Source organism: Polaribacter sp. OB-PA-B3 (genome assembly GCF_054589375.1).
Map to the genome: position 1 here is coordinate 173,014 of NZ_BAAIIX010000006.1, position 52,772 is coordinate 225,785.

The following is a 52,772-nucleotide window of genomic DNA, read 5'->3' on the forward strand; positions in this document are numbered from 1 at the left end:
TTTTTTGAGTTAATAAATGATTAAAACAAAAGTTGAATGCATCAATTTATTGTTGATGTACTTACTAGAAAAATGTTATTAAGAAAATAGAAGTTTCCAGAACAGGAAAATTCTTTTTTGTTATCTATCCAAATACAATATATTTAGGTAGAATGTAGCACCTTCTTTATTTCTAAAGGGTTGCTAAGGCTTCATCGGGTCTAATCCCTTCACCTTTCTTGATAACATTTCAATAAGTTATTGAACTTTGTGAGTACAAATATATGTTCAGAAAAATTTAATATCCTAATAAAATCGTAATATTTTTTTTTCTGCTACAAATTTCACATTTTATTAAGCTAAGTTTTAATTATTCTTTAAAAACAACGTTTTAAAACTCTTAAAATTGATTTATTGATGATACTATCATAAATAATTATGATAAAAAAGTAGGCGTTTTAATTTTATAATGTATTTTTGCAGTCGAATTTAGAGGAAAAATTTGAACTGATTGCAACCTCATTAAAAAAATGCTAAAGCAGTAATTATCTACTTCTTTTAGCGACTACGCAATCAATTTTAATTTCCTACAACATTTAAAAGAAGAATATTATGTCATATTTATTTACCTCAGAAAGTGTTTCTGAAGGACATCCAGATAAAGTTGCAGATCAAATTTCTGATGCTTTAATAGATAATTTTTTAGCCTTTGACAAAACAAGTAAAGTAGCTTGTGAAACATTAGTTACAACTGGGCAAGTTGTGCTAGCGGGTGAAGTAAAGTCTAAAACTTATTTAGATGTACAGCAAATTGCAAGAGATGTAATTAATAAGATTGGTTATACAAAAGGAGAATACATGTTCGACGGAAATTCTTGCGGTGTTTTATCTGCTATTCACGAACAATCGCCAGATATTAACCAAGGTGTAGATAGAGCAAAACCAGAAGAACAAGGTGCCGGAGACCAAGGAATGATGTTTGGTTACGCAACAGATGAAACTGAAAACTATATGCCTTTGGCTTTAGAGCTGTCTCATAGATTATTAAAAGAATTAGCCGAATTACGTAGAGAAAACAAAGACATTACTTACTTAAGACCAGACGCTAAATCTCAAGTAACTATAGAATATTCTGATGATAATGTACCACAAAGAATTGATGCCATTGTAATTTCTACTCAACATGACGATTTTGATAAGTCTGATGATGTTATGTTAGCAAAAATTAAAAAAGATATTGTTGAAATTTTAATTCCTAGAGTTGTCGCAAAATTACCTGCTCATATTCAAAAATTATTTACAGACAATATTACATATCACATTAACCCAACTGGAGTTTTTGTGATTGGTGGACCACACGGAGACACAGGTTTAACTGGTAGAAAAATTATTGTTGATACTTACGGTGGTAAAGGTGCACACGGTGGTGGTGCTTTCTCTGGTAAAGACCCTTCTAAAGTTGATAGATCTGGTGCTTATGCAACAAGACACATTGCAAAAAACTTAGTTGCTGCTGGTTTATGTAAAGAAGTTTTAGTGCAAGTTTCTTATGCTATTGGTGTTGCGAAACCTACAAGTATTAACGTAGAAACGTATGGTACTACAACAGTTGGTTTATCCGACGGAGAAATCAGTAAAAAAGTAGAAGAAATTTTTGATATGCGTCCTTATTTTATTGAACAACGTTTAAAATTAAGAACACCAATTTATTCTGAAACTGCCGCATATGGGCATATGGGTAGAACTCCAGAAGTTAAAACAGTAACTTTTTCTAACCCGATGGGAGAAACTGTTTCAGAAGAAGTAGAAACTTTTACTTGGGAAAAATTAGATTATGTAGATAAAGTAAAATCTGCATTTAATCTTTAAAATATATAGATTTAATAAGAAGCCTTTAGACATGTCTAAAGGCTTTTTTTATGCTAAAAATTTAACATTTTACACGTTTTCTCTTTAACAATTTTTTAAGAAGTCTTAACTTTTTGTTTATGTAACTTCGAAAGTTATAATATTAATCAAATATATCATGACAAAAAAAATACTTACTAGGCTGCTTTTAGTGGCTTTCGTATTTGGTTTTTCTACTGAATCTTCTGCTCAATTTTGGAAGAAAAAGAAAAAAGAAGCGCCGAAAACTGCAGCAAAACCAAAACCTAAACCTACAAAAGGTGGAATTCAGCCTTATAGTAAGGTAGTAACAAAAGATCACAAAACAGACGAAGGTTTGTTTAAAGTGCACCAAAAAGATAATTCTTATTTATTTGAAATACCAGATTCTCTTTTAAGAAGAGAAATGTTAATGGTAACAAGAATTGCTAAAACTGCTAGCGGTATTGGTTTTGGTGGAGGTAAAACAAACACACAAGTTTTACGTTGGGAGAAAAAAAATAAACAAATCTTATTAAGAGTTGTTTCGCATAGCGTTGTTGCAGATACTTTATTACCTGTACACGAAGCAGTAGTAAATTCTAACTTAGAACCAATTTTATTTTCTTTTCCAATTAAAGCTTTTAGTAAAGATTCTACCGCAACGGTTATAGATGCAACTTCTTTATTTTCTACAGATGTAAAACCATTAGGTTTTCCTAATTTTTACCGAAGAGCTTACCAAGCTACAAGAATGGATAAAACTCGTTCTTATATAGATAGAGTAAGTAGCTACCCAAGAAACATAGAAGTAAGACACGTAAAAACTTATTTTGCTAACAAAGCACCATCTAACAGTGCGGTTGGCTCTATTACTTTAGAAATGAGTAATTCTATGGTTTTATTACCAAAAGTACCAATGAAACGTAGATATTTTGATGAGCGCGTAGGTTGGTTTGCTAGAGGTCAAACAGATTATGGTTTAAAAGACCAAAAAAGTAAAACGGTTAGATATTTAGATAGATATCGTTTAGAAGTTAAAGATGAAGATATCGAGAAATTTAAAAGAGGAGAATTAGTAGAACCTAAAAAACAAATTGTTTATTACGTAGATAGAGCAACTCCTAAAGAATGGGTACCATATATTATACAAGGTGTTAACGATTGGCAAGTAGCTTTTGAAGCTGCTGGTTTTAAAAATGCTATTGTTGGTAAAATGGCACCAACTAAAGAAGAAGATCCAGATTATAGTCCAGAAGACGTACGTTATTCTGTAATTAGATATTTAGCATCTCCAATACCAAATGCAAACGGACCTCACGTAAGTGACCCAAGATCTGGAGAGATTTTAGAATCTGATATTAACTGGTACCATAATGTAATGACTTTATTACACAACTGGTTTTTTGTACAAACAGCTGCAATTAATGAAGATGCAAGAGGTAACAACTTTAAGACAGAAACTATGGGACGTTTAATTCGTTTTGTTTCTTCTCACGAGTTAGGCCATACTTTAGGTTTACCTCACAATATGGGAAGTTCTGTTGCGTATCCGGTAGATTCTTTACGTTCTGCAACTTTTACTAAAAAATACGGTACAGCGCCCTCTATTATGGATTATGCACGTTTTAATTATGTAGCACAACCAGAAGATAAAGGTGTTGCTTTAATGCCAGACATTGGTCCTTATGATAAATACTCAATCAACTGGGGTTATAGACCAATTTTAGACAAGACTGCCGAAGAAGAAAAAGAAACTTTAGATAAGTGGATTTTAGACAAAGCAGACAATCCAATGTATCATTTTGGTCGTCAGCAATTTGGTGTTGTAGATCCTAGTGCGCAAACAGAAGATTTAGGAGACGACGCTATTAAGGCTAGTGATTATGGTATTAAAAATTTAAAAAGAATTTTACCTAGATTAGAAGAGTGGACAACAGAAAAAGGACAAACTTATGATGAAATGGCTACAATGTATGGTCAAATTGTTGGACAGTTTGGTAGATACATGGGACATGTTTCTTCTAACGTTGGTGGTATTTATGAAAATTATAAAACAGCAGATCAAGAAGGTGCTGTTTACACACATGTAGACAAAGATCACCAAAAAGCAGCTTTACAGTTTGTAATTAATCAATTATTTAAAACTCCTACTTGGATGCTAGATAAAGATCTTTTCTCTAAAACACAATCTAGTGGTGCTTTAGAAAGAGTAAGATCTTTACAAGTAAGAACTTTAAATAGCCTTTTAAGTGCAGATAGAATGGCTCGTATGATAGAAAATGAAACTTTAAATGGCTCTAAAGCTTATAATTTGGTTTCTATGTTTTCTGATGTAAGAAAAGGTATTTGGTCTGAATTATACAGCGGTAGAAGTATAGATACTTACAGAAGAAATCTTCAAAAAGCACATGTAGAGCGTTTAGACTTTTTATTAAACGATGCTAAAAATCAAAGAGGTAGATTTGGAACACCATCTGTTAATGTTGGTCAGTCTGATATTAAATCTTTTGCAAGAGGAGAATTAACTAGATTAAAAAGAGATGTTAGAAATGCAGCTTCAAGAGCATCTAACACTACTTCTCGTTACCACTTACAAGATGTTTTAGCTAGAATTGAAGTAGCTTTAGACCCAAAGTAAGAAAAAATTAATGTTCATTTAAAAAACCACGCCTATTATTGGCGTGGTTTTTGCATTTAAATCGAAAAAATTGAAATGAAAAAAATTACATTTTTACTTTTACTGAGCTCTTTTGTAAGCTTTTCACAAGAAAAAATATCTTTTAAAGTTTTAGATAAACAAACTAAAAAACCCGTTGTATACGCAACGGTTATGCTAAAAAAAATAAAAAGAGGAACACATGCAGATGTAAATGGTAAATTTGAAATTCCAAGAAAATATAAATCAAACGGAATTATAAGAGTTTCTTCTATTGGCTACAAAACCAAAGAAATTAAATTATCAGAATTAAAAAATAAAAAAGAACATATCGTCTATTTAACTGTTTATAATAATAGTCTTAACGAGGTGGTAATTTCAACATCAATAAAGAAAAGAAAGAAAAAACTTTTAGGTGTTCAAATTGTTAGAAAAGCAATAGAAAACATCTTAGATAATTACCCTACAGAACCACATTCTTATATTGGATATTACAGAGATTACCAACAACCTGTTGGAGATTCTTATCAGAAAAAAAATAATTACAAAGAAAAAATAGATTACATAAATGTTAACGAAGCAATAATTGAAACTTTTGACAATGGTTTTAAAACTGATAAATTAAAGAGTAAAAAAAATCAATCTTTATTATATAATTACATTAAAAACGATAAGTTCATCAAAGATTCTACACTTACAATACCTTATGATAATGCTGATAAGAAATTTTCGGAAAGCGTATATATAAGTCCGTTAGGCGGTAATGAATTAAATATTTTATCCTTAACAAACACAATTAGAAATTACAATAAAATGTCATTTTCTTTTAGTAATACATTTAACAAACATTTTATTAGAAATCATAAGTTTAAACTTAAAAAAATAATTTATTCTGATAAATCACCTTTATACGAAGTAACTTTTAACTCGATTAAAGGAAAAACTAGTTACGAATATGCTGCTTACGGAACCATTTATATTTCTAAACAAGATTTTGCAATTCATAAATTAAACTACAATTTGTATTACAGATTCAAAAAGAATCCGCAATACTCTGTTACCATAGCATATAAACCTATTAAAGACAAAATGTATTTAAACTACATTACTTTTAATAATTTTTTTGAAGCCACAAATGGTAACTATTTTAAAATTGATAAAACAATATTTAATAAAAAAAAGAAAACTTTTAAGATTTCATTTAATAAACCAATCTATTTAAGAAGTATAACACCAATAAGGTCTAAGTTTAAAATTTATTATAAAAACGAAAAATTAAAAATTAAAAATGTACAAGCTAGTACAGAAAATTCAAGAACGCTCGAAATTCATATTGATAAAGAATCAATAAAAAAAATAGATTTAAATAGTAGCGATACTGATAGCAACTATGCAAACAATTTTGTTTTTGACATTACAAATATAAAAGACATCGAAGGCTTTAAAATTAATGAAAGAGCAAGTTTAAAGCTAAACCAATATAGAGAGTTTTTTGTGCAAGAGGTCTTCGAGCATAAGCTTTTACCCGTACAAAAAGAGTTTGTAAACAAAAGTTTACCTTTGTCTAAGTCAAAAATAACAGATTTAAAATTAGAGAATGATTATTGGATAAATACACCTTTAAAGTCATCTAAAAATTAATAGATTCGATATTTATATTTAGTATTTGCTTTAAAAAGTATTCTATATTTGCAGCTCAATATTTGTCATGAGTCAAACATTACTTTCTTCTCCTTTACAAGGTTTTACAGATTATAAATTTAGAAATGCTTTCAATCATTTTTTTGGCGGAATCGATACGTTCTACGCTCCTTATATTCGATTAAACGGTAAACTTGTTATCAAAAATTCTTACAAGAGAGATATTGAATTGGCAAATAATACAACGCTAGAAGTTATTCCGCAGATTATTACAAATGATGTTGATGAATTTCTATTTGTTGCTAAATATATAAGAGAATTAGGCTACAAAGAATTAAACTGGAATCTTGGTTGCCCATATCCAATGGTTACTAAACGTGGTATGGGTTCTGGATTAATTGCAAATCCAGAAAAAATAGATAATATTCTTCATAAAGTTCATAATGAATCTGATGTTTTGGTTTCCATGAAAATGAGAATGGGTTATGAAAATCCTGAAGAAATTTTAAATGCTTTTCCTGTTTTAGATAAATATCCTCTTAAAAACGTTGCAATTCATGCAAGAATAGGTAAGCAATTGTATAAAGGCGGAACAGATTTAGATTCTTTTCAGAAATGTATAGACAATACAAAACACAAATTGTATTATAACGGCGATGTTACATCTGTAAATGCCTTTAAAAAGCTACAAGAAAGATTCCCTACCATAGATCATTGGATGATTGGTAGAGGTTTGATAGCTGATCCCTTTTTACCAAGTATGATAAAAAATGATACTTCTGAATATCCGAAAAATCGATTCGATATTTTTAGTGATTTTCACAATCGAATTTTTACTGAATATGATGCAGCTTTATCTGGACCAACTCCCATAAAAATGAAAATGCTTGGTTTCTGGGAATATTTTTCTAAAAGTTTTGCCAATCCGCAAAAAACGTATAAAAAAATTAAAAAGGCTCAAAACGTAAAAAAATACGAAATCGCAGTTAGAGAAATTTTTAAAGAAGCTAAAAACGGTTAATTAAAAAATTAATCTTCTTTAGGATTTTCTTTATTAAACTCTTCTAAAACTTTTGTAATTGCATTATCTATTCTACCAGCATCTGTGTTATATTTAGGATTTAAACCTTGTTTCTCTGGAAAGTGTTCTATAGTAACTGTTGTAGACGGAAAAGCAAAATCTACACCTAATTCTTTTGCCAACTTTACAATTGCAATATGCAATCTATGTTTAGAAGATTGCTCTACACCCCAAGCCAAACTTTTAAAATATACATTTACCATTACCAATAATGCCGAATCTCCAAAACCAGTAAATTCTACATTATAAGAGTCGGATCTTGTTTCTGGATGTGCAATAATTATTTCTCTTACACCTTTTACAAATGCCTCAATTAATTCTGGCGGAGTATCATAACGCAAACCTAAATTTGTATTGTAACGTCTAAATAAACGTAAACCTTTATTATTGATAACAATTTCTGATAGTTTACTGTTTGGTATTTGGTAAACAGAAGTATCTGCAGCACGCACACTTGTAGATCTAAATCCAACTTTTTCTACTGTACCAACAACTTCTCCGGCTTCAATCCAATCTTCTATATGAAAAGGTTTGTCTAAGAAAATCATAATTGTACCAATTAGATTTTTTACTGTGTCTTGAGATGCTAAAGCAACTGCCAAACCACCAATGGTAGCACCTGCTAAAATCGTTGTTGTATCTACACCAAATAAAGCAACCAATCTTAAAACACCAATAAATACAACCAGGCCTACAAAAAAGTTGTGCAATATAGGTGATAATTGATCGTCTAACCTGTTGTGAGTTTTTTCTGTAAAAATGCTATAAAACTGCATTAAAACATGTACTAAATTAATTAAAACATAGGTCCAGAATACAACTTTTGCAATATCGATAAACAAGAAAACCCATTTGTTAGTTTCTAAACTAAAATATAATGATGGAAAAACACTATCTAAAAAGCTTATTGCAATTAACAAACTTATTGGTCTTGCTAATTTTTTTAAAGATTTATTAAACTTAATGTCTGTTGTTTTTGTAATTTTTTGCTGAATTTTATTCAAGATAAAAAAGGTAATTTTTCTAAAAATAAAGAAAATAAGGACTGTTAATAGTAAAAATATAAATGCAGAAAATAGCTGCCAATATTCTATTGGACCCAATTTTTTATGACCAAACTCTGGAACAAAATCTTGTATTTTTTGCACATACCACGGAAAAACTGCGTTGTATAAGCTATCTATTTTAGCAACAGTTTCTGAAGAATAATACCATTTATTTTCAATTTTTTCTACCGATATTTCTGGCATTCGCTGCGGAAAAGGTGTGTATTTCTCGTATGAAGAATACCTTATTGTATCTTTATAATTTGCATTTTTTGGTACTACATTAAAATCTACATATAAACCTTTACCATCTAAAACTTTTTTAATTCTTACTGCTTTTTTTATAGCTTCTTTTTCTGGTAAACCTAAAATTGTTTTGGCAGATTTTTTAGGCTGATAAGAATCTGATTGTAAGAAATATAAATGTGTATATAAAGTAGCATTAGGATTACTTAAGTCTACTCTTACAGAATCTTTTTGAGCATTTATTGTAAATGATACTAAAAATAATAACCAAAATATTTTACGCATAGAAAGAATAATTTTGAAAAATTTAATTACAAATTTAAACCTTTTGATTTTTTTATAGTCAAAGAAGTATAAATATTAAAAAGAAACATTTTTAACATTAATAAAATTTAACAGTTGCTAATTTTTTGGGTTGATTGATTAGTATATTGTAATACTCGAATTCTTAATTGAATTCGAGTTTTTTTTGCTTCAAAAACAACTCTTAAAATATTGTTAATTAGTTATTTAAATTAAACCTTTTCAATTTTACAAAGTCTTAGAAGTATAAAAATTAAAATAATTAAAAAGATAAAAACATGAAAAAATTAGCAAGTATTTTAGCATTAGTATTGGCATTTACAGTTAGCACACAAGCCCAAAAAGGTAAAACTGATAAACGTGCAAGATTAACAACAGAACAACAAACAGAATTAACTGTTAAAAAAATGACTTTGGCTTTAGATTTATCTAGAAAGCAACAAAGTCAAATTAAGCCTTTAATTTCTAATCAAATTGCGGAAAGAAAAGCAAATATGGAAAAGAGAAAGGAAGCTAGAAAAGATAAAAAAAGACCTACTTCTGATGAGATTTTTGCAATGCAAAACAAAAGATTAGATGCTCAAATAGCGATGAGAAATAGCATGAAGGATATTTTAAACGACGAGCAGTTTGAAAAATTTGAAAAAATGCACAAAAAAAGAGCTATGAAAGGTAGAAAAATGGCGAAAAGAAAAGGAATGAAGAACCGTAAAGAAGGCAGAAGAGTTAGAAGATAAATATTTGAATTAGTTGATTAATAAAAGACCAATTTCTTAACAGAAATTGGTCTTTTTTATTTCAAAAATATTGCTTTTGCGTTAGGGATTGAAATGGCATCCTTTTTTGAGGTACGAGAAAAAGATATAATGTAAAGCCCGACCTTGTGTAACGCCCAAAAAATCACTCTTTAAACCAACTAGAATAGGTAACGTAATTGTCTGCAATTCTATTTATTTCTCCAGAAATTAATTCTTGTGAAATATCTTTAACTTTTTTAGCAGGTACACCTGCATATATACTACCACTTTCTACTATTGTGTTTTTTGTAACCACTGCACCTGCTGCTATTATAGAATTAGATTCTATAACACAATCATCCATAATAATACTTCCCATACCAACCAAAACATTGTCTTTAATTGTACAACCATGTACAATTGCATTATGCCCAATAGACACATTATTGCCAATAGTTGTTGGCGATTTTTGATACGTTGCATGTATTACAGCACCATCTTGAATATTTACTTTATTACCAATTTTGATAAAATGAACATCGCCACGAATTACCGCGTTATACCAAATAGAACATTCTTTACCCAAAGAAACATCGCCTAAAACCGTTGCATTTTCTGCGACAAAACAATCTGATGGAATTTGTGGATGTTTACCTTTTACGGGTTTTATTACTGCCATATATTTCAAATTTAAAATAAGTCTGTAGGTTACTTTTTTACTAACAATTTTTGTCCTACAGAAATAATATTGTCTTCTAAATTATTAATTGCTTTTAAATTGGCAACAGAAATATTAAATTTTCTAGAAATAGAATACAAAGTATCTCCTTGTTTAACCATATAATAGCTGGCTTTAACCTTTGGTATAACTATTGGTTTTTCTAATTTTTCTCCTTCATTTAAATCTTTAACTCCTTCGACAAAATTTCCTTTCTTAATTTTATCAAACTCATAAAGTTGGTAATCTTTTATTATTTTAATAAGCTTAATAGGATATTTTCTATCTGTTGCGTAACCGGCTTTTCTTAAACCATAAGCCCATTTTTTATAGTTTTTTATATTATAATTGAACAAAAAAGCATAACGACTTCTTTGTGTTAAAAAAAGCGAATGATCGTTATATGAAGTTTCTGGATATACGTATTTTCTAAAACATTCTCCTTTTTCATCATCATCGTGATAAACCCTTTCCCCTTTCCAAGCCGTGTGACATTTAATACCGAAATGATTATTAGATTTTAAAGCCAATTCACTTTTACCTTTACCAGATTCTAAAATTCCTTGCGCTAAAGTTATACTTGCCGGTATTTTATATTCATGCATTTCTTTTACGGCAATTGGTGCATATTTTCTAATATATGAAAGTGTTTCTTTGTTTAATTTAGGATTATTTTTGTTTAGTTTTTTTGTTAATTCAACCTCATTTACAGAAGGTAAATCGATAGGTGCTGGCTCTACAATTACCACACCCGGATTCTTCTTATTAACAACTTTTTTCTTAGCTCCACAGCTAGATAAAATCAATAAAAAAACACAACTAAAAATAATTTTTATCTTCATTACACATTTATAATTTGTAGATTTTTTTTAACCAAGTTTGCATTAAAACCATCGATTCCTTGTATACCACCGGTATGAATTGCTAAAATCTTAGTACCTTCTTCAAAAGTATCTTTTTTAATTAAATCTAAAATACCAAACAACATTTTCCCCGTATAAACAGGATCTAATAAAATACCTGTTTTTTCTTTAAATGTATTGATAAACTCTACAAGCTCGTCATTAAATTTTGCATAACCACCAAAATGATACTTTTTTTGTAAGCTCCAATTATCTTTCCGAATAGTATATTTTTTAATTTCTTCTGATAAAAAAGCGCCTTTTAAAGCAGGAAAACCAATAACTTTTTGATGTTGTTCTAAAGATTTTATAATTCCAGAAATGGTACCTCCGGTTCCTACAGCTGCACAAATATAATCGAATTTAGAATCTTCTTCTGTTAAAATTTCTTGACAACCATCTACAGCCAATCCATTGGTTCCTCCTTCAGGAATCATATAAAAATCTCCCCATTTATTCTTCATCTTCTCTATAAAACCAAAAGAGGTTTTTTGCCTGTACAATTCTCTCGACACAAAGTGAAACTTCATACCGTTTTCTGCAGCTTTTCTTAAAGTTGGATTTCCTTCTAAAGTTTCTTTAATATTTTTACCTAACTCATCACCTCTAATTACAGCAAATGTTTTTAAACCTGCCAATTTACCAGCTACAGCAGTTGCGGCAATATGGTTAGAGTAAGCGCCACCGAAAGTTAAGATAGATTTTTTCTTTAATTTAATGGCTTCTTCAATATTATATTTTAGTTTTCTAAACTTGTTACCAGAAACAAACGGATGTATTAAATCTTCTCTTTTAATAAAAAGTTCAACATTTTTTTCTTTTAATAGAGAGAGTTCTATTTGTTCGTTTTTTGATACAATTGTTGCGTTTAAATCCATGGGCATTTATTCTTGTGGTTACAAGAATTTTTAAAATTTTAGTATTTAGTTTAAGTTTCTTGATATGTATATCAAGAATATAATTTAGATAGGATTATGAGAATTTAGAAACTTGCGCTTCTATTTTTTCCCAATCTTCCATTGCAGCATCTAATTTTGCTTTTTTAGCTTTGTATTTTTCAAAGAAATTTGGTCTCGATGAAACTTCATCATAATTATTAGCCAATTCTAAGTCTATTTTTTCAATTTCTTTTTCTAAATCTGCAATTTCGGTTTCTATTTTAGAGAGTTTATTATTAAGTTTTTTTAACTCTTTTTCTTGTTCTCTAGATAATAAATGTGCTTCTTTTTTAGAAGTATCTTTAGCAACTTTTACAACAGTTCTTTTTTCTGCTTCTCTTAAATTTTCTATTTTATGTTGATCTAAGAAATAATCGATATCACCTAAATACTCTTTAATTTCTTTGTCTTTAAAACCATAAACTGTGGTAGTTAACCCCTGTAAAAACTCTCTATCGTGAGAAACTACAATTAGTGTACCATTAAAGTTATTTAAAGCCTCTTTTAAAACTGTTTTAGAAGCAATATCTAAGTGGTTTGTTGGCTCATCCATTATTAAAACATTAAATGGTTGCAACAATAATTTACATAATGCCAATCGATTTCTTTCTCCTCCAGAAAGAACCTTTGCTTTTTTATCTACAGCATCTCCACCAAATAAGAAAGAACCTAACATATCTCTAACACGCATTCTGTTAGTATCTGTTGCGGCATCTTCCATGATTTCTAAAACCGTTTTTTCTGGTGGTAAGTGTTCTGATTGATTTTGTGCGAAATAACCAACTTCTACATTATGACCTAATTTTAAATGACCTTCGAACGGAATTTCTCCAACCATCATTTTTGCCAATGTAGATTTTCCTTGTCCGTTTTGACCAACAAAAGCAATTTTACTATTTCTTTCTATCAATAAATCTACGCCTTCTAAAACGTGTTTATCTCCATAGCTTTTACACAAATTTTCTGCTTCAACAATAATTTTACCAGGTTCTCTAGAAATATTAAATCTAACATTCATTGCCTGATTATCGTCTTGATCTACTTCAATCAACTCAACTTTATCTAGTTGTTTCATTAAAGATTGCGCCATAGAAGCTTTACTTGCTTTGGCTTTAAACTTGTTTATTAGGTGTTGTTTTTGCTTTATTTCTTTTTCTTGATTCTTTTGAGCCTGTAGTTGCTTTTCTTTAATTTCTCCTCTTAAAAGTAAGAATTCTGAATAAGGTTTTTTGTAATCATAAATTTGTCCTAAAGATATTTCTATAGTTCTATTAGTTACATTATCTAAAAACATTTTATCGTGAGAAACCAATACAATTGCACCAGCATATCCTTTTAAGAAGTTTTCTAACCAAATAATAGATTCGATATCTAAGTGGTTGGTTGGCTCATCTAAAAGTAAAATATCATTGTTTTGTAATAATAATTTTGCCAACTCAATACGCATTCTCCATCCTCCAGAAAAAGTATCTGTTAGCTTATCAAAATCTTCTCTTTTAAAACCTAAACCTTGTAAAATTTTTTCTGTATCACCTTGGTAATTGTAACCTCCTAAAAGCTCGTAGCGTTCTGTTTTTTCTGTTAAATCGATAATTAATTGGCTGTAAGATTCACTTTCGTAATCTGTTCTTGTAGCTAATTGTTCGTTTATTTGATCTAACTGAAGTTCGATTTCTTTAATCTCTTCAAAAGCTTGGTACGCTTCTTCTAAAATAGTTCTTCCTTCTACAAAATCTATATCTTGTCTTAGAAAGCCAATTTGTACATCTTTATCAAATGCCATTGTACCTCCACTACTTTCAATATCCTTAGAAAGAACTTTTAGAAGTGTAGATTTTCCTGCTCCATTTTTACCTATTAAACCAATTCTGTCTCCTTTATTTAATTTGAAAGTTATACCAGAAAACAAATCAGTTCCCATAAATGAAACTGTTAAATTATGAACGTTTAGCATGAAATGTAATAATTGTTACTAAATTAAAGATGTAAAAAATTTACCTTTGCAAAAGTATATAAATTTTAAGGTTAAGATGTTTAAAAAAGGAACAAAAATATATAGTATTGCCAAAGGAAAGTGCCCAAAATGTCATGAAGGCGACTTTTTTAAATATAAATTCACTTTTAACCCATCTAAAATTACACAATTACATGATAACTGCCCAAATTGTAATTTAAAATATATGATGGAACCTTCTTTTTTTTATGGTGCAATGTATGTTAATTATGGTATTACAGTAGCCCTTTCTGTAGCTACTTTTTTAATTGCTTCTTTAGTTTTTAATTTGGGTTTACTGCAATCTTTTGCTGCCATAATAATCACTTTAATTTTATTAGCACCAGTAAATTTAAGATTGTCTAGAATTTTATGGATTAATATGTTTGTTTCTTACGATACTAAAACTAAAAAGTAATTTTATAAATCTTGAAATCTTTTTATATCTGCAACTTCATCTAAAGGAATATTCTCTTCTATAAAATCGTATAAATTAGAAGCTAATTTTGGAGCAATCATTACACCTCTAGTACCTAAACCATTTAAGATTGCTAAATTTTTATATGTTGGATGCACTCCTACAAAAGGTCTTCTATCTGCTGTAGCTGGTCTTATACCTGCTGTTTGATCTAATATTGTATACGGAACGTCTATTACTTTCTTTAGTTTTAACACCAATTCTTCTTTACCAGATTCTGATGGCAATGATGTTTTATCTTTATGATTAAAAGTTGCACCAACTTTGTATTTATTTTCGCCTAAAGGGATTAAAAATAAAGCTGATTTTAATAAAAAATCGATATTTAAATCTGGCGCATGAATGGTAATCAATTCCCCTTTTACCTCGTCTAAAGGTAAATAGTTAAAATAAGGATTCTCTTTTAAGCCATAACCTTCACAAAAAACAATTTTAGAAGCTGTAATTGATTTATAATTTATTTCATTTTCTGAAATTTCTATAGCAGAATGCTCAAACTTTTCAAACCGAATCACATTATTTTTTTCTAAATAGTTACGATACGCGTTTACTAACTTTAAAGTATCTATTCGTCCAGTTTCGTTTACTATTCCAAAACCAAAATCACCAATTACACCGTCTACCTTTTTATAATCTAATTCTGAATTTAAAAATTCTTTTAATCTTGATTTATCGGATGACGCAAACCAATTGTTTTGTTCTTCTACAGATTTAAACGCTCTTTTAATTTCTATTTTCTGATCAAATTTCTCTTGTAATTTCTCTTCTAAACTCTCGTAAAATGGCATTGCAATTGCCAATTGTTCTGCAGCTTGCCAAACAGGTGTAAATCTTCTTAAAATTACAGGATTATACACACCGCCAGCAACTAAAGATGATGTTTGCGATGCATCTTCAAAAACAATAAATGTTTTGTTGGCTTTTAACAATTTTTCTGCAAAAGCTAAACCTGCCAAACCTAAACCAACTATAATATAATCTACTTTCATAATAATTAATAGTGTATAAATTAGCTTTAATAAGCTAGTATTTCTAATTGTTTGCAAACAAGTTTAGCCCTGATTGAAACATTTGTTTGAGCTCTTTTTGAAGAATGAAAAAAAACGAGTGTTGAAAGCAGGAAATAGCTTCAAATAAAAAAACGCTTGCTTACGCAAACGTTTTGTATGAATTTAAATTGCGAATTAATAATTCCACATATCTATTTCTCTGTTTCTAATATCTTCTTTAATCTTATTTGCTTCTAACAATTGAAATAAAGAGTTACCTCTAACATAATCTTCTATGGCTCTGTTACCATAAATATTTTCTTCTCTTATGATTGTAGAGCTAAACCTTCTGGCATTTAATAAATGATCGAAAGATATCGGTTGTGATGCGTTTTTTGGGTTGAAAACCTTTGCATCGTGCAAAACTTCTCTTGCCGATGGAAAGAAAATCCAAAATAATTCATACAATTCATCGTCTTCAATTTCTTGTACTCCTAATGTTTGAACATCTTTACCCATTGGCGCTAATGCCAATAATCTGTATTTCAATTCTCCTTGACGCTTATCAAAATACCACATACCTTTAATCATATAACCCGCAACATCTTCTGTTTGGATTCTAAAAGTATCTGTATAACCATTCTCTTCACGAACGTTTATTAAACGTTGGTCTATTTCTTGTTGTGTAATTTTTGATGTAAAAAAAGAATCGTCGTACGCCTCTTTAATTTTACCTTGCTTTATTCCTTTTATAATCGTGTGAAACAAAGATCTTCTATCTGAAGAAATGTTGGTTGTATCTATAGGAAAGTAATATGGTAAGTTTATTTTTTGATTTAAATCGATAAACTCCCACACAACTTTAGACCATAATACGTCTCTATCATCTACGTAACCATAAGGAATTGGGCCATCATTATCTGCTGCCAATTGCTGATCGCTTTTTACACCAATTTGATCTACAGATTTTGCGTTTAGTAAATTTGCTTGCGCATTTACAAAACCTGTTGTTAGGATAGCGAATACTATTATTACACAATTTTTAATCATAACTATGTTTGTTTCTAGTTTGTTAACTCTATATTAACTGGTAATACTTTTTTAAGTTTATAAGAGTTATTTTTTATAACTGCTTGAATTCCGAAAATATTAATTATATCTCCTCTTCTTGCTTTAGAAAGTGCTTTTTTAGCAGCAGCATTTAATTTAGAACCATTTACAATTATTGCTAATTGACCTGGTACTTTTACTTTAAAGCTTGTTACTCTTAAGTCTAAGTCGAATAAGAAATCTGGCAAACCCGCACCTATTGGTGTATTTGCTAAACCAGATTTTGGCATTCTTACAGTACCAAACTGCCCTCTTACAGTTCCCATTGCTGCAGGAATATCTTTAATTCTAAATACAGTTTTTGTATTTACACTGTTACCATCTGCTAATTTTGCAGAAACATTAATACTAACGGTATTTCCTGCTTTTGGTCTCATCATGTATTTACCAGAACCTGTTTTTTGTAATCCTGGTGCACTTGCTCTAACATCTTTGTCTGGCACACCTGGTAAAGAAATAGATATAGGGTTTGATAAACCTCTATAAACCACATTCATTTTATCTGCAGACACAACTGGTGCATTTGGCTTAGAAATTACAGAATAAGAACTTTTAAAAGGAACCGGAACTTCTTCTCCGTTTTCCATAAAGTAAATTGTTCCTTTGATATCTTTTTCTCCAACACTACCAGCTCTTAAATCTAAAACTACGCTACCGTCTTTAAAGTTGTCGTATTTTTTTCCATTTAATTCTACTCTACTAGGTTTTAAACTTGGATCATATCTACCTAAAACTACGCTACCTGTAACTTTATCTCCAGGATAAAAAGCGTTCTTATCAAGTTGTACAACACCATTGTAATTAGACATAGAAACTTCGCTTTCTAATTGTCCGCCTAATAAATCTGAAATTATATCACTTTCAGTATTTTTTACATCTGCTTGAATTTGTGTAAAATTAGTTAATGAAGCTACCATAGGAAAACCTTCATATCTTGCTCTTAAGAAAGGGATTTCTTTACCTGTTTCTTGATCAACAACATCAGCTGTAGAAAACCTTTTATTTAATACAGGCGCAAATTTACTATCAGATCCTAATGCGTTTAGAACATTATTTCTATAACTATTCATTTTATCTAAAAACTCTTGTCCTTCTGCTGTATAATTATCTCCTTTAAAGAAATAAGCATCTAACCAATCTGTTTTATCCATCTCTTCATAATTATCTTTATCTTCTATATCTGCAGTCATTTTAGACTTTAAATCTGCTAAATATTGATAAAACTCAGAAGAGTATTCTTTTACTTTGTCAGCTTTTTGTTTTAATGGTCCAAATTTTTCTGGTTGTTCAGAAGCCTTTGTTGCCAAATTTGTATACGCTAAAGCATTTTTTTCTGCGGTAGAAAGGTTATTTTCTACTAATTTTTCGTTCATGAATCCAAAAGCAGATAAAACTTCTTTACTCATATTCATTGCTAACATTGCAATAAACACAAGATACATTAAGTTAATCATCTTCTGTCTTGCGGACATTTTTCCTCCTGCCATTCTAATCAGTTTTTAAGTTAATATACATTAGTGAAACTAATTATTTGTTTGACATTGCAGATAGCATGTTACCATATACTCCGTTTAAAGAAGATAAGTTACTTGCTAAAGCTTTCATTTGCTCGTGTAATCTTTCAGTATTTTCTACAACAGAAGTGTTTAATTCTGCTTGCTTGCTTGTATTTTCTACTTGTACTTTGTATAAGTTATTTAAAGACTCCATTTGTAATGCAGCCTTAGACATTTCTTCGTTGTATTTATTAGTTGAAGCAACAGAACCAGATGCTGCAGATAATCCTTCTGCTGCATTTTGAAAGTTTTTCATACTAGAACCTAGGCTTGCCATTAAATTAGAATCTATTTTTGCTTCTTGCAATAAACTATCTAATTTTTGAGAAAGCATTCCTTCTGCTCCTAATTTCTTGGTTTCTTTTTTAGAAGAAACTCCTCCTTCTGCTAATTCTGGATATACCTTAGACCAATCTAAATCTTCTTCTGGTGCATCAAAAGCAGAAATTAAGAAAACTATAGCTTCTGCTATTAAACCAATTGTTAACATTAAACCACCTGTAATTGGGCCTATATTTATATGCTGAATTTTGAATAAAGCTCCAATAATTACTACTGCTGCTCCAATTCCGTAAACGAAATTCATTCCTTTTTTGTACGCTCTTGACTGTGCCATTTTATTTGTAAATTAATTTAGGGGTTATATTATTATTTATTTCCTGTTCCAATATAGTTTTGTACGGTTCTAAAACCAATGTAGCTTCTTGCAGTATCTGCATATTCATAATCTCTAGAACTTACTTCTAAAAAGTATGCTACATCTTTCCATGAACCACCTCTTACAATTTTTCTTTTATTTTTTCTATCCTCAACGTTAGGGTTCATTGTAGAAGCCATGTAGTATGAAGATAAATTGTATGCTGTATTTGTCCATTCAGAAACATTACCAGCCATATTATACAAACCATAATCGTTTGCATTAAAAGATTTAGCCTCCATAGTATATAAAGCACCATCTACGGCATAGTTACCTCTTACAGGCTTAAAGTTTGCTAAAAAGCAACCTCTATCACTAGTTGTTCCTCCTGTTCCCCAAGGATACGTTGCAAATTCTAAACCTCCTCTAGCAGCATATTCCCATTCTGCTTCTGTAGGTAATCTAAAATCTGGTACTTGAGTTGCGTTTTTTCTTCCTTTTAAATAATCGTTTTTCTTTTTAGTTCTCCAATTACAAAAAGCATTTGCTTGTTCCCAAGTTATACCAACAACAGGATAATCTCCGTAAGATTGGTGGTAAAAATAATCTTGGTGCATTGGGTCGTTATAAGAATAATTAAAATCTTTTACCCAAGCAGTTGTATCTGGATATATGTTTAAAACCTCTGTTTGAACAAAATCTTTTCGATTCCCTCCTTTTCTAGCAGCATTATCTCTATCAAACCAAGAATATCTATATTTTAAAAATTTAGGATTAAAAGTTCTAACACCATCTACAGCTTCTTCCCTGCTTATGTATAAAGAATCCATTACTTCTACGTAATCGATGTCTGGATATTCTTCTTTTTTCCAAACTAATTCAGTTTCCCAATTTAATGGTTTTATAGAATCTATTCCATCGCCTAGGCTCCAATAATTTTCATACATATATCTTTGGTATGGTGTGGCATCTGTGGTATCTACTGTAGCAAACGCATAATCATGAATTCCACCAGAAGGCAAGGCTCCGTTAGGATCTGGAGAAGTACTTAAAGCTGCAAATTCTGCTTGATAACCTAATCTAGTTCTTACGATAGAATCTCTAACCCAATGTACAAATTCTTTATACTCGTTATTAGTAACTTCAGTTTCATCCATATAATATGGTCTAACAGTAACTGTTTTTGTTGGAGCATTCATAGTTCCAATAATGTCTTGATCTTGTTTACCCATTGTAAAAGAACCACCTGGTATTAAAGCCATTCCGTATGGTTTTTCTGAAAACCATTTCTTCTTAACTTTAACGCCCACCAATTCTCCTCTATCATTAGAGCCACAACTGTAAACTACTGCTAATAAAAGTGCAAATATTGCTGCTTTCTTCATATTCTGTCTATATCTTAACTAAAAGTTCGTAAACCTATTATTTTTTTTGTTAAAAAGCAATATTGAAATCGCATTTAACGTAATCATTTTTTTATAATCTTGTAAACTACACCATCTTTTTCATTGCTTTATACCATTTTTCTGGTATAATTTGCTTGGTTGCTTCGGTATAATCTTGGTATGTACATGGTATTAACGCATGTCTTTTGTATTTATTATTTGATAAAATATTTATTTCTACCCACCATCTACCAGATTTATTACTCTTGTAAAAAGTTAAAGGTTCATCATCATCAAACAGAACTGTAAATTTCTGATAATTTTCTTTTCCCGAAAAAGGATAATCTTTTACTCTGTAGTTAACTCCTTCTATAAAATACCAAATAATTTGTGCTATTAAATGTGCTGTTTGATTGTTATTATCTAACTTAGAATTGTATTCGTAAATACCAAAAGAGGAAACTTTATCACTAATACCTGCATATCTAGAGATTGCACAAAGTTCTTCACCATAAAACCCGTTTGGGGATGCATTATTATTAGCAGGTGCTTCACTTTGTCGAATAGCTCCAATATCAATAGAAACAATATCTGCATTTCTAAATGCTGGTTCTATATTTTCTAATTCTTTAGATTTCCCTAAACGATACGCATCAAAAAATAAATTATCTAATAATGCTATTTCTTCTTGCGAGTTAAAATAGGTTTGATATCCAACGTTACAATAATTAAATAAATTATTAGGCTCTTGCATAATAATTTTACTTAAGTAAGACTGAGAACTTAATTCATCTTCTAAGTTACCTAAATCGAATCTACTATCTACAGCCGTAATATTAACAGATTGCTCTAGCTCATCGTAAGCTCTGTAATTTACGTAAGTAATATCTTGACCACCACCTATAATAACAGGGATGATATTTTCTTTAATTAACGAAGTTATAATTTCTTTAACAGCAAAATAAGTATCTGAAACTTTATTACCTTTTTCTACATTACCAAGATCTACAATATTTGTGTGCCAGTTTCCAGGGAATAATTGATAGAATTTCTCTCTGATTTTGAACAAATCTTCACCACAACCAAAATTATTATGTGAATTTCGATCTTCTTTTACTCCGAAAATAGCTATTTGAACATTTTCTAAATCAGGAAAGCCTTCTTCTTTAGAATGTATTTGAATATTTTGACCTAAACACGATTGTGATTGCAGCAATAGCTTTGCAACAACCGAATCTTTTATAGGGGTTAAAAAGTCTTGGCTCATCAATTTTTTGTAAATAAAGTATGCAAGATACTAACTAATTATTTCTTCTTTGTCGTTTTTTTAGCTGTAGTTTTCTTTTTAGCTGCTGGCTTTTTCTTTGCCGCCTTTTTCTTAGGGGTTTTAGCTTCTATCATTTTGATAGCTTCTTCTTTAGACAGTTTTTCTATGGCTGTAGTTTTAGGTAATTCAATTTTAATTTTACCTTTTATAACATTAAAACGACCCCATCTTGCTTTTTCAACTCGAATACCTTCGTCTTCCCAATTATGAATAACTTTATCTATTTCTTTTTGCTTTTTTACCTCGATTAACTCAACAATATCATCAGCAGATAAGTTATCAAAATCGTACTTTTTACTTACGTTGATAAACATTGAGTTCCATTTAATAAATGGTCCAAAACGACCAACTCCTTTTTGAACAGGTAAATCTTCGTAATGATAAATTGGTGCATCTGCTTTTTGTTTTGCAACAATTAATTCTTCTGCTCTAGACAAATCTACCTCCATCGGATTTTCCCCTTTGTCAAGAGAAACAAACATTTTCCCGAAACGGATGTAAGGGCCAAAACGACCATTAGAAACAACAACTTCTTCACCTTCGTAGGTTCCTAAAGTTTTTGGCAACAAAAATAACTCTAATGCTTCTTCTAAAGTAATTGTACCTAATTGTTGATCTTTGTTTAGGCTTGCAAATTGTTTTTCTTCGTCTTCTGGCGCACCAATTTGTGCTATAGGACCAAATTTACCCAAACGCACTAGAACCGTTTTACCAGACTCTGGATGTTTACCTAGAATACGTTCTCCAGATTCTCTTTCTGCATTTTCTTTAACATCTTCAACATTATCATGAAATTTGATGTAGAAACTCTTAATCATCTCGATCCAATCTTCTTCTCCTTCAGAAATATCATCAAAAGAATTTTCTACTCGGGCTGTAAATCCGAAGTCTAAAATATTTGAAAAATTAGCTACTAAAAAATCATTTACAATGTTACCAATATCTGTTGGCACTAACTTGTTTTTGTTTGAGCCTGTTTTTTCTGTTAAAGTTTCACTTTTTACGGTACCGTTAGCTAAAATTAATTGCTGATACGCTCTTTCTACTCCTTCGTTTTGACCTTTTTCTATATAACCTCTTCTTTGAACCGTAGAAATTGTTGGTGCATAAGTAGATGGTCTACCAATACCTAACTCTTCTAATTGTTTTACTAAAGATGCTTCTGTGAATCTGTATGGCGGACTCGTAAAGCGCTGCGTTGCATTTATATATGTATATTCTAGCGCATCGTTTACTTTTAAAGTTGGTAACATACCAGCTTGCTCTTCTCCATCTTCATCATCATTTCCTTCTAAATAAACTTTTAAGAAACCTTCAAACTTAATCATTTCACCGTTTGCAGTAAAGATTTTATCGTTTTCAGAATTTTCTATTTTAACATTTGTACGCTCTAATTGTGCATCGCTCATTTGAGACGCTAATGTTCTTTTCCATATTAAATCATACAATCTATTTTGATCGTATTCTGTATCTATCGAATGCATTTTCATGTTTGTAGGTCTAATCGCTTCGTGAGCTTCTTGCGCTCCTTTTGCTTTCGACTTAAAAACACGTTGTTTACTATATTCTTTACCGTAATAATTACTTATTTCTTCTTCAGCTGCATTTCTTGCATCTACAGATAAGTTAACACTATCTGTTCTCATGTAAGTAATTAAACCGGCTTCATACAAACGCTGTGCAACTTGCATTGTTTTTCCTACCGGAAAACCTAATTTTCTAGATGCTTCTTGTTGTAATGTAGAAGTTGTAAATGGTGCTGCCGGAGATTTTTTTGCAGGTTTTTTAGTTAAATCTGCAATATTAAAATCTGCATTTGCACAAGAGTTTAAAAAATTTTCTGCTTCTTTTTTAGAGTCGAAGTTTTTTGGTATTGTTGCTTTAAAAGATTTTCCTTCTAAATTAGAAAACTGTGCTACTACCTTATAATGTGTAGCTGGTTTAAAATCTAAAATACTACGCTCTCTTTCTACAATTAACCTTACTGCAACAGATTGAACTCTACCTGCAGATAAACCACCTTTTACCTTACGCCATAAAACGGGTGATAATTCATAACCAACAAGCCTATCTAAAACTCTACGTGCTTGTTGCGCGTTTACCATATTATAGTCTATATCTCTTGGATTATCAACTGCTTTTAAAATGGCATTTTTAGTAATTTCATGAAAAACAATACGTTTTGTGTTATCGTCTTTTAAATCTAACTGTTCTTTTAAGTGCCACGCAATAGCTTCTCCTTCTCGATCCTCATCACTTGCCAACCAAACAGTGTCTGCTTTTTTTGCTAAAGTTCTTAACTTTTTTACAACCGGTTTTTTATCGTCTGATACTATATATTTAGGACTAAAATCTCCATCAACATCAATTCCTAATTCTTTAGAAGGTAAGTCTGCAATATGCCCATAACTAGACTCTACTTGAAAATCTTTTCCTAGAAATTTCTCTATTGTCTTCGCTTTTGCTGGTGACTCTACAATTACTAAATTCTTTGCCATTTATCTTTCTGTTTTCGTAATTAATGCAATCGAAACTACACATTATCCAACTGCAAAAGTATGTAGTTTTTTTTATTAATTCTTTTTTTAGTTTCTTTTTACTTCATTTTTAATACAAAAACACCTCTAAAATCAACTTAAATTTACATTTATTACACTTTTAAATTAGATTTTATAAATTATATTCTTTTGATTTATTTTAAAGTATATCAAAGTAAATCTTAAAAACAAGAATGAAAAGATTCAATATAAATTAGAAAAAATGAATATTCTTTATATTTCTGTTAAATTACAATTGATAACAATTTGTTTTCTGCCAATTTGTCATTCAATTTGAATTTTGGTTGTATATTTGCATCTCATTTTTTGAATTATGGAGCAAATCGAAAAAGTAATAGACGAAAGAATACAAGGTAAAGCACTTGTTACAGAAAATAAAGAGCAAAACACTAAGAAACTATTTATAGAAAGCTACGGTTGTCAAATGAATATGAATGATAGTGAAATTGTTGCTGCTATTTTAGACAAACAAGGTTATAATACAACGCAAATATTAGAAGAAGCAGATTTGGTTTTGGTGAACACATGTTCTATCCGAGAAAAAGCAGAAACTACTGTACGCAAACGTTTACAAAAATACAATAGAGTAAAAAGAGAATCTAACAAAAATATGAAAGTAGGCGTTTTAGGCTGTATGGCAGAACGTTTAAAAGAAAAATTTTTAGAAGAAGAAAAAATTGTAGACTTAGTTGTAGGACCAGATGCATACAAAGATTTACCAAACTTACTAGAAGAAGTTAATGAAGGTAGAGATGCCGTAAATGTAATTTTATCTAAAGAAGAAACCTACGGAGACATTGCACCTGTTCGTTTAAACTCGAACGGCGTATCTGCGTTTGTTTCTATTACCAGAGGTTGCGATAATATGTGTACTTTTTGCGTGGTTCCTTTTACACGTGGTAGAGAAAGAAGTAGAGACCCTAAAAGTATTTTAGAAGAAATTGGCCAAATGGTAGACCAAAATTATAAAGAAATTACTTTACTTGGTCAAAACGTAGATAGCTATTTATGGTATGGTGGTGGCTTGAAAAAAGATTTTAAAAAAGCTTCTGAAATGGCACAAGCAACTGCTGTTGGTTTTGCAGAATTATTAGACATTTGTGCTACTAAATTTCCAAAAACGCGTTTTCGTTTTTCTACATCGAATCCGCAAGACATGCATTTAGACGTTATTCACGTAATGGCTAAACATAAAAACATCTGTAAATATCTTCACTTACCAGTTCAAAGCGGAAGTAACGCCATGTTAAAAGCAATGAACAGACAACATACCAGAGAAGAGTATATGGAGTTGGTTGACAATATTTTTAAAATTGTACCAGAAATGTCTTTATCTCAAGACATGATTGTTGGTTTTTGTGGAGAAACAGAGCAAGATCATCAAGATACTTTAGATTTAATGAGATATGTAAAATACGATTTTGGTTTTATGTTTTCTTATTCTGAAAGACCCGGTACTTTAGCTGGTAATAAAATGGAAGATGATGTACCACAAGAAGTTAAAAAAAGAAGATTACAAGAGGTTATAGATTTACAACAAGAACACGCACTATACAGAACCCAACAACATTTAGGTAAGGTAGAAGAGTTTTTAATTGAAGGTACTTCTAAGAAGAATCCTAATGAATGGAAAGGTAGAAATACTCAAAACACGGTTGCTGTTTTTGAGAAGGGAAACTATAAATTAGGAGACTTTGTAATGGTTAAAATAGAAGATTGTACTTCTGCAACCCTAAAAGGAACTGTTATAGGTTATTCTGATAATAATTAATTTTTAGAAAAAAAATCAAGAGACAAGCTTTAAGAAAAATCTTTTCTCTTAATTCTTTTTTCTCTATTCTAAGAAAAAGAAAATGGAAAACTTACAAGCAATCAAACAACGTTTTGGCATTATTGGTAACGATATGCAACTTAATAGAGCTTTAGAAAAAGCTGTAAGAGTTGCACCTACAGATATTTCTGTATTGGTTACCGGAGAAAGTGGTGTTGGTAAAGAAAGTATTCCTAAAATAATACATTCTTTATCTCATAGAAAGCATGCAAAATATATTGCTGTAAACTGTGGTGCCATACCAGAAGGAACCATAGATAGTGAACTTTTTGGTCACGAAAAAGGTTCTTTTACCGGTGCTACACAAGACAGAAAAGGATACTTTGAAGTTGCTGATGGTGGTACCATATTTTTAGATGAAGTTGGTGAATTACCCTTAACAACACAAGTAAGATTGTTACGTGTTTTAGAAAACGGCGAGTTTATAAAAGTAGGTTCTTCTAAAACGTTAAAAACAAATGTTAGAATTGTAGCTGCAACAAATGTAAATATGCAAGCCGCTATAGAAAAAGAACGTTTTAGAGAAGATTTATATTACAGATTAAGCACTGTAGAAATTCAATTACCTGCTTTAAGAGAGCGTAACGAAGATATTCACTTACTATTTAGAAAATTTGCAGCAGATTTTGCTCAGAAATATAGAATGCCGTCGATTAGATTAGATGAAAGTGCAGTAAATGTTTTATTAAATTATCGTTTTCCGGGTAACATTCGTCAATTAAAAAACTTAGCAGAACAAATTTCTGTTATTGAAGAAAGTAGAACTATTACAGGTTCTAAATTACATCAATATTTACCTAACAATAATGGTAATTTACCAGCAGTTGTTGGAGGTAAAAAAGAAAATGATTTTTCTACGGAAAGAGATATTATGTATAAAATTTTGTTTGACATGAGAAACGACATTAACGATTTAAAAAAGTTAACGTTAGATTTAATGAAAAACGGAGATATAGAACAAGTTCAAGAAGAAAATCATCAATTATTAGAAAAAATTTACAGCGATAAAGAATTAAAAGAACACGATATTGAGGTTCTAAATATTCCGCAGAATAATTCTGAAGAAAAAGAATACGATTTTATAGAAACTATTGAAGAAGATGAATCATTATCATTACAAGACAAAGAAATTGAAATGATAAAAAAATCTTTAGAAAAGAATAATAATAAAAGAAAACTTGCCGCTAAAGAATTAGGTATTTCTGAAAGAACGTTGTACAGAAAAATCAAACAATACGATTTATAGTTATGAAAAAAATAATTTATACCGCTCTTTTTACTGTTAGTACTTTTTTATTAATTGGCTGTGGAATTTATGGCTTTACGGGTGGTGATGTTGGTAATGCTAAAACAATTCAAGTAGATTTTTTTCCAAATCAAGCGCAATTAATAGAGCCAACTTTAAGTCAGCAATTTACAAATGAATTACAAGATTTATTTACAAGGCAAACAAATTTAACATTAACACCAAATAACGGAGACTTACATTTTAGCGGAGAAATAACAAGTTACCGAATTGCCCCAATGAGTGCAACATCTGCGCAAACGTCTGCCCAAAACAGATTAACAATTACAGTTAATGTTAGGTATGTAAATAACACGGATGAGAAAAAGGATTTCGAAAAATCATTTTCATTCTATTCAGATTATCCAGCAACATCTCAATTAACAGGTAGTGTACAAGAAGCTGCTTTTGAAGAAATTATAGATAGAATTACACAAGATATTTTTAACGCCTCTGTTGGTAAATGGTAAACTAATTTTTATACTTTGAAATCTTCAACATTCATACAAATTGCAAAAGGCAACACAGATATTCAGCAAATAGAAACTGCCGAATTAAGATCTGTTATTGAAGAATTTCCATATTTTCAAGCAGCCAGAGCTTTGTATTTAAAAGGCCTAAAAAATCAAGACAGCTTTAAGTATAATAACGAGTTAAAACTAACTGCAGCATATACAACAGATAGAACTGTTTTATTTAACTACATTACATCTTTTAAAAGTGAAATTTCTAAACAAGAAACTATTCACGAACAAATTTCATCTAAATTAGAAAATAATCATCAAGAAGATAATGTTCTTTTTATTAATACTGATGAAGAAACGAATACAACAAAGATTATTGATAAGACAAAAGAAAATTTAGAAATAGGCAAACCTTTGTCATTCTCAGACTCAGAGAGTCATTCTTTTCAACAATGGTTACAATTGTCTACTAAAAAAGCGATTGTAAGAACAGCAGAAAAACCAATTAAAAAAACAATAAAGGCAGAAGACATTATTAATAAATTTATTAAAAATAATCCTAAAATAGAGCCTTTAGAAAAAGGAAAAACGATTGCTGTACCGGTTACAAAAAACAAACAAGACGCTGCTTTAATGACAGAAACTTTAGCCAAAGTTTATCTAGAACAAAAGAAGTATGAAAACGCAATACAAGCTTATCGAATTTTAAGTTTGAAATATCCAGAAAAAAGTGGTTTCTTTGCAGACCAAATTAAAAGAATACAAATTTTACAAAAAAATAAATCATGAGTTATACAGCTTTTTTAATCCTTATTTTGATTGTAGCAGTAGCTTTAATCCTAATTGTGATGGTACAAAACCCTAAAGGCGGAGGATTATCTTCTTCTTTTGGTGGCGGTGGTGCACAATCTTTAGGTGGTGTACAAAACACAAACAACTTTTTAGACAGAACAACTTGGACGTTGGCAATTGCTATGTTTGCTTTAATTTTATTAGCAAATTTTGCGATCCCTAGAGATGGTGATAATAATTTTCAATTAGACAATACTTTAGACGGTGTAGAAACTACAACGCCAGTAGAACCAACAACAAGCACAAACGATAGTTTAAAATAACTATTATTTATAAAATTTAAAATGCCAACGTAAATGACACGTTGGCATTTTTTTTTGTAAAAAAATCAGCTTAATTATTTCTAATATTGAAAAAATGTCAGTTATAATCTAATGGCATAATTTCTGACTATTATGAAAGTATAAAAAAAATTAATTTAATCAATAAAACGTATTAAAAATGGGATTAAACATTAAACCTTTAGCAGACAGAGTTCTTGTAGAACCTGCACCTGCAGAAACAAAAACAGCTTCCGGATTAATCATTCCAGACAATGCAAAAGAAAAGCCACAACAAGGTACAGTTGTAGCCATAGGTAATGGTAAAATAGACGAACCATTAACTGTAAAAGTTGGTGATACTGTTTTATATAGTAAATATGGCGGAACAGACCTTAAACTAGAAGGTAAAGATTATTTAATGATGCGCGAATCTGATATTTTAGCGATTATATAAATAATGCTATTTGCTTTTGGCTATTTACCTAAAGCAAAGAACAATAAAGTAAAAACAAAATATTTTAGCTATGAGCCAAGAGCCATAAGCTAAAATCAAAAAATAAAAAACAATGGCAAAAGATATAAAATTTGATATTGAAGCAAGAGATGGTTTAAAACGCGGTGTAGATGCATTGGCAAATGCCGTAAAAGTAACTTTAGGACCTAAAGGTAGAAACGTAATTATTTCTAAATCTTTTGGTGCGCCAACTGTAACTAAAGATGGTGTTTCTGTAGCAAAAGAAGTAGAATTAGAAAACGAGCTAGAAAACATGGGAGCTCAAATGGTAAAAGAAGTTGCATCTAAAACTAACGATTTAGCTGGTGATGGTACAACAACTGCTACTGTTTTAGCACAAGCAATCGTAAAAGAAGGCTTAAAAAATGTTGCTGCGGGCGCAAATCCTATGGATTTAAAACGTGGTATTGACAAAGCTGTAGAAGCAATTGTTACAGATTTGGAAAAGCAAACTCAAAAAGTTGGTAATTCATCAGAAAAAATACAACAAGTAGCTTCTATTTCTGCAAATAACGATGCAGTTATAGGAGATTTAATTGCGACTGCTTTTGGTAAAGTTGGTAAAGAAGGTGTAATTACTGTAGAAGAAGCTAAAGGAACAGATACTTATGTAGATGTTGTAGAAGGTATGCAATTTGATAGAGGTTATTTATCGCCATACTTTGTTACAGATGCAGATAAAATGATTGCAGATTTAGAAAATCCTTATGTATTATTGTTTGATAAGAAGATTTCTAACTTACAAGAAATTTTACCAATTTTAGAGCCAGTTTCTCAATCTGGTAGACCTTTATTAATTATTGCTGAAGATGTAGATGGACAAGCATTGGCAACTTTAGTTGTAAACAAATTAAGAGGTGGTTTAAAAATTGCTGCTGTTAAAGCACCAGGTTTTGGAGACAGAAGAAAAGCAATGTTAGAAGACATCGCTATTTTAACTGGCGGAACTGTAATCTCTGAAGAAAGAGGATTCTCTTTAGAAAACGCAACTTTAGATTTATTAGGTACTGCAGAAAGTATTACTATTGATAAAGACAATACTACAATTGTAAATGGTTCTGGTGATGCAGATACTATTAAAACAAGAGTTAGTCAAATAAAAGCGCAGATAGAAACTACAACATCAGACTACGACAAAGAAAAATTACAAGAACGTTTAGCTAAGTTAGCTGGTGGTGTTGCTGTTTTATATGTTGGTGCTGCCTCTGAAGTAGAAATGAAAGAGAAGAAAGACAGAGTTGATGACGCGTTACATGCAACAAGAGCTGCTGTAGAAGAAGGTATAGTTGCTGGTGGTGGTGTTGCTTTAGTTCGTGCTAAAAAAGTATTAGAAAAATTAGCTACAGAAAACTTAGACGAAACTACAGGTGTACAAATTGTTAATAAAGCAATTGAGGCTCCTTTAAGAACTATCGTAGAAAATGCTGGTGGCGAAGGTTCTGTTGTAATAAACAAAGTTTTAGAAGGTAAAAAAGACTTTGGTTATGATGCAAAATCAGATCAATATGTAAATATGTTAGATGCTGGTATTATCGATCCGAAAAAAGTGACTCGTGTTGCTTTAGAAAACGCAGCTTCTGTTGCAGGAATGATTTTAACTACAGAATGTGCTTTAATAGACATTAAAGAAGATGCGCCTGCTGGTGGAGGAATGCCTCCAATGGGTGGTGGAATGCCAGGAATGATGTAGACCACAGCGTGGTAGACAAATATCTCACTCATATGTAAAATATAGTTTGAGTTTCTCTTTTGTTATTTCAACTTTATAGAGAAAAATTAAATAAAAAAAATCCGTTAGAATTTACTTTCTAACGGATTTTTAATCTTTAGTAAACATCGATTAACCTTGAGCACACATAGCATCCCAAGTTGTCCAGAATTTCACATTAACACCTCCCATTAAAGGTTTTTCATCTGCTATTAAACCAACAAAAGATGCACAATTAGAATTACAACCAATTACATTTCTACTACCAGATTGTGCAGGAACATTAACTCTCATAGGTGGATTCGTAGATGTATTTAATGCGGTAACTTCAATAGTAAAGTCTCCTGATAAATTTGGAGTTTTAATTTGTTTTGTAGGATTTTCTGAAGTTATTGTATCACTCCAACTTCCTTGAGAAAAGGTAACCGACCAACCTTTTACAACATTTGCCGTATCATTTTGTGGCGAAATATAAACCCAAAACTGAGCACCTCCTCCTAATGTAACTTCGCTTTCAATATTTGCAATTCCAGACATAATAAATTGTTTTTTTTAATTTCTTACTCTATTATAGGTTTTTCAGATTCCACCTTTTAGAGTTGTAAAATTCATGTAAAACAAGCATTAATTTTAGCGTGCAATTACCCTTTTTATAAATTCTAGTACTTGTACCTAAGTAAAATACCCCATCGATTAAGATGAGGTATTTATACTTTATAGTTAAATTTAATTACATTTTTTGCAACCAAGTTTTAATATCTACTTCTGCTTTTATAATATCCTTTAAATCAGAAATTTTAACACGTTTCTGATCCATAGTATCTCTATGCCTTATGGTAACAGAATTATCTTCTAAAGAATCGTGATCTACAGTTATACAAAACGGTGTACCTGCAGCATCTTGTCTTCTATAACGTTTACCAACAGCATCTTTTTCATCATAAAAAACATTAAAATCCCATTTTAAGTCATCCATAATTTGTCTTGCAACTTCTGGTAAACCATCTTTTTTTACTAAAGGTAAAACGGCAGCTTTAAAAGGTGCTAGAACTGCTGGCAACTTTAAAACTGTTCTTGTTGTACCATTTTCTAGAGCTTCTTCTTGTAAAGAATTAGAAAAAACGGCTAAAAACATTCTATCTAAACCAATAGAAGTTTCTACTACATAAGGTGTGTAATTTTTGTTCTCTTCGTGGTCGAAATATTGTAATTTCTTTCCAGAATGTTCTTCGTGAGCTTTTAAGTCGAAATCTGTTCTAGAATGAATTCCTTCTAATTCTTTAAATCCGAACGGAAAATTAAATTCGATATCTGCAGCAGCATCTGCGTAATGAGCTAATTTTTCATGGTCGTGAAAACGATAGTTCTCGGCTCCCATTCCTAAACTTAAATGCCATTTTAAACGGGTTTCCTTCCATGCATCATACCACTCTTTTTGTGTACCAGGCTTTACAAAAAATTGCATTTCCATTTGTTCAAACTCACGCATTCTAAAAATAAATTGTCTTGCAACAATTTCATTTCTAAACGCTTTACCAGTTTGTGCAATTCCGAAAGGAATTTTCATTCTACCTGTTTTCTGTACATTTAAGAAATTGACAAAAATACCTTGAGCTGTTTCTGGCCTTAAATAAACTTGAGTAGAACTTTCGGCAGAAGCCCCAATTTGAGTACCAAACATTAAGTTAAATTGCTTAACTTCTGTCCAATTTTTAGACCCTGTTAATGGGTCTGCAATTTCTAACTCTTCGATTAATAATTTTACATCAGCTAAATCTTCATTTTCTAAAGATTTACCCATTCTAGATAAAATAGTATTAATTTTTTCTTGATAACCAAGAACCCTACCATTAGTAGCTAAAAATTCTTCTTTATTAAATGCATCTCCAAAGCGTTTTGCTGCTTTGGTTACTTCCTTGTTTATTTTACCTTCTATTTTGGCACAATAATCTTCTATTAAAACATCTGCTCTATATCTTTTTTTAGAATCTTTATTATCAATTAAAGGATCATTAAATGCATCTACGTGGCCAGAGGCTTTCCATGTTGTTGGGTGCATTAAAATAGATGCATCTATACCAACAATATTTTCGTGCATTTGCACCATTGCTTTCCACCAATAATCTCTAATATTTTTCTTTAACTCAACACCGTTTTGAGCATAATCGTAAACCGCACTTAAACCATCATAAATTTCAGATGATTGAAATACATAACCATATTCTTTAGCGTGCGATAATACTTTTTTAAATTGATCTTCTTGTTTTGCCATAATGGCGACAAAGATAAACGTTTAGACAACTTTTTCAAGAAAAAAATAATTTCATTTTAACAAAAATAAGAGGGTTTTATTTGGAATAACCTCTGTAAAACTCAAAATATTGTACTAAAAAATTTAAACTATCTTTAGTAAAAAAAAGCGAAAGAGTTAAAATGAAATTTTTAAAGGATTTATTACATCTTTTTTACCCTGAAATTTGCGCAAATTGCCAAACCCAATTGCTTAAAAATGAAACCATATTGTGTTTATTATGCAGACACGATTTACCTTTAACTAATTTTGATAGTTACACCAATAATAAAATTACCAACTCGTTTAAAGGTAGAGTTTTAATTGAAAAAGCATATGCATTATTATTTTTCAGGAAAAAAAGTATTACAAAAAATTTAATTCACGAGCTTAAATACAAAAACAACGAAGATATTGGTGTGTTTTTTGGGAATTGGCTTGGAGAATTACTAGCAAATAATAAAGCGTTTTCTAAAATAGACTGTATTATTCCTGTACCTATTCACGCTAAAAGAAAACGTAAAAGAGGCTACAATCAAGTTACCAAATTCGGTGAAACTTTAAGCAAACATTTAAACATCCCTTTAATTGAAGATGTTTTAATTCGAAATTTAGACACTAAAACACAAACCCTAAAAGGAAGGTTTGAAAGATTTAATAATTTAGAAGCTAAATTTGAGATTACAGACAATTCAATTCTAAAAGACAAACACATTTTAATTATAGATGATGTAATTACAACCGGTGCAACAATAGAAGCATGTGCCAAAGAACTTTTAAAGTCTACAGGAATTAAAATTAGCATATTAACAATGGCTTATACAGATTAAATTTTGTGATTTATTTTGAAAAATAAATTGTTAATTTGTAAAAAATTTACTTTTGTGAAATTCATTTATAAACCTCTTTTTTTTATAGTTCTTACTGCTTTAATTCTTAGTTGTGCAAAAACAGGTAGACCAGATGGCGGACCAAAAGATGAAAATGCACCTTTATTTGTAAACTCGAATCCGCCTTACAAAACAATTAACTTTAATAAAAAAGAAGTTAAATTAGAATTTAATGAGTTTATAAAATTAAAAGATTTAAACAAACAATTAGTTGTTTCTCCGCCTTTAAAAAACCCTTTACTAGTAACACCTCAAGGAACGGCTAGCAAGTTTTTAAAAATAGAAATCTTAGATACTTTAGCAAAAAACACAACATATATTTTTAATTTTGGTAATGCTATCGAAGATAATAATGAAAGTAATCAATTAGAACAATTCAAATACATTTTTTCTACAGGAAGTTATATCGATTCTCTTGAAACATCAGGAACTATTAAAGACGCTTTTTTAAACAAAAAACCTAAAAATACAAGTGTTGTATTGTATAAGTTAGACAGTACTTATACAGATTCTATAATTTACAAACAAAAACCAAATTATGTAACAACTGCTATAGACACAACCTCTTTTCGATTTACAAATTTAAAAGAAGGAAAATATCTTTTAATGGCACTAGAAGAATCTACTAGCGATTATATTTTTAATCCTAAATTAGATAAAATTGGCTTTTATACAGACACAATTACATTACCAAAAGATAGTATTATTAATATCCCAATTACACTTTTTAAAGAAAAACAACCTTATGCTTTTAAAAGAGCTAAAGAAATTACAAAAGGTAAAATAGAATTTGGATACGAAGGTGAGGTAAAAGATTTTAAAGTTTCTCTATTATCTAAAGTTCCCGAAGATTTTAAAAGTATCTCTAAATTCGAATTAGAAAAAGATACTTTAAACTATTGGTTTACACCATTAGAATTAGACTCGCTTAATTTTCTTGTTAAAAACGATATTTTTATCGATACAGTAACAGTTAAATTTAGAAAGAAAAAATTAGATTCTCTAACACTAAAGCCTTCTATAAGTGGTACTCTACAATTTAGAGACACTTTTTTCATAAAAAGTAACAATCCTATCATTAAATTAGACACTAGTAAAATTACATTTACCAACAAAGATTCGATAAATGTAAAATATTCTAACTTTGTTTCTAGCAAAGAGAATAAGATTGGTTTTATCTTTAAGAAAAATCAAAAAGAAAGTTACAATATTAAGGCATTGCCCGGTAGTTTTACAGATATTTACAATATTCAAAACGATACTTTAAATTACAATTTTAACACCATCGAGTTAGAAGATTATGGTAAAATTACTTTAAACGTAATAAATTCTGATTCAGAAAATTTAATTATTGACCTACTAACAGGTAAAGACTTTGATAAAATTGTAGAAAGAAGATATTTAAATAAAACAGAAAAGTTAGTTTTTACATTGTTAGTGCCCGATACATATATGGTTAGAGCTATAATTGACAAAAACAATAATAAAAAGTGGGACACAGGAAACTTTTTATTAAGACAAAAGCCAGAAAACATTATTTATTATCAAGAAGAGCTAAAAGTAAGAGCTAACTATTTTTTAGAAGGTAACACATTCACAGTTAAAAACTTAAAATAACCTTGCAACTGTAAAAAATTTATTTATCTTTGTTTTTTTACTTTTAAGACCCCTAAATCTTGAGAACCCCTATAACAATTATTTTTGTAATTGTTTTTATTCTAGAATTTAAGGCGCAACATTACACACACGACGTAGGTGGGTTTGTTGGCACCACTAGTTTACAAACAGATTACGGTGAGAGAAACCATTTTGGAAGCGAGTATAACAACAAAGGTATGTCTTTTGCTGTTGCTCATTATCTTCATTTTTTCAACAGAACATTGCGTTGGGATCCTAATGATATTATGAGAAATCACTTAATGGTTAAAACAGAAATTCAGTATGTAAAAAATACCGAATTAGAACATCATGGCTATTGGGCTTCTAAACAAAGTTATGGTGGCGAACAGCTAAGAGCTATGAAAGGTAGTATTAGGATGATAAATTTAGGTTTGCATTTAGAATATTTTTTAAGACCTCTAGAAGAATTTGTTTACCCTTACACAGATATTTCTTTCAATCCGTTTTTTACATTTGGTATTCAGTATTCATTTTATAACAATAGTTTAAAATCTGACCTTGGAGATTGGCAAGAAGATATTGCTGTATTACCAAAAAAATACACAGAAGAAAACTCTCTAGATATTGGTAGCGGAGAAGCTTTCGCATTTAATATAGGATTGGGTACCAGATATAAACTTACAGAAAAATTAGACTTATCTGCGCAATTCAATTATTCATATTTCTTTTCGGATACAATAGATGGTTTGAAAGCCGAAGTTTTTGAAAATAAAAACAATGAATGGGCATTAACAATGCAAGTTGGTTTGATATATCACCTTAACTTTAGTACGCCATTATTCTATTAAAGCTAACAGAAGAACCTTTACTTAACTAAATAAATTCGCTATAAATTAATTTTTTAGTTGTTAATTTTAGTAAAAAAACTAAACTAAAAATACAATGATGTATTTGATAAAAATAAAGGTAAAAACCCTGTCTAGTTAACAAAATAAGTTTCACTAACCTATTTAGTATTTTGAAAAAAGAGAATTTAGGGTAATTTTAAGCTCACTAGCTTAATTCTAAGAGGTGATAAAATGTAGCTTTTACCGTTAAAAACTTTTAATTTTAGCCACAACCTTCTATGTCTAAAAATTAATCAAATAATTAAGTTAATTTAAACTTGACTAATAATAGGATGTAATTTACTAAAGTTTTAAATGGGAAAAATTTCTAAATGTAGAGGGCTATTTAAAGTAAAATCTACTTTAAATTAATATAGAAATTAGTTAATGTTTTAGGGTATTTTAAGACGTATCTGTCTGCAATTTCAATAGTATGTTTAATCATTCTAACATCTACTAAAACTTTGTGTTTAACGTTAGAGGAAACTTTATGTTTAGGTAGAATTTTCTTGAATGGATTACTCATATTTACTTATAATGATTCGTATATTTTTACAACCTTAGCTTTGGCTCGCTTAACTCTCATTTTCACTGCACTTTCACCTATATTTAAAATTTCTTTTATTTCTTTAATACTCTTTTCATCTTGGTATTTCATCAATAAAATCATTTTATCCGAAGGATCTATTAAAGCTAATGCCTTTGCTAGTTTAGCAGATTTTAATTCCAATAAACTAACATCTTCTATTTCATCAAAAGAATCGTTATTCTCTTTAATTTGATCTGTTACAATTGTAACTTTTTCTTTTTTCTTATGACTGTTTCTTTGTACATAATTTACACAAAAATTATACGTAAAAGAATACAACCAAGTAGAAAACTTAGAATTACCTTTAAAAGTTTTTAATTTTACAAATAATCTTACAAAGACATCGTGCATTAAATCCTCTGCCTCTTCTTTGCTTTTAGAAAAACCATAACACTTATTATATACAACTGTAGAAAATCTATCGTATAAGGTTGCAAATAATTCTGTATTGTTAGTTCTAACTATTTCGAAAACTAATTCTTCATCTGTAATTTTTAATTCTATCGTATTCACTTCGGTTGGTTTTATGACACTAAATAAATAAATAAGTCACACGTAAATTTTTTAAAAAGATAAACGGTAAATATTTATCGATGAATGGTATTATATTATCTTTTTGTAAAAAAATTATTTCTTTTTGTAACATTATTATTACTTCTTACGTATAAGTAATTGTAGCAAGAGTATTAATCCTTAAAAAAAGGTTAGAGAGAATTTAGATGAGACAACTTAAAATTACCAAGCAGGTTACCAATAGAGAAACTGCATCATTAGACAAATATTTACAAGAGATAGGAAAGGTAGACTTAATTACTGCCGATGAGGAAGTAGAATTAGCACAGTTAATTAAAGCCGGAGACCAAAGAGCTCTAGAAAAATTAACAAAAGCCAATTTAAGATTTGTTGTTTCTGTAGCAAAACAATATCAAAACCAAGGATTAACATTACCAGATTTAATTAACGAAGGTAATTTAGGATTAATTAAAGCTGCAAAACGTTTCGATGAAACTCGTGGTTTTAAATTTATTTCTTATGCCGTTTGGTGGATTCGTCAATCTATTTTACAAGCGTTAGCAGAACAATCTAGAATTGTACGTTTACCTTTAAATAAAATTGGTTCTATTAATAAAATTAACAAAATGTACGCTTTCTTAGAACAAGAAAACGAGCGTCCGCCTTCTGCAGAAGAAATTGCTAAGAAATTAGACATGACTGTTAATGACGTTAAAGAATCTATGAAAAACTCTGGACGTCACGTATCTATGGATGCTCCTTTAATTGAAGGTGAAGATTCAAATTTATACGATGTATTAAACTCTGGTGAGTCACCAAACCCAGATAGAGTTTTATTACATGAATCTTTAAGAATAGAAATTAACAGAGCCTTAGAAACATTAACTCCAAGAGAAGCAGATGTTGTAAAATTATATTTCGGCTTAGGTGAACACCAACCGATGACTTTAGAAGAAATTGGTGAAACTTTCGATTTAACTCGTGAGCGTGTTCGTCAAATTAAAGAAAAAGCAATTAGAAGATTAAAACATACGTCTAGATCTAAAATTTTAATGACATACTTAGGTTAATCATTACAAATTATAAAAATTAAAACTCTCAAATTTATTTTGAGAGTTTTTTTTTGAAGCTATTTCCTGCTTTACGTTATATCTTTTTTAATTCTTCAAAAAAGGATGTCACTTCAATCAGGGCTATACCTGCTTATAAACTTTTACCTATATTTAATTTTAAAGTTTTTTTTGAATACACATTCCTCACATTTTTAATTTTAGAAAGAGCTCTAAATCTAAATCAGTATTCATCAATTAAAATGATAAAAGTTTTTAAAATATCAGATATATTCCTTAAAAATCTTTTTTCTTTTCGTGCAAAACGCCCAAAAAATTAAAACCTTGGCTATCGCCCTACGATTAATTACCTTTGCAAACCAAAATAACAACACAACAATAAATACATGAATAATTTAATTGCACCTTCGGTTTTAGCGGCAGATTTCGCCAACTTACAACGCGATATAGAAATGGTTAATAATAGTGAGGCAGATTGGTTTCATATTGATATTATGGATGGCGTTTTTGTACCAAACATATCATTCGGGATGCCTGTGTTAAAAGCCATTAAAAAACACGCCACTAAAACAATCGACGTACATTTAATGATTGTAAATCCAGATCAATACATACAAACATTTGCAGATTTGGGCGCTGATATTTTAACTGTTCATTACGAAGCTTGTACGCATTTACACAGAACAATACAAGCTATAAAAGCTGCCGGAATGAAAGCTGGAGTTGCCTTAAACCCACATACACCAATTGCAGTTTTAGAAGACATAATTGCAGATTTAGATTTGGTTTGTATTATGAGTGTTAACCCAGGTTTTGGCGGACAATCATTTATAGAAAACACGTACAAAAAAGTAAGTCAATTAAAACACTTAATAGAGTTTACAGAATCGTCTTGCCAAATAGAAATAGACGGTGGTGTAACCAATTTAAACGCCAATAAATTAATAGAAGCTGGTGCAAATGTATTAGTGGCAGGTAGTTATGTTTTTGGAGCAGAAAACCCTACAGAAACAATTGCCGATTTAAAAAATATTATACAGTAATTGCTATATACAGTAGTAGACATAGAAACCACAGGAAATGGATATAAAGGTTCTAAAATAACCGAAATATCCATTTTTGTTTTCGACGGAAAAAAAATTGTAGATGAGTTTACATCTTTAGTTAACCCAGAACAAAATATACCTGCATTTATAACCAATCTTACCGGTATTACAAATGCCATGGTTAGAAATGCGCCTAAATTTTACGAAATTGCTAAAAAGGTAGAAGAAATTACAAAAGACACCGTTTTTGTGGCTCATAATGTTAATTTCGATTACAATATAATTCACGAAGAATTTAAAAATTTAGGTTTTAGTTTTAAACGAAAAAAGCTATGTACAGTTCGTTTATCAAGAAAAATTATGCCTGGTTTAAATTCTTATAGCTTAGGTAATATTTGTACTGTAGAAAACATCCCTATTAATGGTAGACACAGAGCAAAAGGTGATGCCGAAGCAACTACAGAATTATTTAGACGATTGATAGAAAGAGACGACAATTTTATAATTAATTCTTTTTTAAACCCTCGCTCTAGGCAGGCAACTTTACCACCTCTTTTAGACAAGAAAATTGTAGATAATTTACCCGAAACTTTTGGTGTTTACTATTTTAAAAATACAGCAAAAGAAGTAATTTATGTTGGAAAAGCTAACAATGTAAAACAGCGTGTTATTAGTCATTTTTACGACAAAAAGAAGAAAGAACAAAATATGTGTTTAGAAACTGCTGATATTTCTTTTATCGAAACAGGTAGTGAACTACTAGCATTACTGCATGAATCGGAAGAAATTAAAAGCATTTATCCTAAATACAATAGAGCACAAAGAAAATCTGGTGAAGCTGTGGGTTTGTTTTCTTATGAAGACCAAAAAGGTATTATTCATTTGGCGTATAATAGGTTAAAATTAATTCCGAATGCAATGATGAAATATTACTCTGTTGCAGAAGCTAGAAAACATATAGAAAATTTGTGCGAAGAATTTAATCTTTGTCCTAAATACTGCCATTTACAAACAAATGTCTCTAGTTGTTTTCATTATCAAATTAAAGAATGTAAAGGCGTATGTTGCGGTAAAGAATCTGTTAAAGACTATAATTTACGCGTAAAAGAAGCAATAAAATCTGTAGGAATTGGAGCAGAAAATTTAGTAATTAATGAAACCGGAAGAACTGAAAACGAAATTGGTTTTGCCCTTATTTTAGACGGAATTTACAAAGGTTTTGGTTATGTAGATTCTAACCAAGCTAATCAATTAAATAATCCAGAAGACTATCAATTTTTTGTACAACCTAAAAAAGACAATAGAGACGTGCAAAGAATTATTGCAGGATACTTAAAGAAAAAAAATGCTTTTTCTGAAGATACTGATCACATTGAATCTTCAGAAAAAGTATAAATTTTTTATTTTACTACTTCTTTTTTTTATTTTTCTTTAGTTTATTTAACCAAATTATTGTTCCGGTAACTGGTAAACTTGTTGCTATTAAACATGCCAAGAAATATATAATTTTAGAAAACATTCCGTAAATTTCTCCTGTGTGTAATGGTTTAATTAAAGATGCAATTTTAACATTAAATGGTTTGTCTTTAAAATAATCTACAGCCAAAACTTTACCTGAAGCGTCCAAATATAATTTATCTGTAAAAACTGGTGAAAAGCTAGCTTCATCAGACTTTCTAAAACTATAATAGTTATTTCTTTTACTAGGAAAAGTTACCGACAACTCACCTTTATAATCTAGAGTTTGATTTGCTCTTGCAATAAGTTTGTCTACGTTTAACATTTTATCCGAAGAAATTTTATCTGCATTTATTTTTACACTAGATCGATTAAAAACCTTTGTACCAAGAACAGTACTTAAACCTTCTCTATAACCTTCGAAAGACCAACATAAACCAGTTAACCCCATAATTACAATAAAAATACAAGCGTAAAAACCTAAAGTGTTATGTAAATCGTGATTTATCCTTTTCCAATTTGCATTGAACTTAATTTTAAGTCCTTGCTTAAAATTTTTCAATTTTACTCTTCTTGGAAACCAAAGAACAATACCAGTTAGAGAAAGAATCAAAAAAATTATTGTAGAAACTCCAACAATTGGTCTTCCTATATTTGTATCTAACATTAACCATCTATGTAATTTAAACATTGAAAATAGAAATGCATCTGCGCTCGTTTTTTCTACTTTTTTTACTTCCGCATTAAATGGATTTACTAATACTTTTGAGCCTCTTCTTTCTTTTAAATCCTTTTTTATATTGAAAACATAAGGCTCTAAATTTTCTGAAGGAACTGTAACTCCAGTAACAAATCCAATTTCTTTTTCTTCAAGTATTTTAATAAGAGATGAAACCGCTATTTTTTTATTTGAAGCTTCAATTTTAAACTCTTCAGCAAAAAAATCTTTTATCTCGTGCTCGAATGTTAAAACTGTACCTGTTAAACATACCACAAAAAGTACAATTCCGCTAGCTAAACCAAGCCAAAGATGAATATCATTTATAAGTTTTCTAAAAGTATATGATGTCTTTTTTTTCATTGGTAGTACGTAAATTTATGTTTATTTAGACTTGTTTTAAATAAAGATGCAAATATAAAAATTGAAATGATAAAAACAATATTATTTAGATTAAATATAAATAAACTTATAGTTTAAAAATATGTGCTCAGAAATAATGTGACTATTAAAACTTAATAGTGTCATAATAATGTCGCACGAAAAAATATTCATTACTTTTGTGCTCTTAAATTTTTTTATCTTATGTTAACATATGTAAAAAAAACGAAATTATTTGGGGGAATACTTCGTTTTAAATTGCATACTACCCTAGTCCTATTCACATTAATAGGTATTTTAAATTCATCAAACGTTTTAGCTCAGTCAACTATAGATTGGAGTACAGCAAATTGGCCACAAGGTTCTACGTCTGGTACAGTAAACTTAACAACGCCTGCTGGTTTTAAACAAGAAACTGTTACAATTAACATTACTCGTAACACTGCAGATGGAAATTATTATTCAAGTGCTGCTACCGGAACTTTCCCTAGAATAGATCGTGCTTCTGGCGGTTTATTTGGTGGTGTTGATGATCTTGGTATTGCATTTGACCCTGCAGACACTGGTAGGGCAAACGCTAATTCACCTGTAACTATAAGGTTAACTTTTAGCCAAAACATTACAAATCTAAAATTTGGTATCTCAGATATAGACCATAGTATTGGTAGAGTTGATAGAGTAACCGTAACAAGTAACGCTGGATCACCAAACTCAATAACAATAGTAGATCCACCAAATACAACGATAGCATCTAGAACTATTAATTCTGCTCAATCATCAACTGCAAATGTAGATTCGAACAATAATGACAACGGATCTATCATTGTAGATTTTGGTTCTAAATCTGTAAGAACAGTTACAATTGTTTATACAGATAACAACAACTCTAATGGAGCAAGAGGTGCTGGTTTTTTAGGTAATTTTTCATTAAAAACAGCTAGTATAATAGATGCCATTAACGAAAGTGCAACTACAACTTATGGCATTGGTGGTACTGTTGTAAATAATGTTTTATCTAATGATATCTTAAAAACTACAGCACCTACACTATCAACAGTAAATCTAACACAAGTTAGCACAACTAATTCTAATATTAGTTTAAATACATCTACAGGCGCTGTAAATGTTTCACCAAATACACCAGAAGGTACTTATACATTAGTATATAGAATATGTGAAAAAGCTTCAACTTCTAATTGTGACACTGCCTCAGTTACAATAACTGTAACACCTCCAGATAATGACAATGATGGTATTGCAGACGATGTAGACTTAGATGACGACAATGATGGTATTTTAGATACTGATGAAAGAAACTTGGTAGATTGTAATACTAAAGCAGCTCCTATATTCAGTTCTGCCAATGGACCTTTTTCTTATAACGGATCTAATGTTAATTCACCAACAGTTGGTAGTCAATTTTTATATAATGATGTTTATCCTGGTGTAGATGCCATTGTAACAATTGTATCTTCTACAGATACGGCAATAATAACTTTAGATGTTCCAGAAACAACAGCTGGGATAGATAATAATTTTCAACCAGAAATTCAGCATGCAAGCCCTACAAGTTTTACAGAATTTAGAATAGACTTTGTTATTGCAGATACAAACACTCCTGCACCAAAAACAACTTATATATTATCAACCATTGATAATGATTTATATGAGTTTGTTACCTACAAAGATGGATATACTGATATTTTACAAACAGACACTCCAAATAGTCTAAATACTTTAACAGGACAACCAGCCAACGCAGGTGGTTTTAATAGAGGATACATAAGTGATGGTACTCTTGGAGAACAAATAGCTGTAGATAGACCAGAATATCAAATAACTGCTACTTATGCACTTAGTTCATCTGTAAGCATAAGATTTGGTAATGGTATATCTTCTAACCAACCTTCTTTTCACTCAATAACTTTAGAGCCTTGTATTCCCCTTAACAACTGGAGTACTCCACCTGTATTATATGAAGACATCGATACAGATGGTGATGGTGTTCCTAACTCATTAGATTTAGATTCTGATAACGACGGAATAACAGATGTTATCGAATCTGGAGGAACAGATGCTAATAGAGATGGAAAAGCAGATGGAAACGTAGGTACTTCTGCTACAACAAATGGTATCCCTAGTTCTGCTGGTACAGGAAATACTCCCGCCAACTCAGATTCAGATACTTTACCAAATCATTTAGATATAGACGCAGATAATGATGGTATACCAGATAATATAGAAGCTCAGACTTCTAATGGTTACATCCCTCCTAGTGGCGTAGCAACTAATATAGTAGATGTCAATAAAAATGGTGTAGATGATAATTATGAATCGGGCGCATTAATCGGTTTCAACCCCGAGAATACCGATGGCATAGATAATCCAGATTATTTAGATTTAGATTCAGATAATGATGGTATTACAGATATAAGAGAAAATGGAGATAACAACAATTCATTATCAGGCATAGATTCAGATAATGATGGTTTAGATAATGCTTTTGATGATAACAATGACTCTAGCATTGCCGGTTCTACTGTAAATGACGGTTTAGGTAATGGTAATAAAATTACTGATATCAATTCTTTAGAAAATGCTTACGGTGATAATGATAACAATTTCAATCCTGGTGATGGAAATTTAGATTACAGAGATTTTAAAGATTTTGATAAAGATGGCATTGCAGATTCTAATGATTTAGATGATGACAACGACGGAATTTTAGATACTGTTGAAACTGCTTCTTGTGTAGGAAGTTTAAACTATGAATTTTATGATAGTGTACCAGCAGGAAATACAGTAGATAATATCCCTACAACTGGCGCTTTAGGTACAGGTACTGTCTCTAATTTTGATGTAGCTGCTTTACAAAGAATAGTAACACCAGCAGATGACCAAACATATAGTATTAGATATACAGGGTATATAAATATCCCAACAACCACAAACTACACTTTTTATTTAAATTCTGATGATGGTTCTAAACTTTTTATAGATGGAAATCAAGTTGTAGATTACGACGGACTGCATGGTGCCGGAGGATTGGTAACTGGTGACAATATTCCTCTAAAAGAAGGTTTACATGAAATTACTATCTTGTTTTTTGAAAATACAGGCGCACATTCTTTAGATGTAGAATATTCAAGCTCTACTATTTCAAGAAGAAATTTACCTTTCTCTATCTTGTCACCAAATTGCGACACCGATAATGACGGTTTACCAAATCATTTAGATATAGATGCCGATAACGATGGTATTCCAGATAACATAGAAGGTCAAACTTCAAATGGTTATGTTGCTCCAAGTGGAATCGGAACATCAATTACCGACTTAAATAATAACGGTGTAGATGATAATTATGAAAATGGTCAAATAGGTTTAACACCAGTTAATACTGATATTTCTAATGATTCTATTCCAGATTATTTAGATTTAGACTCAGATAATGACGGCATAATTGATGTTTTAGAAAATGGAGATAATGATAATGGCGTATCTGGTACTGATACTGATGGTGACGGTTTAGACGATAATTTTGATGACAACAATGATAGTAACACAGAAGGTTCTACTGTTAATGATGGTTTAGGTAACGGTAATAAAGTAACTAATACAACTACATTAGAGAGTGCTTACGGTGATCAAGACAATGATTTTCCTGGTTCTGGTGATTTAGACTACAGAGATAAAAATGATATTGATAATGATGGTATAGCAGATGTTTTCGATTTAGATAACGATAATGATGGTATACCTGATGTAGACGAAATGGATTGTAGTGGCAATAACCTAGGTAATTCAGCTCCTTTATTGGGTGCTTTTAGGGATAATATCTTTTGGTTAAATTGGGATGGAGAGTTCACCAACGGTATAAACTTAGGAGATAGCAAAACGTTTACAATGCCAGATGGCTCTACTATAACAGCTACAGTTATATCGGCTGCAGCTAAAAATGGGTTAACAACAGATTTTGTACCTGTAGATATGGCTGCTTGGGATGCAAATCCAAATCCGCATTTAAAACAATATTACGATACAACACCAGATAATGAAGTTCTTTATAACCCTTCTGGTAAAGCTTCCTCTGAAATCGACTTTACAATAAGATTCACAGGTTTAAATAATAATATTGTATTCACACCTAACCTTGTAGTTGCCGATGGTGAAAGTACAGATGAAATTACAGAAAAAGCACAATACTATACTTCAGGTACAAATTGGGAAATATTAGATAACATACCAAATACTTTTACAAACTCTAATATAAATGCTAAAGAAGCATTTTTAGAAGGAAATGACACAGGTTCTGGTGGAAATGGTTTTTATGTTTTAAAATCAAATAAAGCAAACACAATTAGAGTTGTTCTTAAAAACACTGTAAATGGTTCTTCACAAGGTGTTGCTTTCGGGATTTTCTTAGATTGTTTACCTATAGATTCTGATAATGATGGTATTCCAAATCATTTAGATTTAGATTCTGATAACGATGGTATTCCAGATATTGTAGAAGCTGGTGGAACAGACACTAACGGTGACGGTAAAGTTGACAATATTAATGCCAATGGTACTTTAATTAATGATGCTAACAATAACGGTTTAGATGATTTATATGATGTTGATAACGGAGGTAATAAAATACCAAACTTAGACTCTGATGGAGATGGCATTCCGAATACTCAAGACTTAGATTCAGACAACGATGGTATTCCAGATATTGTTGAAGCTGGTGGAACAGACACTAACGGTGACGGTAAAGCTGATAACTTTGTTGATGCTGATAATGACGGATTTAATGATGTTGTGGATGGGGATGTAGGTCAAGATGGTACTTCAGAAAATTCTGCTAACGCTTTAATCGTAACGGGTGCAGATACAAATAACGATGGGACACCAAATTCTTATCCAAATGGTGATACTGACAATGACGGAATCTTAGATCATTTAGATTTAGATGCTGATAATGATGGTATTGCTGATGTTGTTGAAGCTGGTGGAACAGATGCTAACGGAGACGGTAAAGCTGACAACTTCGTTGATGCTGATAACGACGGATTTAATGATGTTGTAGATGGGGATCCTACAAATGCTCTAGTAAACGGTAGTGATGCGAATGGTGCTAATACTGCAAACACTTTAATCGTAACGGGTGCAGATACAAATAACGATGGAACACCAAATTCTTATCCAAATGGTGATACTGACAATGACGGAGTCTTAGATCATTTAGATTTAGATGCTGACAACGATGGTATTGCTGATGTTGTTGAAGCTGGTGGTACAGATACTAACGGTGACGGTAAAGCTGATAACTTTGTTGATACTGATAACGACGGATTTAATGATGTTGTAGATGGGGATCCTACAAATGCTCTGGCAAACGGTAGTGATGCGAATGGTGCTAATACTGCAAATGCTTTAATCGTAACGGGTGCAGATACAAATAACAATGGAACACCAAATTCTTATCCAAATGGTGATACTGACAACGACGGAATCTTAGATCATTTAGATTTAGATGCTGATAACGATGGAATCGCAGACGTTGTTGAAGCTGGTGGTACAGACACTAACGGTGACGGTAAAGCTGATAATTTTGTAGATACTGATAACGACGGATTTAATGATGTTGTAGATGGTGATCCTACAAATGCTCTGGCAAACGGTAGTGATGCAAATGGTGCTAATACTGCAAACGCTTTAATCGTAACGGGTGCAGATACAAATAACGATGGAACACCAAATTCTTATCCAAATGGTGATACTGACAATGACGGAATCTTAGATCATTTAGATTTAGATGCTGATAATGATGGTATTGCTGATGTTGTTGAAGCTGGTGGTACAGATACTAACGGAGACGGTAAAGCTGATAACTTTGTTGATGCTGATAATGACGGATTTAATGATGTTGTAGATGGGGATCCTACAAATGCTCTCGCAAACGGTAGTGATGCGAATGGTGCTAATACTGCTAACGCTTTAATCGTAACGGGTGCAGATACAAATAACGATGGGACACCTAATTCTTACCCTGCTGGTGATACTGACAACGACGGAATCTTAGATCATTTAGATTTAGATGCCGACAACGATGGTATTGCTGATGTTGTTGAAGCTGGTGGAACAGACACTAACGGTGACGGTAAAGCTGATAACTTTGTTGATGCTGATAACGACGGATTTAATGATGTTGTAGATGGGGATCCTACAAATGCTCTAGCAAACGGTAGTGATGCGAATGGTGCTAATACTGCTAACGCTTTAATCGTAACAGGTGCAGATACAAATAACGATGGAACACCAAATTCTTATCCAAATGGTGATACTGACAACGACGGAATCTTAGATCATTTAGATTTAGATGCTGACAACGATGGTATTGCTGATGTTGTTGAAGCTGGTGGAACAGATGCTAACGGTGACGGTAAAGCTGACAATTTTGTTGATGCTGATAACGACGGATTTAATGATGTTGTAGATGGTGATCCTACAAATGCTCTAGTAAACGGTAGTGATGCGAATGGTGCTAATACTGCAAACACTTTAATCGTAACGGGTGCAGATACAAATAACGATGGAACACCAAATTCTTATCCAAATGGTGATACTGATAATGACGGAATCTTAGATCATTTAGATTTAGATGCTGATAATGATGGTATTGCTGATGTTGTTGAAGCTGGAGGAACAGATGCTAACGGAGACGGTAAAGCTGATAACTTTGTTGATGCTGATAACGACGGATTTAATGATGTTGTGGATGGGGATCCTACAAATGCTCTAGCAAACGGTAGTGATGCGAATGGTGCTAATTCTGCTAACGCTTTAATCGTAACGGGTGCAGATACAAATAACGATGGGACACCAAATTCTTATCCAAATGGTGATACTGACAATGACGGAATCTTAGATCATTTAGATTTAGATGCTGATAATGATGGTATTGCTGATGTTGTTGAAGCTGGTGGTACAGATACTAACGGTGACGGTAAAGCTGATAACTTTGTGGATGCTGATAACGACGGATTTAATGATGTTGTAGATGGGGATCCTACAAATGCTCTAGCAAACGGTAGTGATGCAAATGGTACAAATACTGCAAACACTTTAATCGTAACGGGTGCAGATACAAATAACGATGGAACACCTAATTCTTATCCAAATGGTGATACTGACAACGACGGAATCTTAGATCATTTAGATTTAGATGCTGATAATGATGGTATTGCGGATGTTGTTGAAGCTGGTGGAACAGATGCTAACGGAGACGGTAAAGCTGATAACTTCGTTGATGTTGATAACGACGGATTTAATGATGTTGTGGATGGGGATCCTACAAATGCTCTAGCAAACGGTAGTGATGCAAATGGTACAAATACTGCAAATGCTTTAATCGTAACGGGTGCAGATACAAATAACGATGGAACGCCTAATTCTTATCCAAATGGTGATACTGACAACGACGGAATCTTAGATCATTTAGATTTAGATGCTGATAATGATGGTATTGCTGATGTTGTTGAAGCTGGTGGAACAGATGCTAACGGTGACGGTAAAGCTGACAATTTTGTTGATGCTGATAACGACGGATTTAATGATGTTGTAGATGGGGATCCTACAAATGCTCTAGCAAACGGTAGTGATGCGAATGGTGCTAATACTGCTAACGCTTTAATCGTAACGGGTGCTGATACAAATAACGATGGAACACCAAATTCTTATCCAAATGGTGATACTGATAATGACGGAATCTTAGATCATTTAGATTTAGATGCTGATAATGATGGTATTGCTGATGTTGTTGAAGCTGGAGGAACAGATGCTAACGGAGACGGTAAAGCTGATAACTTTGTGGATGCTGATAACGACGGATTTAATGATGTTGTGGATGGGGATCCTACAAATGCTCTAGCAAACGGTAGTGATGCGAATGGTGCTAATACTGCTAACGCTTTAATCGTAACGGGTGCAGATACAAATAACAATGGAACACCTAATTCTTATCCTGCTGGAGATACTGACAATGACGGAATCTTAGATCATTTAGATTTAGATGCTGACAACGATGGTATTGCTGATGTTGTTGAAGCTGGTGGAACAGATACTAACGGTGACGGTAAAGCTGATAACTTCGTTGATGCTGATAACGACGGATTTAATGATGTTGTGGATGGGGATCCTACAAATGCTCTGGCAAACGGTAGTGATGCGAATGGTGCTAATACTGCAAATGCTTTAATCGTAACGGGTGCAGATACAAATAACGATGGAACACCAAATTCTTATCCAAATGGTGATACTGACAATGACGGAATCTTAGATCATTTAGATTTAGATGCCGACAACGATGGTATTGCTGATGTTGTTGAAGCTGGTGGAACAGACACTAACGGTGACGGTAAAGCTGATAACTTCGTTGATGCTGATAACGACGGATTTAATGATGTTGTAGATGGGGATCCTACAAATGCTCTGGCAAACGGTAGTGATGCGAATGGTGCTAATACTGCAAACGCTTTAATCGTAACGGGTGCAGATACAAATAACAATGGAACACCAAATTCTTATCCAAATGGTGATGCTGATAATGACGGTAAACTAAACTTTATTGATATTGATGCAGATAACGATGGTATACCAGATAATATAGAAGGTCAAACTTCGAATGGTTATGTAGCACCTAGTGGTATAGGAAGTTCGATTACTGATGTTAATAAAAATGGTGTTGATGATAATTATGAAGATGGTCAAATAGGATTAACTCCAATAAATACAGATAGTAATGTTGATAATATTCCAGATTATCTAGATTCAGATTCTGACAACGACGGAATATTAGATATTTTTGAAAATGGAGATACAGATAATGTATTATCTGGTTCTGATATAGATAATGATGGTTTAGACGATAACTTTGATGATAATAATGACTCTAGTATACAGGGTTCAACTGTAAACGATGGTTTAGGTAATGGTGATAAAGTTACAAATATTACAAATCTAGAAAATGCTTATGGAGACGCAGACAATGATTTCCCTGGTTCTGGAGATTTAGATTATAGAGATACATCAGACAGAGATAACGATGGTATTGCAGATAATATAGATATTGATGACGACAACGACGGAATTTTAGATCTAGTGGAAAATGGCAATAACGATGCTGATGGAGATGAAGATGGAGATGGAATACCAAATTACAGAGATACTACTGATAATGGAAATGCTGGTGATGGTTCTGTAACCAATTATACAGACTCAAATTCTGATGGAATTCCTGATGTTTATGATTTTGATAATGACGGAATTGCAAATCACATAGATTTAGATGCAGATAATGATGGAATACCAGATAACATTGAAGGGCAATCTACTATAGGTTACGTTGCTCCATCTGGAAATGATGCTGATAGCGATGGTTTAGATGACGCTTATGATGCAACACCAAATGGTAATGCAGATGGTTTAGGGTCATTAGGGTTAACTCCAATAAATACAGATGTAAGTGCGGCTGTAGGTTCAGATACAACTCCAGATTATTTAGACTTAGATTCAGACGGAGATGGTTTATTTGATGTTGTAGAATCTGGTGCTGGCTTGCCAAACGATGGTAACGGAACATCAACAGGTACATTTGGTGCTAATGGATTAAATGATTTAGCTGAAACAGGAAATACAGATTTAGGTTATACAGATATTAACGGTATATACGATAATACACAAACAGATAATTTTGATGATAACGATCAAGATGTTTTAACTGTTGGTGATGTAGATTATAGAGATATTACAGATGATGGAATACCTATGATAACGCAAGTGTATCAATTCGAAGATGAAAGATGGATTGAGATTACCAATATTCATCCAACAAAAAGTATTGCTGCAAATCTTATCAACATACAATTATATAAAGACAGAATTGGTGTGCAAACTACAGCGCCAGATGTAACGCATACTGTCACATCAGCATTGGCTCCAGGTCAATCTGTTATCTTTGGTAATTCAAATAATACGTTAACCAACATAAACAGTAGTGCAATTGCTGTTAAAAACAACGATTTAACAGACGTAAGTGGTGCTAATGATATTATAACTTTATCTAAAGTAAATGGTGTTTCTTCTTATGAAAACAGATATGATATTATCGAGTCTTTTAAAGACAAAACATCGTATGTAAGAATAGATGAAACACTACAACCAAATGTAAATTATACAGAAAGTGAGTGGGTTGTTTTTAT

The 52,772-nt window shown here is 31.1% G+C and carries 37 protein-coding genes and 1 riboswitch; of the genes, 20 read left to right on the forward strand and 17 right to left on the reverse strand.

Translation table 11 applies throughout. The features are described 5' to 3' along the window. Positions 1 to 117 precede the first annotated feature (117 nt). Positions 118 to 228: riboswitch (SAM riboswitch) on the reverse strand. A 363-nt stretch (positions 229 to 591) separates the two neighbouring features. From metK to ACYPV9_RS12030, 4 genes are all read left to right on the forward strand, one after another. Further along, positions 592 to 1,848, forward strand: a complete 1,257-nt coding sequence (metK, locus tag ACYPV9_RS12015) for a methionine adenosyltransferase (protein WP_459744050.1) — start codon at positions 592 to 594, stop codon at positions 1,846 to 1,848. A gap of 157 nt (positions 1,849 to 2,005) precedes the next feature. Further along, positions 2,006 to 4,486, forward strand: coding sequence for a zinc-dependent metalloprotease (locus tag ACYPV9_RS12020; protein ID WP_299063614.1), 2,481 nt, complete (start codon positions 2,006 to 2,008; stop codon positions 4,484 to 4,486). Positions 4,487 to 4,561: 75 nt separating this feature from the next. After that, positions 4,562 to 6,145, forward strand: coding sequence for a carboxypeptidase-like regulatory domain-containing protein (locus ACYPV9_RS12025; protein ID WP_299063611.1), 1,584 nt, complete (start codon positions 4,562 to 4,564; stop codon positions 6,143 to 6,145). Positions 6,146 to 6,212: 67 nt separating this feature from the next. Next, positions 6,213 to 7,166, forward strand: a complete 954-nt coding sequence (locus ACYPV9_RS12030) for a tRNA-dihydrouridine synthase family protein (RefSeq protein ID WP_459744053.1) — start codon at positions 6,213 to 6,215, stop codon at positions 7,164 to 7,166. 8 nt (positions 7,167 to 7,174) lie between these two features. On the opposite strand, the gene ACYPV9_RS12035 is transcribed toward ACYPV9_RS12030, so the two are convergent. Beyond that, positions 7,175 to 8,803 carry a mechanosensitive ion channel family protein gene (locus ACYPV9_RS12035; protein WP_299063605.1) on the reverse strand — a complete coding sequence of 543 codons (1,629 nt, stop codon included), beginning with the start codon at positions 8,801 to 8,803 and terminating at the stop codon, positions 7,175 to 7,177. Between the two features lie 296 nt (positions 8,804 to 9,099). Here ACYPV9_RS12035 and ACYPV9_RS12040 point away from each other — a divergent pair, with 296 nt between their 5' ends. After that, positions 9,100 to 9,558 (forward strand): hypothetical protein, encoded by a 459-nt coding sequence (locus ACYPV9_RS12040; protein ID WP_459744056.1) that lies wholly within the window; start codon positions 9,100 to 9,102, stop codon positions 9,556 to 9,558. A gap of 163 nt (positions 9,559 to 9,721) precedes the next feature. On the opposite strand, the gene ACYPV9_RS12045 is transcribed toward ACYPV9_RS12040, so the two are convergent. The 4 genes from ACYPV9_RS12045 to ACYPV9_RS12060 form a co-directional block, all read right to left on the reverse strand. Then, a complete protein-coding gene (locus ACYPV9_RS12045) occupies positions 9,722 to 10,237 on the reverse strand; it encodes a gamma carbonic anhydrase family protein (protein ID WP_459744058.1) in 516 nt (171 codons plus the stop codon). Between the two features lie 29 nt (positions 10,238 to 10,266). Continuing rightward, complete coding sequence (locus ACYPV9_RS12050) at positions 10,267 to 11,118, reverse strand: glucosaminidase domain-containing protein (RefSeq protein WP_459744061.1); 852 nt, start codon at positions 11,116 to 11,118, stop codon at positions 10,267 to 10,269. Then, entirely contained in the window at positions 11,118 to 12,056 is a 939-nt protein-coding gene (locus tag ACYPV9_RS12055; RefSeq protein ID WP_459744063.1) for a 1-aminocyclopropane-1-carboxylate deaminase/D-cysteine desulfhydrase, read from the reverse strand. The genes ACYPV9_RS12050 and ACYPV9_RS12055 overlap by 1 nt, the downstream gene beginning before the upstream one ends. A gap of 94 nt (positions 12,057 to 12,150) precedes the next feature. Then, a complete protein-coding gene (locus tag ACYPV9_RS12060) occupies positions 12,151 to 14,070 on the reverse strand; it encodes an ABC-F family ATP-binding cassette domain-containing protein (protein ID WP_299063590.1) in 1,920 nt (639 codons plus the stop codon). Positions 14,071 to 14,146: 76 nt separating this feature from the next. On the opposite strand from ACYPV9_RS12060, the gene ACYPV9_RS12065 reads away from it, so the two are divergent. Further along, positions 14,147 to 14,527, forward strand: coding sequence for a DUF983 domain-containing protein (locus ACYPV9_RS12065; RefSeq protein ID WP_299063587.1), 381 nt, complete (start codon positions 14,147 to 14,149; stop codon positions 14,525 to 14,527). A 2-nt stretch (positions 14,528 to 14,529) separates the two neighbouring features. Here ACYPV9_RS12065 and ACYPV9_RS12070 read toward each other — a convergent pair whose 3' ends face one another. The 7 genes from ACYPV9_RS12070 to topA all read right to left on the reverse strand — a co-directional run bounded on the left by ACYPV9_RS12070 (position 14,530) and on the right by topA (position 24,089). After that, the gene (locus tag ACYPV9_RS12070; RefSeq protein WP_459744066.1) at positions 14,530 to 15,576 is read right to left on the reverse strand and encodes an NAD(P)/FAD-dependent oxidoreductase; all 1,047 of its coding nucleotides are present in this window, start codon (positions 15,574 to 15,576) and stop codon (positions 14,530 to 14,532) included. Positions 15,577 to 15,771: 195 nt separating this feature from the next. After that, a complete protein-coding gene (gene porN / locus ACYPV9_RS12075; RefSeq protein WP_299063581.1) occupies positions 15,772 to 16,626 on the reverse strand; it encodes a type IX secretion system ring subunit PorN/GldN in 855 nt (284 codons plus the stop codon). Positions 16,627 to 16,640: 14 nt separating this feature from the next. Next, positions 16,641 to 18,173 carry a type IX secretion system motor protein PorM/GldM gene (gene porM, locus ACYPV9_RS12080; RefSeq protein WP_299063578.1) on the reverse strand — a complete coding sequence of 511 codons (1,533 nt, stop codon included), beginning with the start codon at positions 18,171 to 18,173 and terminating at the stop codon, positions 16,641 to 16,643. Positions 18,174 to 18,213: 40 nt separating this feature from the next. Further along, positions 18,214 to 18,858: a type IX secretion system motor protein PorL/GldL gene (gene porL / locus ACYPV9_RS12085; RefSeq protein WP_299063575.1), complete on the reverse strand. Its 645-nt coding sequence runs from the start codon at positions 18,856 to 18,858 to the stop codon at positions 18,214 to 18,216. 32 nt (positions 18,859 to 18,890) lie between these two features. After that, complete coding sequence (gene porK / locus ACYPV9_RS12090) at positions 18,891 to 20,264, reverse strand: T9SS ring complex lipoprotein PorK/GldK (protein WP_299063573.1); 1,374 nt, start codon at positions 20,262 to 20,264, stop codon at positions 18,891 to 18,893. Positions 20,265 to 20,370: 106 nt separating this feature from the next. Continuing rightward, on the reverse strand, positions 20,371 to 21,531 hold the full coding sequence (locus tag ACYPV9_RS12095; RefSeq protein ID WP_299063570.1) for a formimidoylglutamase: 1,161 nt from the start codon (positions 21,529 to 21,531) through the stop codon (positions 20,371 to 20,373). 38 nt (positions 21,532 to 21,569) lie between these two features. Continuing rightward, positions 21,570 to 24,089, reverse strand: coding sequence for a type I DNA topoisomerase (topA, locus tag ACYPV9_RS12100; RefSeq protein WP_299063567.1), 2,520 nt, complete (start codon positions 24,087 to 24,089; stop codon positions 21,570 to 21,572). Positions 24,090 to 24,462: 373 nt separating this feature from the next. Between topA and miaB the strand changes: the two genes are divergently transcribed. The 7 genes from miaB to groL all read left to right on the forward strand — a co-directional run bounded on the left by miaB (position 24,463) and on the right by groL (position 31,048). Then, positions 24,463 to 25,920: a tRNA (N6-isopentenyl adenosine(37)-C2)-methylthiotransferase MiaB gene (gene miaB, locus ACYPV9_RS12105; RefSeq protein ID WP_299063565.1), complete on the forward strand. Its 1,458-nt coding sequence runs from the start codon at positions 24,463 to 24,465 to the stop codon at positions 25,918 to 25,920. A gap of 82 nt (positions 25,921 to 26,002) precedes the next feature. Then, positions 26,003 to 27,226, forward strand: coding sequence for a sigma-54 interaction domain-containing protein (locus ACYPV9_RS12110; protein ID WP_299063563.1), 1,224 nt, complete (start codon positions 26,003 to 26,005; stop codon positions 27,224 to 27,226). A 2-nt stretch (positions 27,227 to 27,228) separates the two neighbouring features. Then, positions 27,229 to 27,735: an LptE family protein gene (locus ACYPV9_RS12115; RefSeq protein WP_299063560.1), complete on the forward strand. Its 507-nt coding sequence runs from the start codon at positions 27,229 to 27,231 to the stop codon at positions 27,733 to 27,735. A 15-nt stretch (positions 27,736 to 27,750) separates the two neighbouring features. Further along, positions 27,751 to 28,518 carry a hypothetical protein gene (locus ACYPV9_RS12120; RefSeq protein ID WP_459744073.1) on the forward strand — a complete coding sequence of 256 codons (768 nt, stop codon included), beginning with the start codon at positions 27,751 to 27,753 and terminating at the stop codon, positions 28,516 to 28,518. Further along, entirely contained in the window at positions 28,515 to 28,844 is a 330-nt protein-coding gene (gene secG / locus ACYPV9_RS12125) for a preprotein translocase subunit SecG (RefSeq protein WP_459744075.1), read from the forward strand. Before ACYPV9_RS12120 ends, secG begins: the two co-directional genes overlap by 4 nt. A gap of 178 nt (positions 28,845 to 29,022) precedes the next feature. Beyond that, entirely contained in the window at positions 29,023 to 29,298 is a 276-nt protein-coding gene (locus ACYPV9_RS12130) for a co-chaperone GroES (RefSeq protein WP_077811052.1), read from the forward strand. Positions 29,299 to 29,410: 112 nt separating this feature from the next. Further along, positions 29,411 to 31,048, forward strand: a complete 1,638-nt coding sequence (gene groL, locus ACYPV9_RS12135; RefSeq protein ID WP_077811051.1) for a chaperonin GroEL — start codon at positions 29,411 to 29,413, stop codon at positions 31,046 to 31,048. Positions 31,049 to 31,198: 150 nt separating this feature from the next. On the opposite strand, the gene ACYPV9_RS12140 is transcribed toward groL, so the two are convergent. Together ACYPV9_RS12140 and ACYPV9_RS12145 are read right to left on the reverse strand one after the other, a co-directional pair. After that, positions 31,199 to 31,603 carry a hypothetical protein gene (locus ACYPV9_RS12140; protein ID WP_149025911.1) on the reverse strand — a complete coding sequence of 135 codons (405 nt, stop codon included), beginning with the start codon at positions 31,601 to 31,603 and terminating at the stop codon, positions 31,199 to 31,201. Between the two features lie 193 nt (positions 31,604 to 31,796). Further along, the gene (locus tag ACYPV9_RS12145; protein WP_077811049.1) at positions 31,797 to 33,338 is read right to left on the reverse strand and encodes a glycine--tRNA ligase; all 1,542 of its coding nucleotides are present in this window, start codon (positions 33,336 to 33,338) and stop codon (positions 31,797 to 31,799) included. A gap of 161 nt (positions 33,339 to 33,499) precedes the next feature. Between ACYPV9_RS12145 and ACYPV9_RS12150 the strand changes: the two genes are divergently transcribed. The 3 genes from ACYPV9_RS12150 to ACYPV9_RS12160 are packed head-to-tail and all read left to right on the forward strand — an operon-like array spanning position 33,500 to position 36,714. Further along, positions 33,500 to 34,186 carry a ComF family protein gene (locus ACYPV9_RS12150; RefSeq protein ID WP_077811048.1) on the forward strand — a complete coding sequence of 229 codons (687 nt, stop codon included), beginning with the start codon at positions 33,500 to 33,502 and terminating at the stop codon, positions 34,184 to 34,186. 54 nt (positions 34,187 to 34,240) lie between these two features. Continuing rightward, positions 34,241 to 35,863 carry an Ig-like domain-containing domain gene (locus tag ACYPV9_RS12155; RefSeq protein ID WP_299063547.1) on the forward strand — a complete coding sequence of 541 codons (1,623 nt, stop codon included), beginning with the start codon at positions 34,241 to 34,243 and terminating at the stop codon, positions 35,861 to 35,863. Positions 35,864 to 35,922: 59 nt separating this feature from the next. Continuing rightward, positions 35,923 to 36,714, forward strand: a complete 792-nt coding sequence (locus ACYPV9_RS12160) for a THC0290_0291 family protein (protein ID WP_299063545.1) — start codon at positions 35,923 to 35,925, stop codon at positions 36,712 to 36,714. A 397-nt stretch (positions 36,715 to 37,111) separates the two neighbouring features. Here the strand turns inward: ACYPV9_RS12160 and ACYPV9_RS12165 are convergent, their stop codons facing one another. Both ACYPV9_RS12165 and ACYPV9_RS12170 read right to left on the reverse strand, forming a co-directional pair. Beyond that, positions 37,112 to 37,279, reverse strand: coding sequence for a hypothetical protein (locus ACYPV9_RS12165; protein WP_299063543.1), 168 nt, complete (start codon positions 37,277 to 37,279; stop codon positions 37,112 to 37,114). Between the two features lie 6 nt (positions 37,280 to 37,285). Continuing rightward, complete coding sequence (locus tag ACYPV9_RS12170) at positions 37,286 to 37,855, reverse strand: RNA polymerase sigma factor (protein WP_299063541.1); 570 nt, start codon at positions 37,853 to 37,855, stop codon at positions 37,286 to 37,288. Between the two features lie 206 nt (positions 37,856 to 38,061). Here ACYPV9_RS12170 and ACYPV9_RS12175 point away from each other — a divergent pair, with 206 nt between their 5' ends. The 3 genes from ACYPV9_RS12175 (at position 38,062) to ACYPV9_RS12185 (ending at position 41,366) form a co-directional block, all read left to right on the forward strand. Beyond that, the gene (locus ACYPV9_RS12175; RefSeq protein ID WP_018942691.1) at positions 38,062 to 38,925 is read left to right on the forward strand and encodes a sigma-70 family RNA polymerase sigma factor; all 864 of its coding nucleotides are present in this window, start codon (positions 38,062 to 38,064) and stop codon (positions 38,923 to 38,925) included. 386 nt (positions 38,926 to 39,311) lie between these two features. Beyond that, complete coding sequence (gene rpe / locus ACYPV9_RS12180; RefSeq protein ID WP_459744084.1) at positions 39,312 to 39,968, forward strand: ribulose-phosphate 3-epimerase; 657 nt, start codon at positions 39,312 to 39,314, stop codon at positions 39,966 to 39,968. Then, complete coding sequence (locus tag ACYPV9_RS12185) at positions 39,969 to 41,366, forward strand: exonuclease domain-containing protein (protein ID WP_459744086.1); 1,398 nt, start codon at positions 39,969 to 39,971, stop codon at positions 41,364 to 41,366. A 13-nt stretch (positions 41,367 to 41,379) separates the two neighbouring features. On the opposite strand, the gene ACYPV9_RS12190 is transcribed toward ACYPV9_RS12185, so the two are convergent. Then, positions 41,380 to 42,510 carry a PepSY-associated TM helix domain-containing protein gene (locus ACYPV9_RS12190; RefSeq protein ID WP_459744088.1) on the reverse strand — a complete coding sequence of 377 codons (1,131 nt, stop codon included), beginning with the start codon at positions 42,508 to 42,510 and terminating at the stop codon, positions 41,380 to 41,382. A gap of 276 nt (positions 42,511 to 42,786) precedes the next feature. Here ACYPV9_RS12190 and ACYPV9_RS12195 point away from each other — a divergent pair. After that, a partial coding sequence (locus ACYPV9_RS12195) for a beta strand repeat-containing protein (RefSeq protein WP_459744091.1) occupies positions 42,787 to 52,772 on the forward strand: 9,986 nt, incomplete at its 3' end.

Coding starts and splice junctions, on each gene's coding strand:
- ACYPV9_RS12110 (WP_299063563.1), top strand. CDS start 26,003: ATGGAAAACTTACAAGCAATCAAACAACGTTTTGGCATTATTGGTAAC.
- miaB (WP_299063565.1), top strand. CDS start 24,463: ATGGAGCAAATCGAAAAAGTAATAGACGAAAGAATACAAGGTAAAGCA.
- metK (WP_459744050.1), top strand. CDS start 592: ATGTCATATTTATTTACCTCAGAAAGTGTTTCTGAAGGACATCCAGAT.
- rpe (WP_459744084.1), top strand. CDS start 39,312: ATGAATAATTTAATTGCACCTTCGGTTTTAGCGGCAGATTTCGCCAAC.
- ACYPV9_RS12150 (WP_077811048.1), top strand. CDS start 33,500: ATGAAATTTTTAAAGGATTTATTACATCTTTTTTACCCTGAAATTTGC.
- porK (WP_299063573.1), bottom strand. CDS start 20,264: ATGAAGAAAGCAGCAATATTTGCACTTTTATTAGCAGTAGTTTACAGT.
- ACYPV9_RS12070 (WP_459744066.1), bottom strand. CDS start 15,576: ATGAAAGTAGATTATATTATAGTTGGTTTAGGTTTGGCAGGTTTAGCT.
- ACYPV9_RS12025 (WP_299063611.1), top strand. CDS start 4,562: ATGAAAAAAATTACATTTTTACTTTTACTGAGCTCTTTTGTAAGCTTT.
- porM (WP_299063578.1), bottom strand. CDS start 18,173: ATGGCAGGAGGAAAAATGTCCGCAAGACAGAAGATGATTAACTTAATG.
- groL (WP_077811051.1), top strand. CDS start 29,411: ATGGCAAAAGATATAAAATTTGATATTGAAGCAAGAGATGGTTTAAAA.
- ACYPV9_RS12065 (WP_299063587.1), top strand. CDS start 14,147: ATGTTTAAAAAAGGAACAAAAATATATAGTATTGCCAAAGGAAAGTGC.
- ACYPV9_RS12165 (WP_299063543.1), bottom strand. CDS start 37,279: ATGAGTAATCCATTCAAGAAAATTCTACCTAAACATAAAGTTTCCTCT.
- ACYPV9_RS12140 (WP_149025911.1), bottom strand. CDS start 31,603: ATGTCTGGAATTGCAAATATTGAAAGCGAAGTTACATTAGGAGGAGGT.
- ACYPV9_RS12045 (WP_459744058.1), bottom strand. CDS start 10,237: ATGGCAGTAATAAAACCCGTAAAAGGTAAACATCCACAAATTCCATCA.
- ACYPV9_RS12050 (WP_459744061.1), bottom strand. CDS start 11,118: ATGAAGATAAAAATTATTTTTAGTTGTGTTTTTTTATTGATTTTATCT.
- ACYPV9_RS12055 (WP_459744063.1), bottom strand. CDS start 12,056: ATGGATTTAAACGCAACAATTGTATCAAAAAACGAACAAATAGAACTC.
- ACYPV9_RS12030 (WP_459744053.1), top strand. CDS start 6,213: ATGAGTCAAACATTACTTTCTTCTCCTTTACAAGGTTTTACAGATTAT.
- ACYPV9_RS12020 (WP_299063614.1), top strand. CDS start 2,006: ATGACAAAAAAAATACTTACTAGGCTGCTTTTAGTGGCTTTCGTATTT.
- ACYPV9_RS12145 (WP_077811049.1), bottom strand. CDS start 33,338: ATGGCAAAACAAGAAGATCAATTTAAAAAAGTATTATCGCACGCTAAA.
- ACYPV9_RS12040 (WP_459744056.1), top strand. CDS start 9,100: ATGAAAAAATTAGCAAGTATTTTAGCATTAGTATTGGCATTTACAGTT.
- ACYPV9_RS12130 (WP_077811052.1), top strand. CDS start 29,023: ATGGGATTAAACATTAAACCTTTAGCAGACAGAGTTCTTGTAGAACCT.
- ACYPV9_RS12035 (WP_299063605.1), bottom strand. CDS start 8,803: ATGCGTAAAATATTTTGGTTATTATTTTTAGTATCATTTACAATAAAT.
- ACYPV9_RS12095 (WP_299063570.1), bottom strand. CDS start 21,531: ATGAGCCAAGACTTTTTAACCCCTATAAAAGATTCGGTTGTTGCAAAG.
- porN (WP_299063581.1), bottom strand. CDS start 16,626: ATGATTAAAAATTGTGTAATAATAGTATTCGCTATCCTAACAACAGGT.
- secG (WP_459744075.1), top strand. CDS start 28,515: ATGAGTTATACAGCTTTTTTAATCCTTATTTTGATTGTAGCAGTAGCT.
- ACYPV9_RS12190 (WP_459744088.1), bottom strand. CDS start 42,510: ATGAAAAAAAAGACATCATATACTTTTAGAAAACTTATAAATGATATT.
- ACYPV9_RS12175 (WP_018942691.1), top strand. CDS start 38,062: ATGAGACAACTTAAAATTACCAAGCAGGTTACCAATAGAGAAACTGCA.
- ACYPV9_RS12060 (WP_299063590.1), bottom strand. CDS start 14,070: ATGCTAAACGTTCATAATTTAACAGTTTCATTTATGGGAACTGATTTG.
- ACYPV9_RS12115 (WP_299063560.1), top strand. CDS start 27,229: ATGAAAAAAATAATTTATACCGCTCTTTTTACTGTTAGTACTTTTTTA.
- porL (WP_299063575.1), bottom strand. CDS start 18,858: ATGGCACAGTCAAGAGCGTACAAAAAAGGAATGAATTTCGTTTACGGA.
- topA (WP_299063567.1), bottom strand. CDS start 24,089: ATGGCAAAGAATTTAGTAATTGTAGAGTCACCAGCAAAAGCGAAGACA.